The sequence below is a fragment of the Mesorhizobium sp. CA14 genome, assembly GCF_020165195.1.
Lineage (GTDB): Bacteria > Pseudomonadota > Alphaproteobacteria > Rhizobiales > Rhizobiaceae > Mesorhizobium.
The window spans coordinates 172,093-228,215 of the sequence record NZ_JAIUHR010000003.1; the positions used below are offsets into that span (position 1 = coordinate 172,093).

The window sequence follows — 56,123 nt, forward strand, 5'->3', positions numbered from 1 at the left end:
GGATAGGCGCCGATGATCAGCCGGCCCGCATCGAGCTGCTGTATATCGGCCGCCAGCCGCCGCAGCCGCGCCATGCCTTTGACGATATGACCGGCCTCCTCGTGCAACAGGTAGGCCTCCGCGGTCGGAGCCAACCGGCCGCCCTGCCGCACAAACAGCTGGATCTTCAGCGCGTGTTCAAGGTTGGCAATGTGGGCGCTGACGGAAGGCTGCGAGATGTGCAGGAGATTGGCTGCGCCGATCACCGTTCCTGCATCCATCACCGCACGAAACGCCTGCAACTGTCTGTAGTTCATTTTTCTCGACCGATCACTATAGGAAAAAGCTATAGAACACGAAGCTTTTCATATTTGTCAATTGCCGTTGTTTTCGCTTTATTCTCCACCTGCTGGGAGAAGTCTCCAGCTGATTGGCGCCGGAACTGGCCATTGCGGCGCCGCAAATAGCCACTGAGCAGAGACTATCGCGATTGCGTCACTCTCCCCGATAGATAGATCGAGGCGGTCCTTTCGCGCGCTGCCAATCAAAAAGAGGGTAACAATGAAAACGGGATTGATACGATGGATGGGCCTTGCGGCCAGCGTCCTCATTTTCCTCACCGGAGCCGCCCGCGCGGACGAGGCCGGCCAATGGTCGAAAATACGCATTGCGACCGAGGGCGCCTATGCTCCCTGGAATTATACCTCCTCCGACGGCAAGCTTGCGGGCTACGAGATCGATCTCGCCCAGGAACTGTGCCGCCGCATGAAGGCCGACTGCGAGATCGTCGCCCAGGACTGGGACGGCATGCTGCCCGCGCTCAACGCCGGAAAGTTCGACGCCATCATCGCGTCAATGTCGGTAACGCCCGAGCGGCAGAAGGTGGCCTCATTCTCTGTGCCTTACGCCAAGGCGCCCAACGCCTTCATGATGATGAAGGACAATCCGCTGGCCTCGGAACTTGGCTCCAGGGTCGACTACAGCCTGAAGAAGGACCCGGAAGGCGCCAAGAAAGCGATCGCTGCGATGGCCACGGCGCTCAAGGGCAAGGTCCTCGGCGTCCAGGGCTCCTCGACGGCGGCGACATTTGCCACGGCCGAGCTGAAGGACCTGGTCGAAATCCGCGAATACAAGACAACGGACGAACACAACCTCGACCTAGCCGCCGGCCGCATCGACCTGGTCATGGGCAATATCACTATGCTCAAGGCCGCCATGAAGCAGCCAGACATGGCCGGCGCAACCCTTGCCGGACCTACATTCATCGAAGGCGTTCTCGGCAGCGGTACAGCCAATGTGGCCATGCGCAAAGACGACACCGCGCTCAAGGCAAAGTTCGACGCGGCCATTGCCGAGGTCAACACCGACGGGTTCAACCGGACCCTAACGGAAAAGTGGTTCGGGGTTGATATCACGCCCAAGGATTGAGTTCAGCCGGGCGGGCGCAAATGTGCGGCCCGCCCATCTTGTCCATCGGAAAAATTGATAGCATGACCCAGTTTGTCGTTGTGGGTGCCGGGCTCCTCGGCACGTCGATCGCCTATCGCCTCGTGGAACGAGGCCACTCCGTGACTATTGTTGAGCGCGACCATCCCGGCGCCGGCACCAGTGGTTCGAGCTTTGCCTGGACCAACTCGAACGAAAAGAGTCCCTACAACTACCACCTGATCAATGCACTGGGGATGCGCGCGCACCGGGAACTCGAAAACGAATTCGGCGCCCGTCCCTGGTTCCATGGTGGCGGAGCGGTTGAATGGCGCTCGAACGCGCATGAGGCGCAAGAACTCGATGATCGCGTCGCCCGTTTGATTGGATGGAACTATGCCGCCGAATGGATTTCGGCGGACAGGCTACACAAGCTTGAGCCCGCCCTGGCTCGGGAGGCTTCAGGTGATGCGAAGATCGCCTATTTTGCCGACGAAGGCTGGATGGACCCCGGCGTCTACATCGAATTCTTCCTCGGCAAGGCGCGCGACCTCGGGGCGAAATTGCGCCGCGAGAGCGTCACTGGCGTCGAGTTGAGCGGCGACAAGGTCACGGGCGTCAAGACGGCGTCAGGAACGACGATCGGTGCAGACGTGGTCGTCAACTGCACTGGCCGCTGGGCAAATGATCTGGGTCAGGACGTGCGCATGACCTTCCCGCTGGCTCCCACGATCGGCCTTCTCGTTGTGACCGCCCCCGCCCAATCGGGTGTGCGGCGGGTGGTCCGCACGAGTGCAGTCAACCTCCGGCCCGATGGCGCGGGTCGGATCATGCTGCACAGCGAGCACGACGAACAAGGGTTCACGCTGGAAAGCAGTTCGGACGATACTTACCCCGCTGCTGTCGCGATGATCGAGCGCGCATCGCGCATCTATCCGGAGCTTGCAGGGGCCAGGCCCGACGCAATGCGGCTGTCGCATCGCGCGATCCCAGGCGACGGCGTGTCGGCCGTCGGTCCGGTCCCAGAAGTAAGCGGCTACTATGCTGCCGTCACCCATAGCGGAGCGACGCTTGCGCCTTGGCTCGGACAAGTTGTTGCCGCCGAACTCGCGGGCGACGCGGACAACGATGCGCTGCAGGATTTTCGGCCGGCCCGGTTCTTCGGACGCCAAACCGACACATCCGCGTCCACTCGGAAGGCCCAGCATGTTTCGACGACTCCGGACCGATGATTTGACCACGACGATCTTCTTCGATGGACGGCCATTGCGGTGCCGGCCAGGCGACAGCGTTGCCGCGGCATTGCTGGCTGCAGGCATTGAGCGGTTCCGCACGACGCCGGTCAGTGGAACCGATCGCATGCCCCATTGCATGATCGGCAATTGCTTCGACTGCCTGGTCGAGATCGATGGGCAGGCCGACCAGCAGGCCTGCCTGGTGCCGGTTAGAGAAGGCTCCCAAGTGCGATCACAACTAGGCACGGGAAGGTTCGACGCAGCATGACCGATGCCCCGCGCACACACTGCGAGCTTGCCATTGTCGGCGGCGGCCCGGCAGGCCTGGCGGCCGCGGCACTCGCTGCGGAACTTGGCGTGGAAACAATACTGTTCGACGAGCAGCCAACGCCTGGCGGACAGATCTATCGGAACATAGAAGCTAACAGCCGCAAGCACGACGCATTGAGCAATATTCTCGGCGCCGACTACGCCAAGGGACTTGCGCTGGTGGAGCGGTTCCGCAGGAGCGGTGCCGCATACGAGCCCCTGAGCGCTGTCTGGCAGGTATCGGCTGCAGGCAAGCTCGGTGTATCGCAAAAGGGCCGAGCCTATCTGACGAGAGCCGGCAGGGTCATTCTGGCAACTGGCGCAATGGAGCGTCCGGTTCCGATTCCAGGATGGACGCTGCCCGGCGTCATGGGAGCAGGTGCGGCACAGACGCTTATGAAAGCGTCCGGCCTGGTGCCAGAAGAACCGACTGTGATCGCCGGTTCAGGGCCTCTTGCCTATCTCGTGGCGCTTCAGGTCATGAAAGCAGGCGCGCCGCTGAGTGCCGTCATCGACACATCGCAAAAAGGACTGTTCGAGACCGGATTCGCAGCGCTGCCAGTGCTATCGGGCTTTGGTCGCGATCTGCTGAAGGGCCTGTCCTGGATGGCTGCGTTGCGAAAGGCCCGCATCCCCGTCTTCAGTGGGTGCAACCTCGCGGTCGAGGGCATTTCGCGCGTGGAGGCCGTCAGCTTCGAAACTCGCGGCAAGCGGCAGCGGCTGTCGGCGTCGCTTCTACTTCTGCATGAGGGTGTGGTCCCCAACAACCAGATCACCGCAAGTCTACGCTGCAGGCATGTGTGGGACACCGCGCAGATGGCTTGGCGTCCCTGGACGGACGAGTGGGGTGCAACGAGCACGGAGTTGGTGGCCGTCGCTGGCGATGGCGCGGGTATCTCCGGCGCCAGAGCGGCGGCGCATCGTGGACGACTGGCTGCACTTGATGCTGCCTGCCGCATCGGTCGCATTTCGCGGGCCGAACGCGACGAGCGTGCGCTTCCCGAGCGTCGGCATCTCCAGCGGGAGGCCCGGTTCCGTGCGTTCCTCGACAGCACCTACCGCCCCACCGAAGCTGTACGCCGGTTAGCCGACGAGGCAATCGCCTGCCGCTGCGAGGAGGTGACAGCTGGCGAGCTGCGCGCGTTCGTCGCAGAGGGCTTCACTGACATCAACCAGCTCAAGTCCTTCTCCAGATGCGGCATGGGTCAGTGCCAGGGCCGCATGTGCGGGGGCACTGTCGCCCGCGTCCTGGCGCAGAGCCTCGAAACTGACATCGAGACCGTCGGCTACTACCGGTTGCGCCTGCCGGTGAAGCCGCTGCCTGTCGCTCAGCTTGCCGAGCTCGGCAACGCCGAACGCGACTTGAGGCCGTCGCCAATGGGTGTCGACGGCGACCCGAGCCAGCGCGTTTGAGCGATGAGAAGCAGAAGCCGCACAATGGGACGGATTGGGAAGCCGCAATGACCGCGACAGACGCAATCGTGATCGGCGGTGGCATCCACGGTTGCTGCACGGCGCTCCACCTCGCGCTGCGGGGCCTACGTACAATCGTGCTGGAAAAAAACACCGTCGGTCGCCACGCCTCGGGCGTCAACGCGGGCGGCGTACGGCAATTGATGCGCCACCAAGCCGAAGTACCGTTATCCATAGCCGCAATGGACGCCTGGGAGCGCCTGGACGACCTGCTTGGTCCAGATCTGGCAAGAAACTGCGAATTCATCGGCAGTGTCGGGCAGATTGGCATCGCCGAAAGCGAAGCCGAGATGGAATGGTGCCATGCGCGGGTGACCCAAATGCGCTCGCTCGGCCACGAGTTTGAGGAAGTGATCGACGCCAGAGAACTCAGGCGTCTGGTTCCTGCCGCAGCCGATATCTGCCGTGGCGGCATCATCTCGCGCCGGGACGGTCATGCCAATCCGTTCCGCACGACGCAATCATTTCGGCTGCGTGCCGAGCAGCTTGGCGTCCGCTTCATGGAGCGGACGCGCGTGACCGGGCTCGAGCAGGGCGACCGCTGCTGGACCGTAGTGACCGAGAGCGGCGTCTTCAGGGCCGATATTTTGATCAACTGCGGCGGAGCGTGGGCCTGGCAAGTCGCGGAAATGGTCGGCGAGCACCTGCCCAGGACGCATTTTGCCTCGACGCTGATGGTGACGTCTCGCATGCCCCATTTCATCGACCCCGTGGTGATCGGCATCGACCGGGTGCTTTCGTTCAAACAGACGGAAGCCGGCACAGTCGTCATCGGGGGAGGGGTTCTCGGCGATCCCGACCTGAATAGCGAGACGGCTGACACCGTTGCGGACCGAATGGTGGTGAGCGCCCAGACCGTCTGCGAATTTTTCCCGATCCTGCGCCGCGCGACCATCGTGCGAAGCTGGGCCGGACTGGAAGCCCTGATGCCAGACGTCATACCGGTGATCGGTCCCAGTCAGGTCGCCCGCAATCTCTGGCACGCTTTCGGCTTTTCCGGGCACGGGTTCCAGCTCGGCCCTATCGTCGGCTCGGTCATTGCTGATCTGGTCGCCACTGGTGAAAGTGCCATTCCGATAGCCGCGTTCAACCCGGGCCGCTTCTCGAGCAACGACATGCTGGGGAGCACGTGCATTCCTGACCGCAAAGTCTCGCAGGAGGCTGGTCATGAATGATTTCGGGGTGATGACCGTCTTCAGCTTTGCACCCGGGGGCTGGGGTGCCGCCATGGCGGCTGCAAGCGCAATGACGATCGCGGTCGCAATGGCAGGCTTCATCGCCGGAGCGATCATAGGCACGTTCGGGGCGTGGGCGAAGATTTCCGGAGGAAGGATCGTCCGCTCGGTCGCCGATGGCTACACGACGGTTCTGCGCGGCATTCCCGACCTTCTGGTGATATATCTTTTCTACTTCGGCTCCAGCGCCGTCCTGACACCCATCGGCCGGTTCTTTGGAGCCAACGGCTTCCTCAGCCTGCCGGCTTTTTTCGCCGGCTGCTTGGCAATTGCGATCGTGTCGGGCGCCTATCACACCGAAGTCTTCCGTGGGGCCTATCAGGTCGTAGCGCTTGGAGAGATCGATGCAGCCTACGCCACGGGCATGTCGCGAGCGCTCGCGTTCCGGCGCATCATCGCGCCGCTCACGTTGCGCTTCGCCTTGCCGGGCCTGGCAAACATCTGGCAGCTCGTTCTCAAGGAATCGTCGCTGATCTCGGTGACGGGGCTTGTCGAAATCCTGCGCCAGTCTCAGATCGGCGCGGGCTCGACCAAGCAGCCCTTCACCTTCTTTCTGGCGGCGGCGATCCTCTATCTGCTCATTTCCTCCGCCTCGGGATGGTTATTGCAGTTCGCCGAAAGGCACTTCACTCGCGGGCTCAGGAGGGGGTAATGGACTTTTCCTTCTTTCTCAGTGCCTTTCTTCGACTGCTGCCCGGCGTCCCGTTGACCCTGCAACTGGCTTTCGTATCGGTGGGGCTCGGAATGGTCCTTGCCCTCATCCTGGCTTTGCTGCGTCTATCACGCATCCGCCCATTCGAGTGGATCGCGCGCGCCTATATCTTCCTGTTTCGCTCGACGCCGCTGTTGGTCCAGATCTTTCTGATCTATTACGGCCTCAGTCAGTTCCCGACAGTTCGCTACAGTGTGCTATGGCCGATCCTGCGCCAGCCTTACTGGTGCGCCATCATCGCGCTTGCGCTGAACACGGCCGCCTATGGCAGCGAAATAATCCGGGGTGGCCTGCGTTCCGTGCCCGAAGGCCAGATAGAGGCCGCCCGTGCCTGTGGCATGAGCCGCATCACCGTGTTCCGGCGTATCGTGCTGCCCCTTGCCATCCGGCAGGCTCTTCCGGCCTACGGCAACGAAATCATCCTGATGGTGAAGGCGACGGCGCTGGCCTCGGTGATCACCATGATGGAAATCACTGGCCTTGCTGCGAAGCTGATTTCCGAGAGCTACCGCGCGGTCGAAGTCTTCGTCGTCGCGGGAAGCATCTATCTGATTATCAACTACGTCATAACGCGCGTCATTCATCTCTTGGAATACTGGCTGACGCCGCATCTGAGATCTGTATCGACACCGGTCGTCATCGAGAGAGAGGATGCAGCATGAGCCTGCCGCAACAACAGCACGAGCCGGCAGATGAGATAGTGCCAGCCGTCCGCATCCGCGATCTACGAAAAGCTTACGGGGCTTTCGAAGTGCTCAAAGGCGTTTCGCTCGACGCCAACGATGGGGATGTCGTCTCGATCCTTGGATCCTCGGGCTCCGGCAAGTCCACGATGTTGCGTTGCATCAACATGTTGGAAACTCCGACCGGAGGGGAAGTCTCGATAGGTGGCGAGACCATCCGGATGAAGCAGACGAAAGCCGGCCCGAAGCCCGCGGACCGGGCGCAGGTAGACCGCCTGCGCGCCCATGTCGGCATGGTCTTTCAGAGCTTCAATCTGTGGTCGCACAAGACAGTGCTGGAGAATGTGATCGAGGCTCCGCTCCACGTCCAGGGCCGTTCGCGCGCTGAATGTGTCGAGGAGGCCAAGGAGCTGTTGGCGAAGGTCGGCATCGGCGACAAGCTAAATCACTATCCGATACACCTTTCCGGCGGTCAGCAGCAGCGCGCCGCGATCGCGCGAGCACTGGGCCAGCGCCCCCGCGTCATGCTGTTCGATGAACCGACCTCCGCCCTCGACCCCGAGCTTGTCGGCGAGGTGCTGAAAGTGATGCGGGCGCTGGCGGAAGAGGGGCGCACCATGCTGGTGGTCACGCACGAGATGGGCTTCGCGCGGGAAGTGTCGAGTAAAGTCGTCTTCCTTCACAAGGGAGTTGTTGAAGAGGAGGGGCGGCCCGACAAAGTTTTCAGCTCAAGTCGCTCTGAACGCCTTCGCCAGTTCTTGATGAGATAACAGCAAAGACGCTCGCGTTCGGTTAGGCGTCCGGTCAAACTGCTGGACAAATTTGATCATCGGAGGCATTCGCTCGCAATCGGGGGTTCGAGACGGGAGAGCGCTACCGCCTTTCCCCCCACTCGGAAACCCCGCGATATTTCCTACGGTGTTGGGCGTGATGAGTGTATCGGTGTTGCAAGGGCGAGGGCAAATCTGACTCGAAGCCGACGCCCGTCTGCATGACGCGAACGGCCGCTTCGCGCCTGATGTCGGCCATTGGAGCCAGCTTGCCCCCACCCGTAAGCAGACATCGCTGCTCAAAAAGTTAGGCATGGGAGCCGCGGGAGGCGAGAAAAAGCGGCAGCCGGCGTTCTGTACGGGCCACGTCTCGCCAATGACGCTCTTGACGTTGGCTCCTCCAATATCAGAACCAGGCCGCCGATACTTGACATCGATTTCCCATCGAAGCGCCCGGGCCGCAGATCAGTCGCAGGACCGATAGGCTGCTCGTCACAAGCTTTGACCCAACAACTCGGCAGCATGCTTGCTCTCCTCGTCGTGCAGTTCTGGCCTTGCGCCTCCCTGGCTAACCAAATACGACCCTTGGCTCACTTTGACCCACTTCGATGATATAGCCGTCCGGATTGCGAATGTAGCACCGCGTCTCGCCGTACTTCTCCATCGGCTCGGTAATGAATTCAGCACCTCGGGCTTGCCATAGTTCATGGCAGCCGTGGATATCGGCAACGCGAATGTTCAGAAAGCTGCTGACTAAATTGGGATCGCCGGGAACATCCAGCATGACGGACGGTTTGTCGGGGGTAGGCCCACCCCCGACGTTTACGATCAGCCAAGTATTCGCGATCTGAATGTAGCCGGGCGCACCACTGCTATCTCCCAGGCTCAGAATGCGGCCTCCGAAGACCTTCTCGTAAAACCGCGCCGAACGACCGATGTCGGCCACTGTCAAAAAATGCGCGACGGTAAAGCCCTTTTGCGGGGGCATTGCATAGATTTGATCCGCTACGATCGCTTGGGTCATCCGGGACTCCCATTGAGACAAAGTTCAAATCTTCGCGACCTTCCTTGGCTGCCGATCCTGCGCGGGCGTCTCCTTTGCAAATCGGCAGTTGTGAGCAGCCCGTGGCAAGGGAACGTGGCAGTGCCGACCGAAGCACCTGCCAAGTCGCGGCCCTTCAGACCCACGAAGCACGGCTATACGTGGCCGCTATTGCAGGGCGGAATTTGCACACGGGATCATTTCTCCTCCTGGGCGACAGGCAGTAGAGAACCGGAGATAGCCGAAATGATCGTTCTGACGGTTAGCCACAGGATAAGCAGGTTGACGCCGACAAAAACCGGCAGAGCAAGGACCGTCGCAACATTCGTGTCGCCTCGAACAGCCAGCTTTTCAATTGACGTTGCCAATGCTGTGGCCCCGAAGCTGACACTCCAAAGTCCGGCGGAGAAGCGTCGTAGGATCCGTGAGAGAATGGCGCCAACGACAATTGCTTGCAGAAGCGCATAACCCACGAGGGAGTGGACGAACACGTCTCCAGCGGTACCCGACAAATCAGCGTAGGCCAGTGAGCACACCGCCGGCGGCGCCAGTTGGACACCCATCGTCGATCGGATCTGGCTGGCTAGCGGCTCACCAAAATAGAGCCGGCCAAACAATAGCGATTCGGTCGCCAGCCATGAGAAGAGTCCCGCCCCTAACGCCAGCTCGGCCCAGTCAAACCAGCCAAATGTCGACAAGCCAATACTCAGGACAAAAGAGGCCGCGGCAACCGGCAAATATAGGGCAGGGGTCGCGTCGGACATCGAAATCGTCCCCCGCCAGATCATTTGGGTCCGCCAGATGCCGTAGCTTGCTGCGAGCACACCTCCCGTAGAAAGCAGCACGACTGCCCCAATCTTGCTGTAGGGCAACATGCTCACTGCAGTGAGCATCATGCCGACGCCCGCCAGACCAGGGAAGCAATTCTGAACGGGATTGGCGAGCTCTGCTCGCAACGCCATTGGAGCCAGCGACAACTTCAGAATGTAGAGCGTCAGAAGGACTGCCCACAGACACGCCGCAAGCAACACCAATGCCACAACAATCCCCTCCGGAGCCGCCCAGAGCTGATGCGCTAACTGCCACGAACCAGCGAAGGAACTTGTCCCCAGGCCGATCGCAAAGAACGAAGCGGGAAACCGCGCTATCAGAGATTTTTCGATGGGCGGAGGGATCATCCCCTCGTGCGCGGATGCCACCGCTTCGTCCAACGCCAACCCACTCAGTGGTGTGATGCCTTCAGATATGGACGGCTTTTCCATTGTTGCTCCTCACGGTTTCCGGCTCGTGGTGATAGGGGATTGTCACAGCACACCCGGTGCCCGGCCGCAGTCGCGATTGGACCGCTCGCAGTGCTTCGTCAGCTTGTTACGGGCAATCGCAATGTCACGGTTGTGCCCATCCCGAGTACGCTCTCGATATGGACGCTTCCTCCGGACTCTTCGGCGAAACGTTTCACCATCGGCAGGCCGACGCCGCCAAAGCCACCGCCCTTTGTCGTGAAGAAGGGATCAAATGCCCGGACCACTGTCTCGCCGGTCATTCCAATTCCGCTGTCCCGAATGCGAATGGCGACCTGACGAAGGCTTTCCGGGGCAAAGGCGTCGATTGAGATCAAACCGCCGTCAGGCATTGCGTCACGAGCGTTGAACACAAGGTTCAGGACCGCGTTCTGCAAGCCTGCCCGATCGCACCTTACCAAAGGGAGGTTGGAATCTACCCGAAACTCAAAACGAACATTTTCATATCGAGCACTTCGGACAAGAGATTCAATCTCGACCAGGCACACGCTTATGTTCGCATGCTCGACATTGCCCTGAATCTCCCGGGCCGTCTTGATCGTCTGCCTGACAAGCCCGCCCGCTCGATCCAACGCGGTTCTGGCACCGGCAATTACAATATCAATTCCCGGAACCGCTGAGATGCTGGGCTCGCGAGCCAGATGGTTCAACGCAGAGGAAGCCACCTGGATGAGATTGCCCAGGTCATGGACCACCCCCGCCGTGGATAACTGCGAACGCACGCGACCCCCAGGAACGACGCCTGGGCTGAGAGACACGTCATCATCCATCTCTGGTCCTGACATTCCATTCCTCCGTTTGCCCGGTCGACAGTTCTTGCGTCAGTCCCAGCCACACAGCGCCACTTGTGCTGCAATCCAGCAATGAATCTGACGCCAGAAACGGCTCTTGCTTGGCCCCGCTTCAAAGAACTCCTGCGTACAGGCCCGCCCCGATCGCGACGCAGAGCGCGCCGCTCGCGCGACTGAGGGGAACTGACGCAGAGCGCTGCAAGGCGAGCGCCAATCCGATTCCGATTGCTTGCAAGACCGCGGTGGCAGACGCAAATCCCGCAACGAATTCAACCCCATTCACGGTCTCAGGCAACTCAGTTCCATGGGCGTGACCATGCAGCAGCGCAAAAAGAGCAATGATGGCAGCTCCGATCCATACCGGCGGATTTACCGCCGACGCCACCATGAGCCCCAGGATGATCACCGAAGCCAGGATGCCAGGCTCCACCAACGGCACAGTGATGTGCGCCAGGCCAAGAGCGCCGCCAATCAGCATCACCACAAGGAAGGTCAACGGCCACACCCAGAGCGCACGGTTTCCCTTGGCGGCGGCCCACATCCCGACGGCCACCATGGCTGTGATGTGATCGAGGCCCGTGAGGGGATGACCCAACCCTGCGTTAAAGGAAACGACGGAATCAACGCCGGGGTGGGCAAAGGTTGGCGTTGCCAAGGCGAGGGTTACAGTTATCAAAATCAGGATCAATCGCATGTCTGTCTCCTCATGAAACACACGGGCGTCGTTCGGCCGGGTAGTGGATCGAACAACACCCAGGGAACATCTCCAACCCTCAAAGGTGCGGGTTGTGCGGCGACCCCAGATACGGGAACTCGGCAAGCAGGTCGCGGTGCGGCCCCACTCCATCCCCCGGAACCCTGCCGTTCGTGAAAATGGCCATAAAGACATCCGCGGCATCGTCAGTCAGGCTTCTGCCGTTTTCCGGGAATGACGCAGGTCGTGACGGGTTGTAAACGAGAATGTCGGGAAGCAGCGTTCTTGCCACGCGCTCTGCTTCAGCAGGCCCGTATCCTCCCGAGTGCTCAAGGGTGTGCGCGAACGTCTTGATGAACTGGTTGTCGTCTGCCGGCTCGGCAGAGAGATAGTCCTCTCTCTGCTCGCCGGGGAGGAACACTGCCTGCTGGGGTCGAGCACCACGTTCAACCTGTATCCAACGGTCGCCCTGTCTGTCCAAAATGCGAGCCCATAGACCGATGGGCTTTGAGCCCAGCGTGGAATTGGCTACTTCCAGCACGATGCTGCAGATATCCTTGTCGGCAAAGAAATCAGCACCCGTGAATTGCAAATCAGCGACTGCGCCGAGAGTATCGAAGAAAAATGGCTCGCTTCGCCAACCCGCGAAGAAACGGTAATCGCCTGCTTCCGTTACCTGGGCGTCGCTTCCTCTCGAGACTGGTGCGGCCGTGACGACGACCTCCCCGCCGTCGTCGGCCCCAGCTGCTAAGGCGCCTTCCACACGACTCACAGAGGCGATCTGCCTTCCTTCCGATAAGGACACAAAATTCACTCGATACGCGACATCGGCGACTGCATCGCCGTTTGTGTCGATCTTCAGCTCGTACACCGCGTCGGGGGCGAATGGCTCTGCGGTTGTGGAATGTGGATCAATCACCGTCGAGGATGGATGCACATTCATGATGAGGATCGACTTGCTCGCGTCTCCCGGTTTGGGGAAGGCATAAATGTCAGTGAGGTCCAAACGTGCGTCTCCACGAGGAAAGCCAAACTCAGGGCCTGAATAGTGATGAGACATTATCATGTTCTCCGAATTGTGAACCAAAGCGGAAGCCGAAAGCTACATTTATCCCTGACACGAGAGTACCATCTGTAAAATCGCGACCACGAAAACACCTGTCCGTCACTTCAGCAGAACAAACTGTGGCAGTGCCACGAGGCAGAATATATTGCACGATGGTATCTCCAATACTTTGGTCTCGGTCGCATCGGCGGGCCCGCGATGGTACTTTTGGTGGTAACCCTGAAGGCATTCTGGTGAAATGTTGGCGAGCGGTGCAGCCCGCGACGCTGACGGAGAAGAGGGAACATGGCTCGCTTGCTATCGGTCAATGTGGGATTGCCGCGCGGCATTCCATGGCAAGGCAAGATCGTCGACACCGCCGTTTGGAAAGCGCCAGTCGAGGGCCTCTGCCAGGTGCGTCGGCTCAACATCGATGGCGACCGGCAAGGAGATATCGCGGGGCACGGTGGGGAACAACGCGCCGTGCTGGTTTATCAAATCGACTCTTATCGGTTCTGGCAAAGCGAGCTAGGTCGCAACGACTTCGTTTACGGGCAATTTGGCGAGAATTTCACGGTCGATGGCTTGCCGGATCGTGAGGTTTGCATTGGCGATCGCTACCGCATCGGCGGCGCGCTGTTGGAAGTGACGCAGCCGCGCGTCACCTGTTACCGTGTTGGCATCCGGATGAATGAGCCGCGTATGGCCGCGCTGCTGGTCGCGCGCGGCAGGCCTGGCTTTTACCTGCGCGTACTGGAAGAAGGCCAGGTTCAGGCGGGAGATGAAATCACTCGGGTGGAAATCGGCCCAGAGGCGATGACGGTCTCCGAGGTGGACGCGCTGCTTTACACGCCCAGCCATCCGCGGAGCCAGCTTGAGCGCGCACTGCGCATTCCCGCGCTGAGTCCTGGTTGGCAAGGATCCTTCCGAGCACTTCTCGGACAAGGGGAGAAGGGAACCACGACGGGAAATGCCGGTCTGGACCCTGTCTCCGGACGGCCACCAGCATGGCCGGGGTTCCGGCCGCTGAAGGTGGCTCGCAAGGTCCATGAAAGCGGGACTGTGGTTTCATTGATCCTCGAGCCTACGGATGACTCTCATCTGTACGCCGCCATCCCCGGCCAATTCGTCGTGCTGCGCCTCGCGGTTTCGGCCGACGGGCCGGCTGTTATGCGCAGTTACTCTTTGTCGAGTGCGCCCGGGGATCCGTGCTATCGGGTAAGCGTAAAGCGGGAACCGCATGGCGAGGCAAGCACGTTTATAGACGAGAGCGTCCAGGTTGGAGATTTCCTGGACGTGAGCGCGCCACGGGGCAATTTCATTCTCGGGGACGAGGATCGCCCGATAGTGCTGCTGAGCGCCGGAGTGGGCGTTACGCCCATGATGTCGATGCTTCACGCATTGGCAGCCCGAGCGTCGACGCAAGAAGTTTGGTGGTTCCATGGGGCCCATTGCGGTCGCGAGCATCCTTTCGCCGAAGAGGCCCGAAACCTGCTTGAGGCCTTGACGCGCAGCCATTCCCACATACGCTACAGTTCGCCCGATCGCGAGGACAGGTTAGGTGTCGATTTCGACGCTATCGGACGCTTGGATGTGCGCGCACTCCAAGATCTGGGTGTGCCGCCAGATGCCGACTTCTACATCTGCGGACCATCGGTGTTCATGAGTGGCATGACTGCCGGTCTTGCCACATGCGCCGTCGCCCCTGCAAGAATCCATACCGAAGTGTTTGGCCCAGGTCCTTCGACGACGCCCGGGATAGCCAGCGATCCATCGCGATCGCCGCATCCGCTGGTTGAAGCTCCCAACGCGGGCCCCCGTGTTTCTTTTGCCCGGAGTGGCTTGAGCGTCCGCTGGGGATCACGGTTTCAGAGCTTACTTGAACTTGCCGAAGCCTGCGACGTGCCCACGCGATGGTCATGCCGAACTGGCGTCTGCCATACTTGCGAGACGGGACTCGTCACTGGGACCGTCACCTATAGCCCCGAGCCAATCGACGCGCCGGCGACGGCCAATGCGCTGATTTGCTGCTCGCAGCCCGATGGGGACGTCGTTCTCGACCTTTGATCTGCCCCGGGGAATTTCGACACCGGAGCTGTCGCTCGCAGGATTGGAAATCTCCGCGCGTGGCCACTACGTCGGCAGCGGGCCACCGGTCTGTTCCGCCACCATGAACTGCGCGTAGCAGTCGGGCCAGTTGTCGTCACGCTGGCCGCCAGTCCGCCTTTCATGCTCGACATGTGCCGAAGCCGCCCGCCGCAACGCAGCGGCAAGCTCCAAAAACTCGAGAATGTCGTGTCCTGCGCGTCCTCGCGACCAGGCAATCGGTGCGTGATCTCCTGCAACAGCCACCATTGCCATCGGGATCAGCGAATTTGGCAAAAGACGAATAGCTGCGCCCCTCTGGATCTCGGCCGCCGACAGGTGGCTGGCCTGGGCCGGCCCGATGATACACCTCGCTAGCGTCGACCCCACGCGCCACGAGTTCAGCGCGTGCCGCTTCGATGTCGGGGACGACAAGGTAAATTACCTTCGCGGACCCAGGCTCGGCCGAAGTCAGGCCCTTGCCGAAGTGCACGCAGCACGCTGAGCCCGGAGGGGTGAATTGAACAACGCGGAACGCATTGCCGACGACAAAGTCCGCATCGAGCCTCCAGCCCAGACGGCTATAGAAACTCGTGGAGCGATCGACGTCGGAGACACCGATGACGATGGCCTCCAGCTTCATCTCGATGGTGGCCCTTTTCGCAATTTCAGTCGCAGTTGCAACGCTCATTGCATCATTACTCACGTCAATCTCCTCGGGTTGGGCCTTCGGACACTTTGGACGTGCGAAAACGAAGACCGGTCAACTGCATCAATCGAGCCATGGCGTCGCCGAATGCCATCCTCCGGCCGTCATACCCGCCTAGCCCGGCGGACTGAGCCCACGCCGGTTCGACACGCTGGTCGCGCTCCCATGCTTGCGCCGTGCCTGGAAGCGCACCGACGATTCCCACACGTGCAGTCGCGGCAACCAGCTGCCGCTCCTAGGGAGTCAGCAATCTCGTTCCTGCCACCTCAGGCTCTATCGTTACGCTCGCTTGAGACACCATCCGATCCCAATGGAGATAAATCCATTGCACGTTGGTATAGGCAACCGCCGGCGACGCCGATTACAGTCGAATCTCGGCAGCTCCTGGCGAAGAGGCGCCTTGGACATTAGGGACTCCAAAAGGCCGGTACCCGCACCAATCTGGGCATTTGTCCGGCATCCCATTCCAAAGTATCGGCGATACCATCGAACAATGGTGAACGCGCAGAAACGTTGATACTTCACACCCATCTGGACTTGCTCCAGTGAATCCATGGTTGGGTAAACATTGTAGTTACCGACATTGCTCGGTAACGCATATTAACAAAGGGAAGGAGTTTATCATGAATATCAGAGGTATGTGCTTGGGAGCGGCGTTTTCTCTTTCGGCGTCCAGCGGGATTGCTGCTGCGGGGGCTCTTGACGTCATTGACCCAATCAACCAGCTGCAGCCCGTTCATACCGGTTCGATCAGGGAAACGGGACACACAAGTCCCGTCATGAGATCGCGGTTCAGGGCGGCGCTGGCCACTCTCCCGAACACGAAGCGCGAGGCGATGATGAGGGAATGCCAGGACGCTGGAATGACGAAGCCCTATGCGGAGTTCTGCGCCGACTTGAATGCGCTTGCCGGCTCGTGATCTTCCAAGCCGGGGCGCGATCCCTGTCCGAGCCGAACGATGGCGGGCCGAGTGCCCGCCATTTGTTTGCGTGGAGAGTTCCATCCAGTGACATTAGGAATGGGACTGTTTACCTCTGCGCCAGCTGGGTAAACGGGGGCAACTGATCCGCGTGGCATTTGAACACTTCCCCATGCGGCAATCCTCCCATGTTGCCCCATGTGAAGCGTGATCTGGCGCAGACAGTTTGGCTATTGAGCACCGCTGAGCCGCGCAGCCATGTTCACCAGGTCCGCGAGCGAGCGAGCTCTCATCTTACGCATGGCCTGACCGCGGTGTGCTTTCACGGTTATTTCGCTGATGCCCAACTCAAACCCGACCTGCTTGTTCAACAGACCGGAGACGACCAGTGCCATAACCTCCTGTTCGCGACGGCTGAGCGACGCGTGCCGATCCCTGAGCTCGTGCAATTCCGAACCAAGAGCGAGTGAGGTCTTGCTCCATTCCAGCGCTGACCCAACCGCCGCGAGGAGCTCTTCGTCACTAAATGGCTTTGTTAGAAATTCCACCGCACCGGCCTTCATTGCCTTAACGCTCATTGGCACGTCGGCATAGCCTGTGACAAAGATGATCGGCATGTCGGTGCGACCGACAGACAAAAGCTTTTGCAAGTCAAGCCCGCTGAGATTGGGGAGATTGATGTCAAGAATCAAACAGTTTGGAACCAGCGCGGGGGGGCAGTTGAGAAATTGCTCCGCCGAGGCGAACGTCTCCGGCCGCCAGCCTGCGGAGCCGATCAGTGACTCAAGGGATTCACGTACCGAGATGTCGTCGTCAACGACGAACACGACAGGCGTTCCTTGTGACATGGATGCCGACCTTGCCCCAACGCCCAGTTCAGTCGCCAAATTCGGATGCATCGCAGAGTATCCTTCTCGCACATCGTTAACAACCACCGCGTTCAAGGTGCACGTAGTGCCGAGCTAAGCGCCACCTGAAGGGCTCGGTCACTGAAAGGCTTGAACAGACACTCAACCGCACCCTGCTCCATCAGACGCGGCCGGACCGTGCTATCCTTCCACGCTGTTATGTACACAATCGGGATTAGCTGTCCGCGACGCGCCAGCTCAAGTTGCAGTTCAGGCCCCGTCATTTCGGGCATCGCTAGGTCAAGAATCAGGCACCTGGTCTCATCAACGCTATCCGATATGAGAAACTCATTTGCTGAAGAGAACGTCTTCACGCTGAAACCGAATTCCTTGAGCAAGTCTGGCAAAGATTCGCGCACGGACCGGTCATCGTCGACAACAGAAATTACTACATGCGCAGTCTTCATCTAACCCCCACTGATTTTTTATCATTATGGGCCACATCCATATCTTGCATCAGCAGGGCCTCGGAAAACTCGGGCACGGAAAAAGAAAACGTAACCCCTGGCCCATCATTTGCGGCTGACCACAGGCGCCCAGAGTGACTGTCGATAATGGATCGACTGATGGACAATCCTATTCCCATGCCGTCACTCTTGGTGGTGTAGAAAGCTTCGAAGAGACGGTGGGAGCCGTCTGGACCGAATCCAGTGCCCGTGTCCTGTACCGACAGCCGCACATGACCGTTCACCTCCGGCTCGGTCCTGATCATGACCTGCCTGGGACGATCTTCGATCTCGCTCATGGCGTCGGCGGCGTTGCGCAACAAGTTCATGATCACCTGCTGGAGCTGGACTCGATCCCCCGCGACATGCGGTAGCCCTTCGGCCAGTTGGGATTGCAGAACCACGCGACTGTCACGAATGTCTCCTGACGACAGTGCCAGCACCTCGCGCACGGCCTCATTCAGATCCACAGCCTCTATTATCGGAGCCCTCTTGCTAAAAAGCGCGCGCAGCCGAGCGATTACATCCGCCGCCAGGTTGCCGTCGCGTATCGTACGACGCGCCGTCTCGAGCGCGCCGTCGATATTCGGCGGATTGGCGGCCAGCATGCGCAGGCACGTGCTAGCGTTAGTGACAATGCCGGATAGCGGCTGATTGACTTCGTGCGCGATTGAGGCCGTCAAGGTTCCAAGGCTTGAAACCTTCGATACGTGTGCAAGTTCAGTCCGGGCCTTCCCAAGCGCCTCCTCTGCGCGTCTGTACTCTGTCACGTCTTGAACCGCGGCGAGGCACTCCAGCCGATCGTCCTGGCGACGCACGACGCGGCCGAAGGTGCGCAGGAATTTAACGCTGTGGTCCGGCATTCGTATTCGGATCTCATAGCCCAGATTACCCTCACCGGCGCGAACCCGTGCCATTTGCGTTGATAGCGATGGAATGTCGTCCGGATGGATTCGGTTGAGAATTTGGTTCATCGTCACTGGATGCGCAGGGTCAAACTCGAAAATGCGATAGAGCTCCTCGGAAAACGCGATTTCATCCGTATCCACACGCCATGAAAACGCTCCGGTCGAACTCAGACGCTGAGCTTCGGAAAGCAACGTTTCGGTCCGCCTGAGTGCGGCCTCGGTCAGCGAGCGCTCGATGGCGATGCTGGCTATCTGCGTGGCATGCGCAATAAGATCTTGCTGGTGTGGTGATGGCGACGAGGGCTTTCGCTGAATGATGCAGAAGGTGGCCAGCACTCGCCCTTCCTTGGAACAGACCGGGGTGCTCCAGACCGACCTATATCCGTGTCGCAGCACATGGGACCTGACTGGCGAGTTATACCAGCGAGGATCCCGCTCAATGTCCTCCGTGACGACCTGTACTTTCTCAACGGCCGCTATGCCGCATGGCAGCAAATTACCGCTCAGAGGCGTACCCGCGATCGGATCGCTGTAGGCTGAAGGCAGGGAAGGAGCCACGGCGTAGGCAATTGTCAGGCTATCCTGATCGAACATGTGAACATCACAGAAGCAGTCAGGGGCAGCCTCTTCGACGAATGTGCACAAGGCGCTTAGAACATCACGCAGTGAACTGCCCGACGCGATCATCTCGAGCAGTCGCTTTTCACCCGCCAGAAAGGCTTCTGCCTGTTTGCGACCATCAATATCGTGGCTCACACCATACCAGCGCATCACTTTGCCGGCGTCGTCCCGGATCGGTATGCGACGCGCCATGTGCCAGCGATACGTACCGTCGGCCGCCTGCACTCGGTACTCTAGCTCGAGCGGTTCTCCGGTCGCGATACATTCGAGCCATTTGTTCTCTTCAGCTTCGACGTCCTCTGGATGGATTCTATTTCTCCAACCACCATTTGCGATGTCTTCGGAAGAAAGCCCGGTGAAATCGCGTCCTCGCTTGTTGCTGGAAATTTGTGAGCCATCGGCGCGGAAAGCTCCAACCAGCGCCGGGATACCGTCGATCATCCTTTGAAGCTCGCGCTCAGCATCGATGACCTTCTCCTCAGCGCGCTTGCGTTCGTCGATGTCGGTATTGGCACCGTACCACTTGATAATGTTGCCGTATTCGTCTCTCGACGGGTTGGCGCGGATCAGAAACCAGCGATAGGTTCCGTCAGATCGACGCACTCGTGCTTCGGCTTCGCCTGGTACACCCGCGATCATCAACGCCTGCCATTTGGCGGTCAGTTCATCCAGGTCATCGGGATGCATTATGGCGGTCCAGCCCCAGCCCTGTGACTGCTCGGCAGACAGACCGGCGTAGTCAAGGTAATGCTGGCTGAAAAACTCGACATAGCCATCGGGGCGGGTCAACCAAGCGAAGGCCGGAATGGTGTCGACAATCAGCTGGAGATCGTGCCGGCTCGTCGCAAGAGCTTCCTTGCTTTCTCGCAGGGCTTCTTCTGTCCGCCGGCGTTCTTCAATTTCCAGCATCAGAGTTCTATTCGCGGCGACGAGTTCGCTCGTTCGCTCTGTAACCCGCTGGTCGAGCTCTTTGGCGAGGCGGTTCTGATCTCTTGCCTGCCGTGCCCCCTGGAGCGCAATGCTCGCCTGGTTGGCAGCAACACTCAAAAGCAGTTGATCGGACTGGCTGGGAAAATCGGCCTTGGCTGAACCCACAACCAGGACTCCAGCTTCCCCCTCAAGCCCCAGTCGCGCCACCGCCAGAAAAACACCACCCACTCCGACATCCATTCTGGCGCTGGACGGCCAATTCGATTCCGTCTCTCCAAGCAGATGATCGAGGGCTTTGCCTATCTCGCTCATCCCCAATGCACAGGCCTGGCCGACCCGAACGATTTCATTCGGGCATGCGCCATCTGTGTCGAACAGCCGTGCATAAACGAAATCAACGGGCAACATGGCGCTTAGCACGTCAAGCAATGTGCTTGCGATGTGAACAGGATCCTCGCCTACCCAGATCGCTGGGAGAGCTAGCAGGCTTACCAAGTCGTTCATCGAGCGCTTGAGCCGTTGATTTTCCTCCCAGGAGGTCTCCACCGGCGGCTCCATGCTAAAGGTCCATTTCTGGCTGAAGCAGCTGTCCGGCTCTGCGTTGGCGCAGTTCCTGAAGGAAATTTTCCGGCGGTACAAAGAATGGATTGTGCTGCAGTATGCCGCCTATGACGATCATGGGATGCGTCCGCATGATATCGACGACCGCGTCGCCGCCGAACTTCGCAAGATCGTACACACAGATGACCGCGTCCTCGTGACGCGACCATACCTCGTTCACCCGCGCTTCGAACTCTACCAGATCGTCAATGTGCGATCTGACCTCACAAGCCCAGTCCATATGGCAGACAATGCGGCTAAGTGGAAAATCGCCTCTGACGTTGCCGCTCGCCAGCTGTTCGAAGATCTCCAACATTCGATCCTGATCGAAACGACCGTCCCGAAGGTAGGCTTCGGTATTGGTGCGAAATTCAAGCTGGCCGCTTTGTTCCGCCGCCGTTGTATCAACGCCCGCCGCTGCCAGGCGATGCAAATGCTTGCAGCGCTCGCCCGGATTGACGACGTGGATGACTTTGTCACCGCGCTCGAAGCCATCCTTCATGAAGGGAAGCAACACCCGAGACGCCTCGTCGTCGCCGTTAAAGAATGCGCAGGCGTGCCGCATTTCGCCAAGTTCGGATCCCGCGAAGGGAATGGCTGGCGTCTTCTTATGCATGTTTGCCTCACGGGACGCAGCTCCGCCCCGTCCCACCATGCACGCGGCCAATACCAAGGTCCATTATGCGTTGGTGTCGGTTTGATGAGGGACATCGGGTTGCGACGGTGTCTCCAGCCGTAGCGGTCGGAACCCGCACCGGGGTACTCATTGTTCCATGGTGTCGCCGATACCTTGGAATAATGGATTTTGATTGTTCTTCCGCTCTTGTTGGCCCTGGGTCTCATGTTAGTGAAGGTTTTCGAAATGCGCTCAGACATTGTTCCAGGGTCCAATTTCCCGGATTACGAGTTGCCGGATCACACGGCCGTACGGCGAAAGCTTTCCGATCTGCAGGGAGAAGACCCAATGGTGGTGGTTCTCGGCAGAGGCGGGTTTTGTCCTCGGGACCGTCGGCAGACCGAAGGGCTCGTACGGCTCTATGGTGAAATGGAAGTCGGATATTGCAGGCTCGTGACCATCACGACGGACAATCTTCTGGAAACGAACGAGTATCGATTGGGGGCTGGCGCCCATTGGCCTTTTCTTTCCGACCCGCGGCGCATCATCCAAAAGGACCTTGATATCGCGGAGTACACGGACCCCCTGCACAATCCTATGATTCCTCACGTGGTCGTCTTGGAGCCTGGCCTGGTCGTCTACAAGATCTACAATGGCTACTGGTTCTTCGGTCGACCCACATTGGAAGAGCTCCGCCAGGACATGCGCGCGGTGACTATGAAATCTCGGATGGATTGGGATATTTCGAAACCCGAACTCAGGTCGGCGTGGCAAATGGGCCAAAGGGAGCTTTTCTATCCCTACCAGAAGCCAAGTTCGAAGATTGCGGCAGAGCATTGAATTGCGTTGAAGGCGAGGCAGCACGCTTTGGCATGCGCTCGGTCGGCCGACGGTCCTCCGGCCTTCGCCGGGCAGCGGCTGGTACATGCGGGACGAATCCGCCACCCTATGGAGGTCGCGCCCACCCGCCTCGCGGTAGGAGATCGGAAATCCAACTACCGCTATGATGCGGTAGCTGATTGGCGGGCCCGGATCACGTTGCGCTCACGTCGGTGATGGCCCCGAGCAAAGGCCTCCGGCGCTTCCTGAGGCAGGTTGTGACCGATGCCGCCACTGATCAGCCGGTGCTCATATTTGCCCGAGAACATCCGCGCGTAGGCGCTGGCTTCCGGGTGCGGCGCACCGTTGGCGTGCCTTCGAGCGTGATTGTCGACGCGGCGATCACAGGCGCCTGCGCGAGCCGCTGTTCCAGCGCGTCGCATCGCGTTTCGCCGTTCGAAATGACCTGTTGCCAATTGGGTGCAGGCCCGATTGCCGCTCTCTGCGATCTCAGGGCTGCGTCGGGGTCGGCATTTGCCGAATGCGAAGGTCTGACCCATAGCTGACTTTCGCCTGGACCAGAGCAGGAACTTTTGCGCCGCTCTCCAGTCGCCAATCTTGGCTCACATTCGTGAAAGCGGCCGTTTAGCTGTGTCGGTGGACGATTGCGTTCAGAATATTGTGGCCGCTGGCCGCAGAGGGCTCGCCATAAACGCATGTCTTAATTTCCAACGTCATTTTTGGCAAAGCCGATATAGGCATACGGCCCATTCCAGCGCGAAGTGTCGCGTCCAATTGGCAGGCAACGGTCACGCCCGCTGGTTTCGAGTGCCATTACACAGAGCTGTGCGCTCGCCACGGGGAGGCCAGTTCAGGCGGGTAGACATGGAACAGAATGACCCTTCCGCGGTTTGCCGGCAGCGTTACAGTGATGGTCGCCGTCCGGTCGCTCTCGCACGTCGGCGAATAGTCGCTTTACGGAGCTGGTCAAGCGCTCTGACGATTTCAGCCTGTTCCTCGGGATCGAACACCCGTAGCACATCAACCATTCAGTCTCACTGGACGGCCCAAGGGAATGGCCGTAGCGTGTTGAAATCCCGGAAACTTCGGCAAACCGATACCAAGGTATAATGCGCGCGAAAGATCGAGTGGCGCATTCTGGGATCGAGGAGATTTTCGATGCTGACAGCAGACGGGCCGACGGACCCGCGCATTGCCGAGGAGATCGAACGACGCGTCGCAGAGCGGACGGCCGAGCTCTCCGCCATCAGTGAGGATTTGCGGCGCCAGCTTTCCGTGCGGCACCGTGACAACGAAAATCCGCACCTCCGGGAAATCTTGCTGAAATCCTTCATCGACGGCATTGGGGCACCGGTCACGCTATGCGCGCCAACCGGCGAAATGGTGGCGGTCAACCGGTTCGGCCAGGAATACCACCGCAAATCCGTCGAAGAGATCATGGACTGGACCTCGGGCGAAATGATATTCGCCGCTGATTTGCCGCGTGTGAAAGCGGCATGGCAGCGATCGATCGAGACCGGCGAGCCCTATGATGTCGAGGTCCGTGCCCGCCGGGCCCACGGACCCTATCGCTGGATGCGTCTCCATGGATTTCCGGTTCGCGATTCCGATGGCAGCATCCTGCGGTGGTGCGTGCTGCATCTGGATATTCATGACAGCAAGTCGGCCGAAGAAGCTCTCGCGGCCAGCGAGCGCAATCTCAAACTGACCATCAACACGATGCCGGCGATGGCCTGGACCGCCGATACGAGCGGGAATGTCGAGTTCTTCAACGACAATTTCCTGGATTATGTCGGCCTGCCGCTCGACCGCATGCTCGACGACAGCTGGAAGCAGGCCGTACACCCCGACGATGTCGATGATCTGCTTGAGACTTGGAAAGTCGTCATGGCCGCCGGCCGGACCGGCGAGACCGAGGCGCGACTGCGGCGCTTCGACGGCACCTATCGCTGGTTCCTGATGCGGGTCAGCCCCCTGCGCGATGAATCCGGAAAGGTCGTGCGGTGGTACGGCATCAACACCGACGTCGATGCTTGGCGGCAGACCGAACGGCAGCGGCAGCAGGCGGAGGATTCGCTGCGCGCCAGCGAATTGATGCTGCGATCGATGCTGGACAGCATCGCTGCGCCGATCGGCTTCTTCAATTCCGACGGCGAACTGGAGGCGGTCAATCATCTGGTCGGCGATTATTTCGGCAAGAGCTTCGAGGAGGTCTCCCAGTGGGAGAACATCGTGCATCCGGATGATCTGGTCGCCTCGCAGGCCGCCTGGCAGCGGGCGATTGAGGCCGGCGCGGCCTATGAGCACGAGGCCCGCATCCGCCGCGCGGACGGCGAGTATCGTTGGAATGACCATCGCGGCTATCCGATGCGGGACGCCGAAGGCCGCATCGTGCGCTGGTGCGTACTGCAGATCGACATTCACGACCGGAAGCAGGCCGAGGCCCGTCTGGCCGCAAGCGAACGGAATCTCGATCAGATCATCAGCGGGATTCCCGGTTTGGCATGGACCGCTCTTCCCGATGGCCATGCAGACTTCTTGAATCAGCATTATCTCGACTATGTCGGACTTTCACTTGAACAGGCGCGGGGCGTCGGCTGGATGCTGGCCCTTCACCCGGACGATCGGGAGCATTTGATCGCCGATTGGCGCGCCATGATGTCGGAGCGTCGTGGCGGAGAGTCCGAGGCGCGAATCCGCCGATGTGATGGGGAATATCGGTGCTTCCTGTTTCGCGCCAGCCCGGTGCTGGATGATGCAGGCAACGTCGTACGCTGGTTCGGTGTTAATACAGACATCGAAGACCTGAAGCGCGCCGAAGCGGCCATGCGGGCGAGCGAGCTCAATCTGCGACAATTGACAGAAACCATTCCCCAGATGCTCTGGAGTGCTACGGCGGATGGCTCGATAGACTACTGCAACAAGCGGCTGCTGGAGTTCACCGGCTTCACCCCCGAAGAAGCGATGGGTACCGGCTGGGCGAAGATGCTGCACCCGGACGACGTCGAGCCAACGGTGAGGGCTTGGCTGCACTGCATCGCAACCGGTGATCCCTATCGGGTCGAGGTGCGGACGCTGCGGGCGTCGGATCAGACCTATCGATGGCTGTTGACCAGTGCGCTGCCGCTGCGCGACGCAGACGGCCGCATCCTCAAATGGCATGGTGCCTGCGCGGACATGCACGACTGGAAACAGGCCCAAGACGAGCTTCGTGATGCCCAGGCCGAGCTCGCGCATATGACGCGGGTAATGACCATGGGCCATCTCACCGCTTCGATCGCCCATGAACTCAATCAGCCGTTGGCCGGCATCATCACCAATGCCAGCACGTGCTTGCGCATGCTGGCAGCCGATCCACCCAACGTGACAGGTGCGCGAGAGACCGCACGACGAACTATACGAGACGGCAACCGGGCTGCGGATGTGATCGCCAGGCTGCGGTCGCTCTTCAGCAAGAAGGACCCGGTCATCGAAGCGGTGGATGTGAACACGGCCACGCAAGAGGTTATAGCGCTGACGTTGACTGAGTTGAAGAAGGCCAACGTGAGCTTGCGCGTGCAACTGGCCGAGGCGCTCCCATCTGTGGAGGGAGACCGTGTCCAGCTTCAGCAGGTGATCATGAACCTGATTTTGAATGCCATGCAGGCCATGGACGGTATCGCCGACCGGTCCAAGGAGCTGGTCGTGGCGACGGAGCGCGACGGTTGCGACGCCGTGCGCGTCGTCGTCCAGGATGCAGGCGTGGGTTTCGAGGCCGCAATCGCCGAGAAGCTCTTCCATCCGTTCTATACGACCAAGAGGCACGGCATGGGGATCGGTCTCTCAGTCAGCCGGTCGATTGTCGAGAACCACCAGGGCCGGCTCTGGGCCGAGCGGAATGACGGTCCCGGCGCTACGTTTATTGTCTCAATCCCGTCCGGGGACGCTGGCGACGGTGCGGAGGTGAACGCATGACGCAACGCCGGAGGTTCATCGCTGTGATCGATGACGACGAGTCGGTACGCGAGTCGGTTCCGGACCTGCTGCGCGAGTTCGGCTACGAGGCGGGCGGATTTTCGTCGGCTGAAGAGTTTCTAGCATCCGATAAGCTCAGGCAGGCTGAGTGTCTGGTGCTCGATATCGCGATGCCGGGAATGTCCGGGCTTGATCTCCAGCGCGAACTGAGCCGGCGGCAGCTGCAGATTCCGATCGTTTTCATCACAGCGCATGGCGATGGGGCGGTACGGCTCCGACTTCATGAGCGCGGCGCTGTCGATTGTCTGCTGAAACCGTTCAGCGATACCGCCCTGATGGAGGCGCTGCAGGGCGTGCTTCGATCGAAGTGATTCGCCTGTCTTGTGTCTGCAAGGAAAGGGAGGCTTAAAATGCATGGGCGCGTGGAGGTCAACGTGCCGGGTGCAACGGCGGTGGACGGCCATGCCGGATGCTACTTCGACAGTCAATATGGTGGATGATGACATCTCCGTCCGCGAAGCACTGGAGGGGCTAAGCGGGTTGGCGGCCGACGGCCTTCAACGCTCATGTCGGCGGTTTCACCGCTTGGCTGATAATTTTTTAGGTTATCGGGCCCGTCTGAATATCTGCCTGGCCGGGTCGGCTGAGAATCGCGAATTCATCGGTCCACAGATCAAGGTCATAGCGCTCGACGGCCAGATCGCTGCCGCGGTGGCGGCGGCGCGTCGCCCCCAACGACAGGAGCTTCTTGCGCAGCGTCTCTTCATGAGTTGCGCGGTTGCCCAGAAAGCGAGGCGGGGAGCTCAGGCAGCGCCGAGGCCCGTGTCGTGGGCATGCTGCACGATCCGCGATTGCAGGCGGTCGGGATGAGCCATCGCCATGCGGAAGCCCACCGGACCGCCGTAATCCTGCATGAACAGGCTGTAACGGGAGAGTGCCAGAACCTCGGTGAAGCGGGTAATGACCTCAGCTAGGTGGTCGAAAGTGTGGCCAAACGCGTTGGGGACAGGCGCAGCGCTATGACCAAACCCGGGATAGTCCGGCTCGACCAGATGATAACGGTCCGAGAGTCGCGCAAGCAGCGGCTGATACATGCGCGACGACGACGGCAATCCGTGGAGGAGCAGGATCACCGGCGCATCGCGGTCTCCTGCTTCGCAGTCGAAGATCGGAAGACCATCGACCGAAAATCGTGCGGTAAATGATCGGATGCGCCATCGGATCACATCCCGCTTACGTCGATGATGGCCTGCGTGAAGGCTTGCGGCGCTTCCTGGGGAAGGTTGTGGCCGATGCCGCCCGCGATCAACCGATGCTCGTACTTGCCGGAGAACATCTTCGCATAGGCGCTGGCTTCCGGATGCGGCGCACCATTGGCGTCGCCTTCGAGCGTGATTGTCGGCACGGAGATAACGGGCGCCTCAGCGAGCCGCTGTTCCAGCGCGTCGTATCGCGCCTCGCCTTCCGCCAGCTCGAGCCGCCAGCGGTAATTGTGCATCACGATATCGACATGATCCGGATTGTCGAAGGACGCCGCACTGCGCTCGAAGGTGGCGTCGTCAAAGTTCCATTGCGGCGAGGCAAGCTGCCAGATCAGCCTTGCGAAATCGCGCGTGTATTTCTCGTACCCCGCCCGGCCACGGTCGGTGGCGAAGTAGTACTGGTACCACCATTGAAGCTCAGCCTTGGGCGGCAGCGGCGACTTGCCGGCCTGCTGGTTGCCGATCAGGTAGCCGCTGACCGAGACCATCGACTTGCAGCGCTCCGGCCACAGCGCGGCAATGATGTTTGCCGTGCGGGCACCCCAGTCGCAGCCGCCTATAGTGGCCTTCCCGATGCCGAGCGCATCCATCAGGGCGATGACGTCGGATGCGATTGCCGCCTGCTGGCCATTGCGCGGCGTTTCGCCTGACTGAAACCGCGTCGTGCCATAGCCACGCAGGTGAGGTACGATCACGCGATATCCCTTGGACGCCAGCAACGGAGCGACGTCGACGTAAGTATGGATATCGTAGGGCCAGCCGTGCAGCAGGATGACAGGCGCGCCGTCGGCTGGTCCCAGTTCGACATAGCCGACATTCAGGACGCCGGCGTCAATCTGCTTCGGTGCGCCAACCGAGTTGTGTGTTGTCTGCATCGCTGACGCGGTCGTCTTGTCGGCTCCGCCGGGTGCGGCCTTCGCGGCCGTGGTCACACCGAGTTCGGCGATCGCGAGGGTCATTGCCGCCGCGCCGATTATGTGGCGACGGCGCTCATCGATCCTGTCGGAAACACTGTCCATGGTGATGCCTCTCCTGTGGCAGGACTAATCTCGATTTCCTTGGCATGCCTGATCAAGATCCGAGCCGCTGGTCGCCATCAATGTCGCATGTCGCGCCAGTCGACGCCCCATCACGACGGCTTTCATCGTGATGTCTCCTTAGCGGCCTTCTCGATCAGCCGCGCCACGGCTTCAGGGTGCGACACCATCACCAAATGCGAGGCGCCCTTGATGACCACGGTATCCCGTGAGTGGGCCCGAGCAGCCATGAATGCTGAGGCTTCCGCCGGTATGTTCTTGTCACCGGCCCCGTAGATGAACCAGGTTGGAAACTCTTTCCACGCCGCTTCAGTTTGGATTTCGTTCAGCGCCGCTTCTTCAATGGGCCTCTGCGCCGCGGCCATCAACCTGGTTTCGGCCTCGGGGACGTCGGCGGCGAACTGCCCGTGGAACCTGTCCTGCCGGATGTAGAGATCCTTGCCTCCGCTTGACAGGCTGACTGGCGGCGAGAGGGCCGGACCGAGCGTGCTGCCGGGATACTGGGCGGCGAGTTGCGCGGCTGTCTCGCCCGTATCCGGCGCGAAGGCGGCGACATAGACCAGCGCCTTGACGTTGGCGTGGCCTTCGGCCGCCTCGCTGATGACGGAGCCGCCGTAGGAATGCCCAACGAGAACGACAGGCGATTTGATGGAGCCAAGGATGTCGGCGACGTAGCCGGCGTCGTTTTTGACCCCACGTAGCGGATTGGCGACAGCTACGACGCGATAGCCATCCTTCTCGAGGATTTTGACGACGCCGTTCCAACTCGACGAATCCGCGAACGCACCGTGAACCAGAACGATCGTGGGTTTGTCGGCCTGCGCATATGCATTGCCGAACGAGGCGCTGGCGATCGCAAAGGCTGCGAGAAGTGTTTTCATCTGAATGTCCCTTCATGTTTGAGGTATCCCGCGAACCGCGCGGAGACGTAGGCGTGCCTCCTCGGTGTGGACGAGCCTGGGCGTCCAACCCATGCCCCCCAGGGCTTGGCCTATTGCGGCAGGGGCTTTCCGGTCTGCTCCGCCGCCATGTAGGCGGCGTACCAGTCCGGCCAATTCTCATCACGGCGGCCGCCGCTCCGCTGCTCGTGCTCGCCGTGGGCCACCGACGCGCGCCGCATCGCGGCAGCCAGATCCGCTTCAGAGGCGAAGCTTGTCGAATTGCCGTCGATCCGGCCAGGAAGCCGAGCAATGATTTCCTGCAGCACCCAGCCGTTGTCGTCAGGATCGCTGAATGTAGCATACGAGACGTAGCTGCGCCCTTCAGGATCGCGACCGCTGATCGCGGGCTGGCCCGGTCCGGCGCGATGGAACACCTCGCTGACCTCGGCGCCGTGAGCAATGAGGTCGGCACGCGCCGCCTCGATGTTAGAGACGACGAGAAAGAGGCCATGCGCCGAGCCCGGAGCGGCCGAGGTGATGCCCTTGCCGAAGTGGATCGAGCCTGATGAGCCGGGCGGAGTGAACTGAACGACCCTGAACACGTCGCCGACCACGAAGTCGGCATCAAGCCTCCAGTCTAAGCCGCCGTAGAAGCTCTTGGCGCGATCGACATCCGAGACAGGGATAGCGATCACTTCGAGCTTCATATCGAGGGGCGGCGCGCTCGCTGTGCGGACTGATGTTTCCAACGTGGTCTCGACCTGCCGCGCTTCAACCGTGGATGACATGGTCGTTCTCCTTCTCTTGGTTTTGTCACAAGCAGTATGTTGCCGCCCTACGCCGCCTCGGCGGACCGACCTGCCGGTCCGACCGCCGTTTTGAAATGCGGACGACCTGATGGCTGCCCTTCGGCTTCAGATGGACTGGCGCAGCGGGCGGAAGGCGTCTCTGAGCTCTGCGCTAAACACCGACGGCTGTTCCCAGGCCGCGAAGTGCCCGCCCTTGGCGAGCCGGTTGTAGTGGATCAGCTTCGGATAGGCTTTTTCAGCCCAGCTTTGCGGCGCCTGATAGATCTCGTCCGGGAAGGCGCTCACGGCAACTGGGATCTTGATGCCACGCGGATCGAAGAAACCCCCCGTCGGGAAATGTGCATTGTCCCAATAGAGGCGGCCCGACGAGATCGCCGTATTGGTCAACCAGTACAGCGTGACATTGTCGACGATGTCATCCTTCGTCAGCCCTTCGGCGCTCCCATCAAAGACGCGCGTGATGAGCCTGTAACTGCGAATGTCGTGGTCAAGCATCCAGGCGGCCAGCCCGACAGGCGAATCCACGATGCCGTACAGCGTCTGCGGACGGTTGTTCATCTCGATCGCATATCCCAGCCCGTTTTTGTTGAAGTCGTCGAGCTGGCCGTAAGCACGCTTCTCGTCCGGCGAAAGGTCGGAGGGCGCAGCAGCCCCTGCCGCCAGTGCCTTGGAGATATCGGCGGGCACCGTTGCGGCCATGTTGGTGTGGATGCCCAGCAATCCCGGTGGCTCCTGCAGAGCCATCTGCTCAGAGACGGCGTTCCCCCAATCGCCGCCCTGCGCCACGTATTTCATGTAACCGAGGCGCTGCATCAGCCTTGCCCATGCCTTGGCGATGCGGACGGGGGTCCATCCCGGTGCGGTCGGCTTGCCCGAGAAGCCATAACCTGGAAGCGAGGGGATCACGACGTGAAACGCATCGCCTTCGGTTCGGCCATGCGCGGTCGGATTGGTAAGCGGCTCGATGATCTTCAGCTGTTCTATGATCGAGCCAGGCCAGCCATGCGTCACGATGATCGGCAGCGCGTTCTCGTGCCTGGAACGCACGTGAATGAAGTGGATGTCCAGCCCGTCGATCTCCGTAATGAACTGCGGAAGCGCGTTGAGGCGGGCCTCCACCTTGCGCCAGTCGTAATCCTTCGCCCAGTGCTGCGCTAGTTTCTGAATCGTCGCCAGTTGCACGCCCTGCGTATCGTCCGCAACGGTCTCCTTATCGGGCCAGCGGGTCGCCATCACCCGCCGGCGCAGATCGTCGAGGTCGCTGTCTCGGAAGTTGACAGTGAAGGGACGGATCAACCCTTCCGCCGCTTGGGATGTTCCGGGAAGCATGTTGGCAGCCCCGGCGGCGGCTGCGGCGGCAAGTAGTTCGCGTCGTGTCATGACGTCCTCCTGTCTAAATTGGTTTTTTCGAATGCTGCTAACAGATCAACTGTCGGCGAAGGCGAATCCATCACACGATGGTATCGCCGATACTTTTGTATTGCTGGGCTACCAGGCGTCTGCTGTCCTTCATAAGGACAAGACCAGCAGCGAGGCCACGATGCGAGTTCGCTGGTCAACTGACCCGTACAGCATATGAGCCGGGGTCGGTCTTACCAGGATCGCTATGCGGGCGTGGCTGGCGGGTAGGCAGTGAACCGCTTCCACGCGATGTCTTGCGGTCGGACGGCCAAGAGCAACTCCTCGCCAGGCTGATGCGAACAATGGCTCGCCGGGCATCGTGGAAATGGCAATCCTCGCTCTGTTGGTCAGAGCTCTGCGTCGCGACGCGCGCCGAGCATCTCTGACCCACGCATCACGTTAAATCCGCGTTCAGTTGCGACGGCAAATCCTTGGATCGCTCGATCGAGAAATGCAGGCCGGCGAACGATCCGGACTCGGTGAACCACCAGTCGACCGATCCGCCGAGTTCCTCAGCCAGGGTTCGGACCCGCCGCCGCTCAGGACGCTCCTGGGAGTCCGCCGCCGTCGAGCGGCTGCTTCTGACCAGGCAGCGCACATTGCCGCCCCATCCACTCAAAGTAACCGCGATAGCTCCTCGCCGGCCCTTGAGATTGTGGCGCGCCGCGCTGCGGACCAGCTCGGATAGGATCAGTCCCACCCGCCGGCAACAAGCGGCGTCTAGCCGTATCTCGTCCGTCTTGACGCTGAGCCGAACTCGCAGCTGCTCCGACAGAGCCGCACATATGCTTCCCACGTGGCCACCAAGGTCCATGGTCCCATCATCAGTCGGAATCACCGGAGCCCGGCGGGCCGAGGGTGTTGCGCGCATCCGCTGCGCCGCCATGCTCAGTGCAAGCATTGCGACCGCGTCGCCGCGCAAGGCTGCCAATCGCAACTGGCGGGGTGTAGTGCGCGTACTGGTCGTGACAAGTTGCATAACGGATCCTTCGCAAAGTCCGCGCCATCGACGGAATTGTCGCGTGGTGCTCGATCCACTCAGAGCAGAGGCGATCCTGCTGATCTATTGCGCCAAGGTATCGCCGATACCTAAGGCGAATGCGCCTGGGCCGGCCTTCTTCACTTCGGGCTTGGCTAGATCACTCCCCACTGAACGATATCGTCGAGACGATAGTATCGCCGATACGTAGGTCCAATCGAAGTGCACGAACTTGAGCGGTAACTGACAAGCGTCTCGCAATTATTTGCCAAAGGAGGTTTCAGTGGACGCCAAGACAATCGCTTCACAAATTCGCCTGGTCCGATACACGGCCGCTTGCTGGCGTGTCACCTTCAACAACCCGCCACTCAATGTCATGGGACCGGAGATGGTGCGGCAGTTCCAGGCCACGATCGACGCCATCGAGGCTGACGGTGACGTCAGGGTCGTGGTCTTCGACAGCGCGGCCGAAGATTTCTTCCTGAACCATTCAGACTTCATGGCCCCTCTGGAAGAGATGACCTCGATGTCACCCGGACCGACGGGCTTGCCGCCCTGGCCCGATTTCCTCGTGCGCCTTACGCGTGCCCCTGTGGTTTCGATCGCGCTGATCCGTGGGCGCGCGACTGGCAACGGCAGCGAGCTGCTGCTTTCCTGCGACATGAGCTTCGCCAGCAAGGAGAAGACGATCATCTCGCAGTGGGAAGTCGGCGTGGGCATGGTGGCTGGCGGCGGGCCGATGGCTCGGCTGCCTAACCTTATCGGGCGAAATCGCGCCATGGAGGTGCTGCTGAGCTCGGAGGACATTTCCGCCGACAAGGCGGAAGCCTACGGCTACATCAACCGGGCGCTTCCCGACGCTGAACTCGACGCCTACGTTGAAGCGCTCGCCACCCGCATCTCCGGCTTCGACAAGTGGGCCATCGGCCAGACCAAGCGGCTGGTGAATACCAGCTTGCCGCCGGATGTCGAACTCGGCGCCGGATGGGAGGCCTGTATCGCCTCGCTCGGGCGGCCCGCCGCGCAGAGTGGCATCAAAGCCCTGACTGCCAAAGGCTTCCAAACGCCCGGCGATGTTGAAAATCGGCTGGGGTTCCACCTCGGCGAGCTGCCTCGCTAGGCAATCACCAAACGTTCAGAAAGGATGACTCTCATGGATCTGCTCATGACAGCCAAGAAGCTGGCCGAGCGCGTAGAGGCTGAAGCAATCAAAGCCAAGATTCCGGTAGCCGTCTGCATTGTCGACGTCCATGGCAACCTCGTGCTCCAGCATCGCATGAACGGCGCCCCGCTGTTCTCACTCGAGATATCGGAGCGGAAGGCCTACACCTCGGCCCTGGTGCGGATGCGCACGATTGATCTGCTGACATTGGTGCAGCCTGGTCAATCGCTCTACGTGCTCCCTTCGGTTGGTGGCGGCCGCTTCTGCCCCATGGGTGGCGGCGTCCCGTTGACCGAGAAGGGCGAGGTGTACGCTGGTATCGGCGTCAGCGGCGGAACGGCCGAGGAAGACGTGGCTATCGTTGAAGCTGCTCTGCAGGAGCGCGCCCAGGTGGCTGCTTGATCGAAGAAGGATGAGTCTTGCTCGCCGGCCGCCCGGCGGGCAGACGAGACCCTGTGTGGCTTTTTGGCGGCGAGGCCGTGAAGTCAATAATCATTCGCCGTTCTACGCCCTGCACGTCTGGATTTTGATGGAGACAGGTTCGTGAAACTCCACTGGCCACCCACGATCTGCAACATCACCGATCGTCTTGCTGTCAGGGGCGCGAACATCTCCATCGACGGCGAGTGCGTCGATTTGAGGCCGAGGCAGCCATGAGCCGAGTTCGCAGGATCGCAATCGTCATCGTTGTCCTTTTCGTGACATCGCTGGCGGCTTCGTGGGGCTGGCAGTGGTTCACAATAGGCCGCTTCGAGGAAACGACTGACAACGCATATCTGCGTGGAGACATCACCAGTATCGCTCCGAAGCTCGCCGGTTATGTGGTGGAGGTCGACGTAGATGACAACGCGAGTGTTTTGAAGGGCGCTGTCCTGTTTCGAGTCGACGACAACGATTATCGGGCCAAGGTGGAGCAGGCGAAGGCCAACGCCGCCGCCAGGAAGGCGGAAGTTGACAACATCGTGGCCACCTCTGCATTGCAGAAGGCCTTGATCGTGCAGGCCGACGCGCAGAGGCAATCAGCTGCAGCCGATCTGCAGTTTGCGCGCTCCAACCTCGACCGCTACGTCACCCTGCAGAGGAACGGGACCGCGAGCGATCAGAAACTGCAAGATGCGCAGGCGGCTTATGACAAAGCAAAAGCATCGGTGGATGGCGCAGACGCCAATGTTTTGGCTCAAAGGCTGAAGTTAGACGTCCTGGGTGCACAGTTGGCCAGCGCGGAAGCAGCCCAATCACAGGCGGAGGCTGCGCTCGACCTAGCTATGCTCGACCTGTCCAACACGGTGGTGAAGGCCCCGATCGACGGAATTGTTGGTAATCGTCAGATACGTGTCGGGCGATATGTCACTGCGGGTACTGCGGCGTTGGACATTGTTCCTGTAAAAGACGTTTGGATTGTCGCGAATTTTAAGGAAACGCAGCTAGAGCAGGTAAACATAGGGCAACGGGTACGTGTGACTGTCGACGAGTATCCAGACCTCGAAATTGACGGCGTCGTCGACAGCTTCTCTCCCGGCAGTGGTGCGGCATTTAGCCTGCTGCCGCCGGACAACGCCACGGGAAATTTCATCCGCGTCGTTCAGCGCGTGCCGGTCAAGATCAGGATAATGCGCAACCCCTTGCCCGGCCGCCTGGTTCCTGGCCTTTCGGCTCGTGTTGCTATCGCCGTCAGCGCCGGAGACACTTGGGCGGCGGCGCTGAAACCACAGACCGGCGGAATCGCGAACGGACAACCAATACAGTGACCCACCTTGTCGAAAAGCGGTCGGCGCAGCACCTTCTCGACGCGCGGCTGCGCGCTTTATCCGTAACAGGCGCTGTTGTACTGGCCGCGCTCATGGATGCGATCGCATCCACTGCTCTGTCCATCGGCCGGATCGGCCTGCTTGGCGACACCCACGCAACGCCGGACGGACTGGCGATGATCGATATTGTTTTCATCGCCGCTAAGCTGACTTCCTTCCTTGTCGCTCCACTCCTTGTCAGAGCGGTCAGGCCTACTGCCTGCTTGCGCGCAGGGGCTGTCATCCTTCTTCTGGCCTCCGCTGCAATGACATTGTCGGCCGATCTCGTCTGGATTTGCGTCTGCCGCGTTGCCCAGGGGCTGGCCGGTGGCACAATCCTGGTCGCCGGCCAGACCTTACTGTTTTTACGGTTTCCGCATCGACACCAGCCGGTCGTTCAGGCCGTTTTTGCTACAGGCGCCGTGATGGCTCCGACGACAATCACGCCTGCTCTCCATGGTTGGCTCGTCGACCATCTCACCTGGGACTGGATATTTCTGGCCAACATTCCGCTGGGCCTCGCCTCCCTTATCCTGCTGGCGGCGGAGGGTGACGCGACATTTTGGCGAGATGCCAAGCTTCCTATCCGCAGGGTAATTTTGCTTGGCATCGGTACCACGCTTTTGACCTACGTCCTGCTGCAGGGCAGCAGGTTCAATTGGTTCGATGACACCGACATTGCTGTCCTTGCCGCGCTCGGTGTCATGTCTGTCGGCCTTCTGGCTATCGGCGAAATCGGGTTCCGTCCACGAGGCTCTTTGTTGCCGATCTCGCCACTTGGCGATCCGGACTTCCGCTTCGGACTTCTCGCCAGCCTGCTTGCTGGCTTTGCCCTTTCTGGCAGCGCCTATCTCATTCCCACTTTTGCCCTGACCGTGCTCGATTTCACCGCCACGGGCGCGGGAGTGCTTCTGCTGCCCAGCGGAGCCGCGCTTGCGCTGGCACTTCTGCTGTCGGGCCTTCTGATCGAAAAGGCGGGGATACGTGCGATCATGCTTGCTCCATTCGGAATTTTGCTCTTCGCCGGAGCCATGTGGCTGCTGTCTGGTTCGACGAGCGGCAGCGGTTCGGCGGACCTGGCCGTTCCGTTGCTCCTGCGCGGACTCGGTCTTGGTCTTCTGTTCATGGCGTTGACGATGATCACCCTCCAGGGGCTTGCGGCCGACGCGCTTCCGTTCGGCATTGGCCTGTTCAATTTTGGCAAGCAGGTTGGTGGTTTGGCCGGCACGGCCCTTCTGCAAACATATATTGACCACCAGAATGCGTATAACCGGACGATACTGGTTGCCCACGTTTTCAGTGGCGATCCCGCGGCTGACCAGCGCTTGAGGGCTGCTGCGAGCGCTTTGGCGTCAAACGGTGTCGACAGCACTGCATCGACAAAGGGAGCGGTCTTATTGTTGCAGCACGCGCTCGACAGGCAGGCCGCGGTTATCTCTTTCGATGAAGCTTTCTTCTCTTTCGTCCTGCTGTTCGCGGTCGCCGCGCCGTTTCTCATTCTGGCTAAGCGATTGCTCGGCCTCGGAGCCGTCAGGCGCAACCGGACAGCCGCGCATAAGCAAGACATGCTTCGGTGATGCCACATCTACTGCGAAATTCGGGTTTCACACATTCATCGCATGCCGAGCGAAAACTCAGAGTTTGCGATCCTTTCCGCTCCACCTCCGGCGAGACACGGCGTCTTCTAAATTAGCTTTGAAAAAACTCTATCGAGCGCCTCCACGAGAGCGGCTTCGCTAATTGGCTTGAATAGACATGCAACCGCGTCCCGACCGCCTAGTAACGGGCGGATCGACTCGTCTCGATGTGCCCTAATGAACACCACCGGAATATCGTGGCCGTGACGCCTGAGCTCGGTTCTCAGTTCGGCCACCGTCATATCGGGCATTGCGATGTCGAGGATTAGGCATCGCGTCTTTCGAGGTCTTTCGAGGGGAGAAATGCCTGTGCGGAGGGAAAGGCCTGAACGGGTAACCGAGCACTTTCAGCAGATCAGGCAAAGACTCGCGCACAGACTCGTCATCATCGATGATTGTCACGAGGGGCGCTTAGGCATTGGGGCTTCCTTCGTGGGATGCCTTCGCTCCTTGTGGCGTGTGCCCTGCGGGCTCGGTTGGAACAACCTGCACCGCAGGCTGCGGGATCGCGAACGAGAAGCTCGCCCCCGTGTCGGCGTTTCGGCTTGCCCAGATGCGGCCGCGGTGATGCTCGATGATTGACCGACTGACAGATAGACCGATGCCCATGCCGGTCGGCTTGGTCGTATAGAACGCGTCAAAGGCTCTATTGATACTCTCCGGGTCGATACCTACGCCGTTGTCCTTTACCGTCAGTTTCACTTGACCGTCTTCGTCCATTGCGGTGCTGAGTGTGACGCGCCTCGGTCGATCCTCGATCTCGCTCACAGCATCAGCCGCGTTAAGAAGAAGGTTCAACACGACCTGCTGAAGCTGCACACGGTCGCCAACGATCTTCGGCAGGTCAGGCGCGAGATCAACCTCGAGGTCCACCCGTCCTCGCCGCAACTCGATGGTCGTCAGTGCGAGCAAATCTCGCACAGCCTCGTTGAGGTCGACTGACTCGGTGGTCTCACTTTTTTTGCTGAACAAGGCGCGCAGCTTGCTGACGACTTCGGCGGCGCGATTGCCATCGCGGATTGTGCGCCGCGCGGTTTCGCGCGCGCCCTCGATATCTGGCGGATTGGACGCGAGCATGCGCAGTCCGGTGCTGGCGTTAGTAATGATACCCGAAAGCGGCTGGTTAACTTCATGAGCGATCGACGCCGTCATCGCCCCAAGGGTGCTGACCCTCGAGACGTACGCCAATTCTGTGCGCAGCTCGTTGACAGCCTCCTCGGCCAATCTCCGCTCTGTAATGTCCTGCATGGTGCCAACGAAGATCTTCTGCCCGTCAACTTGAGTGTCCGGGCGCGATTCTGTGCGCAGATATTTGACGCGGCCGTCGGGCATGCGGAGTCGAACGTCGTAATCGTGATCCACAATACCGGCCTGCGCCTCTGCAAGCTTAGTCGTCAGCAGCGGGATGTCGTCGGGATGGACCCGGGTGGCGATCTGCTCAACGGTAATCGGCACGCTCGAATCGAACTCGAAGATCCGGTAGAGTTCTTCCGAAAAGAACGTGATCTCCCTTGTCGCTAAGATCCACACGAAACTTCCGGTGGAGCTCACGCGCTGCGCATGCGCGAGCGAGGCTTCGCTTTTCACCAACTCGTCTTCGGCGCGTTTGCGATCCTCGATGTCAGTATTGATGCCGTACCACCTGACGACCGCTCCGGTTTCGTCGCGTAGTGGGCTCGCTCGGAAGATGAACCACCTGTATTTGGCGTCGGCACCGCATAGCCGCGCCTCGCACTCGGCGCTCGAGCCGGTCTCCCGGGCTTTCTCCAATGCGGCACCCAATCGCTGCAAATCCTCTGGATGCACTGCCGACGTCCAGCCCCAGTCCGCTAAGTCGTCGAGCGATCGCCCGACATAGTCGAGATAGTGCTGATTGAAGAAGTCGGCCGCGCCGTCTGGATGTGCTGACCAGGCCAATGCCGGGATGGCATCGACGGTGACTTGCAGGTTGCGCTCGCTGGCCGCGAGGGCTTGCTCAGCATGCTTGCGATCGTCGATGTCAATCATCAGACAGTACCAGCGGATGATGCGTCCATCGGCATCTTTGGCTGGGAGACCACGGACCTGGAACCAGCGATACGCCCCGTCGAAGCGCCGCAGTCGCGTTTCCGTGTCGATCGGACGTCCTGAATGGAAAGATCCCCTCAGGACTTCAACGTGGTGTTCGACATCGGCGGGATGGACCGTGCCGTTCGTCGGCCAGTTCGAAAATTCCTCGATCGTCTGGCCGAGATATTCAAGGAACTGGGCGTTGACGTCTTCGGCGGCACCGCTCGGCGCGAAGGTGGCGATCAGGCCGGGGGTGGTGTTCACCGCTAGCCGGAGTTGACCCTCGCTTTCGCGCAGCGCTAGCTCCGCCTTTTTCTGATCATCGATGTCGGTCAGCACCCCATACCAGCGGAGGATGCGGCCATCGGCGTCTCGCAACGGATTGTTGCGGACCTGGAACCATCGATAGACGCCATCGAATCGTCGTATCCGAGTTTCGAACCGGCTTTCTCGATCCAGGGTCATGAACGTTCGGAAGTACTTCAACGTCCCACCGAAGTCGTCGGGATGGACCATATCGGTCGTCGTCCATTGCTTCAGTATCTCAAGCGTGTACCCGAGATATCCCAGAAGCCGTTTGTTTGCGTCCATGATTCCTGTCTCTGGAGAGACTACGATAATGCCCGCTGGAAGGGTGTCGAGCGTCAGGCGCAGCTCACTTTCACTGGCCCGAAGCGCGTCCTCCGCAAACCGTCGCTCGGCCACTTCGCGATGGAGTGCTTCGTTAGCGCGAGCGAGATCCGCCGTAAGTTGAGGTATGTCCATTTCCATTTGGCCGCCTGTCTCCCGTCGAAGCCTTCGGCCGCGTAGGATTCCAGGCTGCTCCTGGGCGGCAGTCGCCACAAATGCCGACCCCGGCATGACCGGCCAATTCGGTACACCCGCCAGCAGCGCTAGGCAACTTCAGGAAGCTCCCGCCTTGAGCACCAAATCAAATTATCATAGGTGGCACTCGTCGCACGACCGTTGGTCGCTGGACCCGAGGTGCTCGAACACGGTATGGCCCAACTGGCACGACAGAGTTAGCAGAGCGCAAGATTATTGCTTCCTCCGCGGGCCCGGCTCACCAACGACCGCTCTCACGCGGCGCTTGGACGGATCGGACGTCGGGGATGCGGCGCAAGTCAATTCCACACTAGCCGCGACCTACGGCACCATTTACTCCACACTCGGTCCACGGCGGGATGGGCCCTCTCCACCACCGCTGGCGAATATATTCATTTCCGCTCTGACAACTGCTCGCTTTCCACCGTCACTTCCGTCAAACCACCGGTGTCGACATCAAAAATAAAGCCGCGCACGGGAACGTCTTTAGCAATCCATGGGTGCGATCTAATTTTCGTTATTTGCTCTTTCGTGTGGTTTTCAGGATCTTTATATGAGAAGAATCGCATAGGCGCCGGCGTTGCGTCGCCAGTCTGCGCGCTGAACTTTGTGTTCAAATCCTCGTCTGTAAAGCTCGTGAATCCACAGCCCGTGTGGTTGAGCAGCATAATCTCTGCTGAGCCCAGTACCCGGGTGGACACAATAAGTTCCCCCATCACATCATCTGTTACAGCCGGACCGCCAGTGCGAATTACGTCCATGTCGGCATTGTTCAAACCTAAGATTCCCACTAGGTCAGAGAGCCGCGGATCCATGCAGGTTACGATCGCAATCTTGGGCCGAGGGTGCGCCCCCAGCTTTGAGTCATACCCCTGGGCATACCGCTCATTGGCCTCTAGAGCCTTATCGATGAGACTCATGATCTTTCTCCTTGTTTAGCAATCCGCTTCAATTGCGGCAGTCATAGTCCGCTGGAGAGCTGCCGCTGTCGATGAGACCAAGGTGTCGGGTGGACCGACAAATTGCCGACTGAATGTCGGCCATTTCCGACCAACGGGCAGAAGCCAGGAAGCGGACATCGCCGGCCGACAACGACACATGCCGAGTCGGCAGCAACTCCTCTTTCCTGCTTTGGGCCGCTGAAGCGTACCGGCGGGGTTTCGGTGCCTTTTCACGGCTCGTACTTCGGCGCCACGTGAAGAACGTTCGAACTCACACGTGGGAATTCGAACTCACACGTAGAACTTGAACGGTTGGCGTTCCTCTCCCTTGGCCGAGCCCATCGTGAGGACGTCTCCAACCATCCAAGCCGATCATAACGGACGCCGGCCGGCGACGTTGTGGCAAGCGTACTCGAGCGAGAATGGTGGCGGCGCTGGCCGGAAGGGCGCGACGAGGCGAAATGCTCGAAGCCATGAGGGGCACATGACAGCCCGGCTCGCTTCACATGCCCAATGTCTGCCCCGCGTCCAGGTGCAGGAACGCCGCCGACGAATTGCTGCGAATGGCGTCTTCAAATGCCTCTGTCGCCTTGCCATGCGTGACGTCGACCAGAAGCGATGCCGCCTTCTCGACCTCATCGGCAGCGCGTTCAATACGGTCAAGACGCTTCGCCAGACGATCGTGCAGCATTTCCAGCCGCGCTGCCCGGTGCAGATCGGAGCGCTCTTCGCGGTGGTCGAAATCGAGGGGAGCGAACATCATCGTCGTCATGGTATCGGCTCCTCAATGGGCGGTCGGCGGCGTTATCTTCAGCCGCCGCCGCTTGGCTGCCTTCGCTCTCGCCTGGCCGGCTCGGATCCGGCGGCACAGTGCAAGGCTGACCGCGAGGCCGTGCTTTTCGTCGAGCATAGCCGTGGCCTGCTTCAGGGTGCGCTCGGCTCGCTGCGCGCGTTGCCTTGCAACCGCCATTTCGAGAACGACAAGTTCAAGCATCGTCCCGTTTCCTTGCGGGCTGAGGTCCCTTCACGGAATCAACAAGCGAGCCCGGCATTTGTTCCTGTGGCAGCCAGGTCGCGCGTCGAGCCCCTCGATCGCCTCGCTCATCCTCACCGCGCTGGCGCTTGCGACCGTCCTGGCCGCCGGCGGCGCCGAGTGCCGTGCCGCCGGCCGCGACGACCGGAATCTACAGTTCACGAGTCATGCGATGACGCCGAAGCAGCGCAAGGGTTCGACGCCTTGCCCATAAGCTGGCGGGCATAATTGCAAGCCCTCATTTGGAACGCTTCGTGCAACAAACGGACCATCAATGCTCTCCCTCGTCGGCTAGGTATTCCCTCACATTTCCGAAGTCGCGGTAAATCCCGCCGTCGGGATGCTTTTTCTCGTGCCACGAGATCGACCAATAACCAGTGTCTTCAAGATCTTCCATAGCGCGGATCCGATCGGCATCGGCCGGAAATTGCTGCTTGAGGAGTGAGTTGACTGCGTCCACCCCGCCCAGACGATAGGCTTCCAGGCAAATGTCGTGAAACATTGTCTATCCCCCGAAAAGACTCGCATGAGCAGAATTGCGCAACTGGAGGCTGCAACGCAAGCGGGCTCTCTCGTCGGCAACTATCGCCTGCCCAACGAATGGCAATACGCGCGCCTTGGCCGTCTGCGGGGCGAGAAACGGCATGCCGCAGTGCTGGCCTTGGGCTGCGGGATCACCGTCCGCCAGTTCGCCAAGCTGCCCCTGGATAGGCAGCAGGCGGTTCGCAGGCAGGCGGCATAGGCCGCAACCTTTGGCCTGAGAGCTTTTCCTAATTCTCCGCGTGGCTGAAGACGACAGCGCCGTTGTCCTTGCGAACTTCGACCGACACTACTCCATCGTCACCCTTTCGAGTCGGGAACATGGTGATTGCGTGATCCTTCGCCATTTTCTCAGCGTCAAAGGTCACCTTGTCGATAATGCCCCGTACTCCATACCAGATGACAGTGTAGGCCATTTGTTGCTCCCACGCTTTACGCAAGCATAGCACCAGCGTCCCGTGGGACCTACATCGGGCCACAGCGAGGCGCCAAGACGCGATCGGCGCTTCGGCGGCGCCAAGAGAGCGGCGACGAGGAATGCGCGCTGATGGCTGGTAGAAGGGCGGCCCGGCAGCCAACGTATCTTCGGGGGAGTGGTAAGCCGCCGGGCCTAGGGGACACCTAGGACGGGGAGCACCCGTCCCAGAAGCTCCAGCATGATCCCGACGGCGGCGGGCGGGAAGAATAAGAAAGCAGCCGGCCGAACTTTCAACGGTCGCCTTTATGACGAGATGCCCGTTCCATCGACGCCTTGAGAATGTGATTCCCGATCTTGGTTGCCAGCCCAATAGCCTTCGGCTCGGGGTTCGATATGGCCAGAAACAAAGAGAACATTGGGGCGCCCCGGTCGTTGCGGAAGGCAAGACTTTCGGGAAGAGGTCCGCCAGTCGCTTCCCGACAAACTGTTCTATGGCCGCGACGTCGGCGCTTCGTTGGTGAATCTCGTCGATCTGTCCTAATAAGTCGGTCCGTTGCTCGCGACTATCCCAAGCCTTTTCCCATTCGTCCGTCCCGAGCATCCGAGTGATCAAATCGGATGAGGGCCGAATCGTCTACCCGGCGACTCGACCCTCATAGCCCCCAGCACTGTTCCAAGGAGTCCCAGGCCAGCAAGCTGGCGGTGAGGATATGAACTCCGTCGCTAGGGCGATCGCGGGAAGCCCGTCGCCTACCCTCATTAGCTGCGATGGGCTTTTCTTTGGGTAGGCTGAGAATTCAGTGCCTGCGGGCCAGCGTCTGTTCCTCTTCCTGCTGATCCAGCGCCCCTAGCAATTCAGTAAAGGACTTCGGCAGCGTCAGTTCAACGCCCAAGTCCAGCTGCTTGCGCAACCTCCGACGGAAACCTTCTGAAGTGGCCAGCTGCCGAAAGATTTGGGGAGATTCGTTGAGCGTAGACATTGAGCAGTGGCATCCCTTGGGGGCCGGCCCTCAAGGGCGGAACTCACCCGGGAGGGAATCGTTCCCCGATCGAATTGCCCTGCTATCAATCGAGCAGCATGCCTTCCTTGCGTGCCGCCGTCTCGAATGCGGCGGGGTCAGATCGAGGCAAGCCTGCAACGCCTTATTCCAGTGGCGGCCACGCTCGGGCCACTCAAGCAGGTTCTCGGCGGCTGCCTGGACGTTGTTGACCTCATAGCGGACGCCCGTTTGGCGGGTCTTCACCGAGACCGGCGGCGAGAACCATAGCGCGCCATGCGTGCGCATCTATTCGTGCATGTCGAAGGCGACGAACCGGCCAAGCAATATCGCCTCGTACATGATGCATTCGGTGAGTTGGCAATCGGTCTCGGTGAGATTGGGACCCTGTTCGCGGACGGCAGCGATGGTTTCTTTGATCGAAACCGTTTCGCCAAACGCATCGGGCACCCAACTGTTCGTTCAAGGATAGCCAAGTCATCAACACGATATTGAGGGAGGCATTCGCGGCGACGGGCGTCCGGCGGGATAGGCAGCCGATCATGTTGCTGGCCTTTTCCGCGAACCAGCAGTTCTCCGGCGCGCCAGTCGATATCGTCGAGTAGGATCGCCATGACCTCGAGCGCGCGCAAGCCAAGGCGGGCCATCAGCAGCATGGCGTAGTCGCGTGCATCGCGCCGCGAATTGCGAGGCCACGACTGCCTCCACCTCGTCAGGCAACAGATGACGAGGAAGTCTTGCGCCCCAGGGTTTAATGCACCCGAGGGACGCAAAGCGACAGGTGCGTAGTCGTAAGGCCCTGGGGGAACAGATATTGAAAGAAGCTGCGCAAATGCGTGGCTGGTGTCTTGTCGCGGAACGGTCGCTTGCGCGTCAGAAGGTGCTCCATGAATGCCACGACATCTCGCGCGCCAGAGCGGGCAGATCGAGCATATGGTCGCCGAAGCGATGATCGAGAAAGCATCCGCGAACCGGAGCACGTGATAGACCATGCGCGGGCTGAGGCCGCGCTGTCGCAGAAGGTAGGTTTCGAAGTTGCTCGGCAGCTCAGCGCGCTCTGCCTGCGCAGCGACCCGACCCTCACAGCCCGCAGCACCGTCGAGGGGGGTCTCCCAGTGCTGTCGAACTGGGGGTGACGATAGCGGCATTGATGGGAAACGCGTTTAGGAGCGCTGCATGGACAAGCTTTTTAGCGGTGCTCGCCCGACCATGGTCGGCTTGAACGTCCACCAGCCCAACTCCACCCTACAAACCCGAGTGCCTACCGTCGCGGCAAGACCGCCGGGAAAGCAATGAAAATCTGCGTGGAAAGAAAGAGGGCCGAATCGTCTACCCCGACGACCCGCGAGGGCCCAGCGGACAATGACAACGCCGCAGCCAGCCGCTAACCTTCCAGACGATCACGGTCGCTTCGCCCGCTTGCTCGAGGCCGAGGGCATTGCGCCGTCGGCTTTGACGCCGGACCTTGCTGTCGAGTTGGGACGCCGATTGCCGCCCACGCGAAGCAGGTAGCGATAATTCGTAGGGGTGTCAGGTTTGTAAGTCCTGGAAGAAAGACTTTCCTCGAACGACGTGAAGTGGGGATCGAGGCAGGTAGTCTGGTTTGATATATCCGTCTCTTGTGCTCCATGTTGTTGGAGCGACAATCTTCACGTCAAATCCATATCTGTTTTCCAGCCTAGCGGCAGTTTTCGACCCTAGCACAGACGTTCGCCATCGAGTTCCAGATATCCTGATAGCAGTCATTCGACTCGATGACGGAAAGCGCTACGTCTGCGACGCCATGTTTGCCATTGTTGCATTGCCTACTGCGCGCGGGGCGCTCGCGCACCCTATCTGTCGTTCTGATTATCGTCCTATGAACCGGCGTTTGGCATCTTCCGTTGCCGGCATGAAGAGCGATACCGCACTTCCTTCCGGGTCGCGGAACTGGAATGTCTTGTTGCCCCAAGGCATGGTCTTGAGTTCATGCACAAGGGGAACGCTATCCTTGAGGCGCGCGTATTCGGCATCAACGTCATCGACCTGAAACTCGAGAAAAACAGTGCGGTTATCTCCTGGCTGGGCGCTGTTTTCCTGCCAGAGCGATACAGTCTCCACCGAGCCGATCGCAAGGACTGCGCCAGGGGTGACGAGTTCGGCAAAGACCGGCGCCAGCCAGTTTGCCGTGACCCCGGTGACCATTTCGTAGAAGGCGACCATCTGTTTGATGTCGCCGGCGATGATGCGAGCGGATGCGAATTTCATGAAAAACTCCTAGATGGCGATGCCTTTGCCGCATCTTCACAGGCTTGTCTCACATCGCTGTTGCCAGCATTATGGCAGCAGGAGTCAGCATATGCGCAGAGCCGACCGTCTTTTTCAGCTCATCCAGATCCTGCGGCGCAGCAGCCGGCCGGTGACGGCCGCTGCTATCTCGCAGGAACTGGAGGTTTCGAAGCGCACGGTCTACCGCGACATCGCGGACCTCATGGGCCAGCGGGTGCCGATTACCGGTGAGGCCGGCTTCGGCTATATTCTCCATCCTGGGTTCGACATGCCGCCCCTCATGTTCACGCCAGACGAGATTGAAGCCATCGTTCTGGGCGCCAAATGGGTTTCCTCTCATTCGGATGCGCTCATCGCCACTGCTGCTAGCGATGTCGTTAGCAAAATCGCTGCCGTCGTTCCCGATGCACTGCGGCCGTTCATCGCCGAACCAAGCATGACCATACGGCCGGTGCAATCGCCGCCGAACGAGACCATCAATATTGCGCCTATCCGCCAGGCAATTCGCGACGGACGAAAGCTGCGTCTTCGCTATCGCTCGAAAGCCGATGAGACGACAACGCGCACTGTGTGGCCGGTCATTCTCGGTTATTCCGAGACCAGCCGATTGCTGGTGGCCTGGTGTGAACTGCGGCAGGACCTTCGGCACTTCCGCACCGATCGCATTGTGGCGGTGGAGGTTTCAGAAGAGGCCATTTCCCTACGCGATGGTGAGTTGCGTCGGCGCTGGCAGACATTGCGAGAGAAACAACTTCCTGTCCGCTAACACGTTTGGTGATAGCCCTAGTCCGCTTCCTAGGTCGCTTGCCTGTAACCAGACCTTCGCAAAACATCCATACTCGCCCCCCTCGAACCGCTCTGATTATGCCTAACTGTCGCATCGCTGAACGCTAGCTCAACAGTGGCCAAAATCAGGCATGCAGCATAATCCGACTTACGGCATAATGCCCCTTATGCCGATTATCGGCATAATGGCCATGGACGAAACATCCCAAGCGCCTTGACCGGGAGTTAGGCCGCAAGCGCTTTGGCGATGAGGGCCCTGGAAGAGCTGGTGGCGGAACTTGGCGCGGCCTTTCTGTGCGCCGATCTCCAGCTTACCCCCAAGACGCGCGATGATCATGCAGCTTATGTCGCAAGCTGGCTGAAGGTCTTGAAGGACGACACGCGGGCGATATTCACCGCTGCATCACATGCCGGTCGCGCGGTGGCGTTTCTGCATGCACAGGCGAAGGCTAAGGGCTTGGCTGCGTAATGTCTGGTCTGCCGGGCAACGGCGCGACGGGGTCTGCTCAATCCGGCCGCGCTGCGCTGCTCTGGACCGGGTGGGCGCCATGCCAAGGTGGGTTATCAGTTGTGTCGGTGATCTCCGAAGTTTGTTACTCGACGGCCTGAGACCTGGAACAGGTAGCTTTCGCAAGGCTCCGCCGACCTCAGCTCTTCCACCAGGGGCGCAGCAACAAGTGCAGGTCTTGCTTTCCTTCAGTCCGGTTCGAGATATTTGACGTCGGGGCCGCGGCGTAGCGCAAGCGCCGCTAAGTTCGCTGATCCTTTCCCCCTTCATGCCTTTCCGCATTGAACGCCTGCTTCCCCTTCGCAACCCAGAGGTCGCGCGCTTGCTCGCCTTCATGGCTCTGCAGCTTCTCGGCAATCCAGAGCAGCGCGCCGTACATCGTGGCGCGATCGTCATTGGTGAGCTTGACAATGCCTGCTTTGACGACGAGCCCACCAAGTTCGATGAGCAGCCGTGTGCGCTTGCGACGCTCGACCTGCCAGGTGCGCATATCATTGCGAGCCTGTGCCGCTTGCCGGCGATTGTGGGCTGACCGGTTGCGCTGGAGCGCCGCGTGGGTTGCGCTGAGATGCCGAAGCAGTTCGCCGGGACCGGCTCTCGAAAAACATCACCCCACGCTTGACCCATGCCTCGCGCTTTGAGGTGTCTTTCGTCTCGGCAATTGCGACTAGTGCGCCGGCCAGTTCGTCGGTGCTGAGTTGATCGGCGCCGGTGGCGATCACCAGTTCGCCAAGTTGCTGTACCTTTCGTATTTTGAGCTCGCGCGCCTTTTCTTCCAGCGCCTTCAGTTCGGCGTCGAAGTCTCGCTGTTTGCGCATGGCTGTCTCCGTCGGTTGTCGATCGGAGGATGATAGGGGAGCGCCTGCCGGAAGGCTTCAGGGTTGCCGAGACAGCCCGGGACGGGCTGGTCGCTCCCGAGAATTTTTCGAGGGAGGGCGCGCTTATACGTCGTGCCGACGTACGCTTTGCCGTGCAAATGATCTGGTCGCGATGGCGATCTATCATCTTCACGTCAAGGTCATTGGCCGCAAGGCAGGCTCGAGCGTTGTGGCGTCGGCCGCCTACCGCTCGGCCTCGCGATTGCGTGATGAGCGGATTGAACGCAGCCATGATTTTTCAGCCAAACGTGGTGTCGTCCATTCCGAGGTGATGCTGCCGGAGGATGCACCGGGGGCCTGGAGCGACCGCGAACGGCTTTGGAACGATGTCGAGGCGTTCGAGGTCCGCAAGGATGCCCAGCTCGCCCGCGAGGTTGAGTTTGCGCTCCCGCGTGAACTCAGCCAGGCGCAAAGCATCGAGCTGGCGCGCGACTTCGTACAGGCCGAGTTTGTCAGCCGAGGCATGGTCGCTGATCTCAATGTGCATTGGGACAGGGCGGAGGATGGCAGTCCAAAACCGCATGCCCATGTCATGCTCACCATGCGCTCAGTCGATGAGAACGGTTTCGGGGCGAAGGTTCGAGACTGGAACGCTACCCAGATGGTCGAGCGCTGGCGCGAGCGTTGGGCGGAGCTGGCCAATGAACGCCTGGCCGAACTCGACATCGACGCGCGCATCGATCATCGCAGTCTGGAAGCGCAGGGCATTTCCCTGGAGCCGCAAACCCAGATTGGTGCACCAGCCCAGCGCATCGAGGGCAGTGGCCTTGCTGCTGGCGATATTGAAGCCGATCGCGCAGAACTGCATCGCGAGATCGCGCGCAACAATGGCGTGCGCATCATTGCCGATCCATCCCTGGCGCTCGATGCCATCACCCAACAGCAATCGACCTTCACCCGAAAGGACATTGCGAAGTTCGCGCATCGTCACAGCGACGGGATGGAGCAGTTCAATGATGTCATGGGCGCGATCGGTAACGCGCCCGACCTAGTCGAACTCGGCAAGGACGGATGCGGCGAAGATCGCTTCACCACCCGGCAGATGATCGAGACCGAACAGCGGCTGTATTACGCGGCGGAACGCATGGCTGGGGGGGAGCGTCATGCTGTGAGTGACCCAGATCGCGAGGAGGCATTGGCGCATGCCAAGCAGCGCGGCCTTGTTCTGTCAGGCGAGCAGACCGATGCCCTGGATCACGTCATCGATAGCCGCGGTCTTGGTGTCGTTGTCGGTTTTGCCGGAACGGGCAAAAGCGCCATGCTGGGCGTTGCGCGCCAGGCATGGGCAGCGGCGGGATACGAGGTTCGAGGCGCGGCACTGTCTGGGATTGCCGCCGAGAATCTGGAAGGCGGATCAGGCATCTCGTCACGCACCATCGCCAGTATGGAGCATGGCTGGGGACAGGGCAGGGATCTGCTCACCACGCGCAATGTCCTGGTGATCGATGAGTCCGGCATGGTCGGCACGCGCCAGTTGGAGCGCGTGCTTTCCCATGCGGCGGACGCTGGCGCAAAAGTCGTTCTCGTCGGCGATCCGCAGCAGCTACAGGCGATCGAAGCCGGCGCTGCATTCCGCTCCATTCACGAAAGACATGGCGGCGTCGAAATCGGTCAAGTGCGCCGCCAGCGCGAGGACTGGCAGCGTGATGCCACGCGCGATCTGGCAACCGGCAGGATCGGCTCTGCAATCAGCGCCTACGACTCGCAAGGCATGGTGCATCAGGCGGCAACGCGCGACGAAGCGCGAGGCGAACTCGTCGAGCGCTGGGATCGCGACAGGCAGGTGCATCCAGAGGCCAGCCGGATCATTCTCACCCATACAAACGACGAAGTACGCGTACTCAACCAGGCAGCGCGCGAGCGCATGCGCGCTGCCGGAGAACTCGGCGACGAGGTTCAGGTGAATGTGGAACGCGGTGCAAGGGCCTTCGCCAGCGGCGACCGTGTCATGTTCCTGCGCAACGAGCGCGGGCTTGGCGTCAAGAACGGCACGCTCGGCATTGTGGAGGAAGTCAGCATACAGAGCATGGCCGTGCGCATCGATGACGACAGATCGGTTCGCTTCGACCTCAAAGACTACGCGCACATCGACCACGGCTATGCCGCGACCATTCACAAGGCGCAGGGCATGACGGTTGACCGGACCCATGTGCTCGCAACAGCTGGCATGGATGCGCATGGCAGCTACGTCGCACTGTCGCGGCATCGCGACGGGATGGACCTGCATTACGGCAGCGATGACTTCGCGACCCGCGATCGGCTTGTCCGGACGCTCTCACGCGACCGCGCCAAGGACATGGCGTCGGACTACGAGCAAGTCGATCCAGCTCAGAGCTATGCCGAGCGGCGCGGAATCACGTTCCGCGAGCGTGTGGTCGAGATCGTGCGCCGGGTCGTCCCGGAGAAGTTGCGCGACAGGATCAGCGGGCTGCTCAACGGGTTGCGCTCGCCAGGAGAAGCGGAGCCCGGCCAGAAACGTGGACCTGGGCCGGGAAGGGAAAGTGTTGCGGCGCAGATCGGAGATGCAGGCCGGACACCCGGCAGAGGAAATCTTGCCACGGGAGAGTCGCGCGACACGGATCTGCCGGCAGACGGGGAAGCGGCGTTGCGCAGCGCTCGTACGAAAGCGCTTGTGCGTCACGCGCGCGCGCTCGACGCGATCCTCAGTACTGGAAATGCCGACGGGCAGAGCAGTCCCGAGCAGATGCGCGAGTTGAGGGATGCCCGTAGCGCTTTCGAGAAGGTGCGGCCGTATGGCTGGCGCGATGCTGAAGCGGCCTATGTGAAAAATCCCGAACTTGTCCGCGAGGCAGGTGCCGGCCGCGTCAGCCGCATCGTGCTGGCTCTCCAGCTTGAGACGGAAATCCGCACCGGACTGGACAACGATCCGAGCCGCCGCGCAGATCGTTTCGTGGAGCGTTGGCAAAAGCTCGATCGCACGAGCCAGCGCCAATACCAAGCCGGCGACATGGCGGGCTACAAGTCAACGCGCACGGCCATGTCCGACATGGCCAAAAGCCTCGAACGCGATCCGCAACTGGAATCCTTGCTCGCCAATCATAAGAAGGCGCTCGGCATTCAGGTCGAATCCGGCCGCCGCCTTGGTGTGGAACTGATGTTCAACCACGGCATCAGCATGGGACGGGGCATCGGGCTGTGACACCCGGCCAATCCGCCGCCGTTTATACGCCATCACGGACGAGACGACGAACCTTGTTGCGTCCCCTCGCTGGCTGTCCTGTCTGGTTCCAGCAGATGCCACCAACGACCACCAAGGAGCAGGCGAGCTATGCCCGAGCCAGATCGTATAATACGACTCAGAACGGTCCTTAACCGGACTGGCCTATCCCGCTCTACCATCTATCGCAAAATCGCTGAAGGCACGTTCCCGGCCCAGATCAAGATCAGCATCAACGGGGCGGGCTGGCGGGAGTCCGATATCACATTGTGGGTGGCTGATCCTGTCTCCTGGCATACTAAAGCGGGAAAAAACAGCGACTGATGGCGATCAAATAGCTCGTTGCTGCCCTCCGATGAACGCTCCACTCTGACCAAGGTCAAGACTGTAAGCGGGCCAGAAGCGGACTATCTGCCCGTGGCTACCGTTCCGGCTTAAGCTGCCGATTCGCAGCCGAACCGATCGCGGCGTTTCCGCAACGACTACTGTGGCCCATACCTGATCTCGGCTAGTTGGCGCCGAACGGGACCGAAAATGGCTACGTCGTGGCGGCACGCGAAGAGCGTTACAGCTAGTGAGCGGCTAACTCGTTGAGGCCTTGCGGGCGTAAACTTTTTTCATCATCGCCACCATTTCTTGCTTTGGAGGCAGGTTGGCATAGACATCGTCAACAAACTCGCGCGTCGAGTCCATAATCGAGTCGTGCCGTTGAGCTGATGTCCGTTCCTTCAGCTTCTCTGCGGTTGCCTCTGCTGTGTCGCATGCGAGCACAGTCGCAGCGCGGATGTTGATTTCCGCTGCGTGGATCATTCGATCCACCATCTCGCTTGTGACCACATCCGACGGTCGCTTAAAAACCCCATCAACGAAGTCGCAATAAAGCGATGCGTTCCGTCCTTGGAAAAGCATGGGGCCCACATTGACACCGACGAGTGCTTTGAACAGCACCTCGCTCATGCTGACGGATTTCTGCCCTTGTTTAACAGCGCTTTCCAGTAACGGAATGGCATTTGCTAAGCCCATAAACTGGCTGGCCTTGGAGTCATGCGACCTAAACCGCTTGGCTGTCGATTTCCAATCGACAGGGCGCCCGATGATGATTTGAGTTGCGGCGCCGAGCAGAACGGAAAGCTTGCCATTCTCCTCACAGGCCATGTAGGCCGCAGCATAAGCTCGGGCCAGCTTGCCGTTAGCGCGTAGAATCTTTGCATCGTCCAACAGCTCAAGCGCGTTATCTTTGACGGCAACGATCCCCTGACACACGGTTATAAGATCAAGGTCCTTCATCAAACTGCTTCCCTCATTGGAGTGCTGTGGGGTGATGTGGCGATCACCCCACGCCCCAGCAAACTTACGCGCCGAACAATATACCCTCGATACCTACCTGACTGCGGCTGGTTCATCCTTTCATGGCATGTGCGTCTGTGCAAATCGTCTGCCTAAAGCCTTCGCGAACTAGCGGGCAGGCTCTGAGGCCTGAGCACGCTCCCGCAACATCCGAAGAGCCTTACCATAACCTGTGTTTGATAGACGATATCGCCTTGTTCCCTTAACGGGATCAATCTCAACCTCGTAGTACGCGTAGAAGTCCTGATTGAAGTATCGACTGACATTGTCTTTATGTTTTTGCGACGTTTCAGGCAGCAATTCGTTGATGATTTTTGCGATCTCCGACGTCGTGAACGATGGGCGATTCTCGTCATCCGCCCAGCGAGTCAGAAGGGCGATGAGGATTGCCTCTTCAAGTTTGAACTTCGGTTGCTGGCTTAGCTTTGGCAGCCATCTGTTTAGATCGGGTTCGCCGAGAGGATCGCGGCCGACGTCGTTTTCGATTTCCTTGAGGTATTCCGATAGATCACCATCGTTTTCCCAGACGACGGTCCTTGGATGCCTGGCGATGACCTCAAGTCCCATTCGTTTCTGCTGCTCGTCCCGGGATCGGAATCGAGCAATATCGTTGACATCCCCTGACCGACTACGTTTTACCATTCGGCCAAATCGAGCTGCCTCGGAACTGTTAACAAAAACTATACGGAATTGCTTTCCATATTCACCAAGCTTTTCGACCAGCCAGTCGATCTCGGTAATCGATCGGAACCCCGATATCACGCATGGGGATTCTAAGTCGGCCTCCAAATACTTGGCGATTGCCACAGCGGCGATTTCCGGCTTCTCTATTAGTGCCTGCTCCGCGAAATCACCTATTGAGATATGATCCGGAACATCGTGCCGCATGTAGTAAGCGAGATGCATGAAGTCGCTCGCCTCGACGTGAAGATAGTTGAACGACCTAGCTAGATACTGACTGGCCGTAGTCTTCCCGGCACATGTGTACCCACAAACTATGTAGTTCATGTCCCGTTGCAAAGGTAGATGACGCTGTGGTGTGGCGAATCGAAGGAGTTTTCGTTCTCTGAGGAACTGGAAAAGCTTATTGAACGCCTTACGTCTAAAATCGTGCTTGTTCGCGTCGACGATCGACAAGCTCCCAAGCGGCCCCGACGCTCCGTCGGGCACAAACCACTTATTGAAGGTCTGATTATCCAACCACGGATATATGACATTCGTCGTGAATGTCTTTTCTTGCTTGACGATTTCTCCCGACTGCTCGCCGGTAAATACAATATATTCACCTACTTGCCAAAGCTTCCGATAGTAAGAAGGGATGTGGAGCAGTAGATCCGATCTAACAACTGCTCTCCGATTTCCGCCCGCTGCTTGGACTGAGGCATCTAGGGAACTGAAGGTGGTTTCGCGCATCCAATACTTTACATCTAGACCAGGAACCTCCTCAGCTGCGGAGCTAAGCGCGTCGATCGTCACGGATGTGTCTTCGAGAATAAAAAAATGGCGGGGCGACAAGATTCTTGCCTTCCGCGCTTGTTGGACGGCACTTTCGTAGCTGGCCTTCAGCAGATCTTCGCGTGATTGCAGCCGAGGCTCTGTGTAACCAGCATGGTAGGTCCGCTGACGGAAACCAAGGACGTTGATCGGCTCGCCTTCTGCGAGATAACGTGCGTGCGCCAGTTTCGTTGGATTTGACGTGAAAAAGGTCAGTGCCAGCATTTAAGAACTCGTCATGCGCCTTCCGCTGTTTTTGGGAACGGTCAAGAAGATATCAGCGTCAAGCTGCTCGCTGTGAGCATAAACTCGTTTGAGTGAATCGGGCGAGGCAAAGAAATAGAGCAAAGGACCAAGGCTCGACATGCCCACACAATCGGCCCCGAGTTCGCGAAGCGCTTTGGCAGTACGATCGATGTGCGGCGCGTACTCCGCTCGTTCGAGCCTTTTCCATTCGGTTTGCTGCATCGCACTGATCGCTTGGCAGAACGACGGATAGTCCTGCTCCATCAACGATGCGAGAACCTCGAATACGGCCACATAAGCGGCTTCGAACGACGTGGCCGAAGGCAAAGGGGTCGACCGGCGGAAGAAATCGATCTCTTCTTCCTGCGTTTTAGGCTCGCATTTACGCGGTAAGCATAAACCCAGCGGCCATTCTGGAAGGTTTTGGCGGTGCAGTTGAAGTGGCAAGGCGCCGGTAGCACCCATAGACGAAGGAACAAACTGGTGCGAAAGGCCGCCTGCGATGCCTAAGTCGAACGCAAAGCCTCCATAAAAATAAGTTGATATTCCGACACCAGAAGTCCCGCCCCGGCGCGAGAGCGTAATCAGCTCCTCCGGTCGCGCAGTTCGACGATTGATTTCGAGTAAGCCCTCGATACACGCAAGCTTAATGGCTGTACCCGAGCCCATCCCGAAATGGGTTAGCAGTGACCCGGTGACTTCAAATGTCCCCGCGCTGGAAAGTTCGAGTTGTTGCTTTATATGTTCCAGTTGTTCCCGGAGGCGCTCAATCTCCTGTCCATGCATAGGCTTCTGCCTGCGGTCGAGCACCACTGATCTCTGCGAGGATGTCGTTTTTATTAACGCAGTAGGACCCTCGACAGCGAACCCAAGACCGCCATTTTTTCTCGGAGCCCCCGCATGCATGGAGATCAGGCCAATGTGGACGCGCGGACTGATCTCGATGTTAACCGTCGGCACTCTTGTCCCAACTGTCATTAAAATAATCACGGTACTTGGTTGCGAATGGCTTGTCTGCGATCACATGAACGGCAGGCGCGTGTCTACTCTTGTCGCCGTCGAAAACAGGACCGCCAACGAAAGCGCCGTCGACCATTACAAAGCTATGGCGCGCCTCATGGGGAAAGCGCTTGATTGCAAACCGGCCCTGAAATTTGTGTTTCAGCTGATCGATCTGTGCCGACCTCGCATTGTAACGGTTCTTCGCGTCCCGTGACATGAAATCGTCGGTGGGGACCAGCACTTGGATTTGAAGTCGCTTGTTCGAATGAAGTCGGTCAAGCAGGACATGATCGTCCGCATCGGCATCCATAAAGTCGTCGATAAATCGCGTGGCCGAAGCACCCATGACTTTCACGGTGTCGCGGGCGCCTGACAGTAAAGGTCCGTAGTAGGACTTTTCGTGTCTGTTCTCAAGCAGAGCCTCTA

General features: G+C 59.8%; 54 protein-coding genes and 3 pseudogenes (2 of these 57 only partly in view). 22 read left to right on the top strand and 35 right to left on the bottom strand.

Annotation, left to right across the window (positions count from 1 at the left end):
• A protein-coding gene (locus LB565_RS05095) for a LysR substrate-binding domain-containing protein (protein ID WP_224582081.1) crosses the window boundary here: on the bottom strand, positions 1 to 296 show its start. It extends 592 nt beyond the left edge of the window; only the first 296 of its 888 coding nucleotides appear in the window; the start codon lies at positions 294 to 296; its stop codon lies beyond the left edge, outside the window.
• A gap of 244 nt (positions 297 to 540) precedes the next feature.
• On the opposite strand from LB565_RS05095, the gene LB565_RS05100 reads away from it, so the two are divergent.
• The 8 genes from LB565_RS05100 (at position 541) to LB565_RS05135 (ending at position 7,821) form a co-directional block, all read left to right on the top strand.
• Entirely contained in the window at positions 541 to 1,407 is an 867-nt protein-coding gene (locus LB565_RS05100) for a transporter substrate-binding domain-containing protein (protein ID WP_224582082.1), read from the top strand.
• Between the two features lie 62 nt (positions 1,408 to 1,469).
• Positions 1,470 to 2,636, top strand: a complete 1,167-nt coding sequence (locus LB565_RS05105) for an NAD(P)/FAD-dependent oxidoreductase (protein WP_224582083.1) — start codon at positions 1,470 to 1,472, stop codon at positions 2,634 to 2,636.
• The gene (locus tag LB565_RS05110; RefSeq protein WP_140709768.1) at positions 2,611 to 2,907 is read left to right on the top strand and encodes a (2Fe-2S)-binding protein; all 297 of its coding nucleotides are present in this window, start codon (positions 2,611 to 2,613) and stop codon (positions 2,905 to 2,907) included. Before LB565_RS05105 ends, LB565_RS05110 begins: the two co-directional genes overlap by 26 nt.
• The gene (locus tag LB565_RS05115; RefSeq protein ID WP_224582084.1) at positions 2,904 to 4,361 is read left to right on the top strand and encodes an NAD(P)/FAD-dependent oxidoreductase; all 1,458 of its coding nucleotides are present in this window, start codon (positions 2,904 to 2,906) and stop codon (positions 4,359 to 4,361) included. The genes LB565_RS05110 and LB565_RS05115 overlap by 4 nt, the downstream gene beginning before the upstream one ends.
• A 47-nt stretch (positions 4,362 to 4,408) precedes the next feature.
• The gene (locus LB565_RS05120) at positions 4,409 to 5,596 is read left to right on the top strand and encodes an NAD(P)/FAD-dependent oxidoreductase (protein WP_224582085.1); all 1,188 of its coding nucleotides are present in this window, start codon (positions 4,409 to 4,411) and stop codon (positions 5,594 to 5,596) included.
• Entirely contained in the window at positions 5,589 to 6,308 is a 720-nt protein-coding gene (locus LB565_RS05125; RefSeq protein ID WP_224582086.1) for an ABC transporter permease, read from the top strand. The genes LB565_RS05120 and LB565_RS05125 overlap by 8 nt, the downstream gene beginning before the upstream one ends.
• Positions 6,308 to 7,030: an ABC transporter permease gene (locus tag LB565_RS05130; RefSeq protein WP_224582087.1), complete on the top strand. Its 723-nt coding sequence runs from the start codon at positions 6,308 to 6,310 to the stop codon at positions 7,028 to 7,030. Before LB565_RS05125 ends, LB565_RS05130 begins: the two co-directional genes overlap by 1 nt.
• Positions 7,027 to 7,821 (top strand): ABC transporter ATP-binding protein, encoded by a 795-nt coding sequence (locus LB565_RS05135; RefSeq protein WP_224582088.1) that lies wholly within the window; start codon positions 7,027 to 7,029, stop codon positions 7,819 to 7,821. Before LB565_RS05130 ends, LB565_RS05135 begins: the two co-directional genes overlap by 4 nt.
• Positions 7,822 to 8,389: 568 nt before the next feature.
• Here the strand turns inward: LB565_RS05135 and LB565_RS05140 are convergent.
• The 5 genes from LB565_RS05140 to LB565_RS05160 all read right to left on the bottom strand — a co-directional run bounded on the left by LB565_RS05140 (position 8,390) and on the right by LB565_RS05160 (position 12,709).
• Complete coding sequence (locus tag LB565_RS05140) at positions 8,390 to 8,845, bottom strand: VOC family protein (protein WP_224582089.1); 456 nt, start codon at positions 8,843 to 8,845, stop codon at positions 8,390 to 8,392.
• A gap of 215 nt (positions 8,846 to 9,060) precedes the next feature.
• Positions 9,061 to 10,125 (bottom strand): dicarboxylate transporter/tellurite-resistance protein TehA, encoded by a 1,065-nt coding sequence (locus tag LB565_RS05145; RefSeq protein ID WP_224582090.1) that lies wholly within the window; start codon positions 10,123 to 10,125, stop codon positions 9,061 to 9,063.
• 98 nt (positions 10,126 to 10,223) lie between these two features.
• Positions 10,224 to 10,934, bottom strand: a complete 711-nt coding sequence (locus LB565_RS05150) for a sensor histidine kinase (protein ID WP_224582091.1) — start codon at positions 10,932 to 10,934, stop codon at positions 10,224 to 10,226.
• A 133-nt stretch (positions 10,935 to 11,067) separates the two neighbouring features.
• The gene (locus LB565_RS05155) at positions 11,068 to 11,649 is read right to left on the bottom strand and encodes a HupE/UreJ family protein (protein WP_140502870.1); all 582 of its coding nucleotides are present in this window, start codon (positions 11,647 to 11,649) and stop codon (positions 11,068 to 11,070) included.
• A 79-nt stretch (positions 11,650 to 11,728) separates the two neighbouring features.
• Positions 11,729 to 12,709, bottom strand: a complete 981-nt coding sequence (locus tag LB565_RS05160; RefSeq protein ID WP_224582092.1) for a DUF4331 family protein — start codon at positions 12,707 to 12,709, stop codon at positions 11,729 to 11,731.
• A gap of 291 nt (positions 12,710 to 13,000) precedes the next feature.
• On the opposite strand from LB565_RS05160, the gene LB565_RS05165 reads away from it, so the two are divergent.
• Entirely contained in the window at positions 13,001 to 14,761 is a 1,761-nt protein-coding gene (locus LB565_RS05165; protein ID WP_224582093.1) for an MOSC and FAD-binding oxidoreductase domain-containing protein, read from the top strand.
• Between the two features lie 66 nt (positions 14,762 to 14,827).
• Here the strand turns inward: LB565_RS05165 and LB565_RS05170 are convergent.
• Positions 14,828 to 15,470, bottom strand: a pseudogene (locus LB565_RS05170) (VOC family protein).
• Between the two features lie 641 nt (positions 15,471 to 16,111).
• Between LB565_RS05170 and LB565_RS05175 the strand changes: the two are divergent.
• Positions 16,112 to 16,408: a hypothetical protein gene (locus LB565_RS05175; RefSeq protein ID WP_224582094.1), complete on the top strand. Its 297-nt coding sequence runs from the start codon at positions 16,112 to 16,114 to the stop codon at positions 16,406 to 16,408.
• 230 nt (positions 16,409 to 16,638) lie between these two features.
• On the opposite strand, the gene LB565_RS05180 is transcribed toward LB565_RS05175, so the two are convergent.
• From LB565_RS05180 to LB565_RS05195, 4 genes are all read right to left on the bottom strand, one after another.
• Positions 16,639 to 17,256: a response regulator transcription factor gene (locus tag LB565_RS05180; RefSeq protein WP_224582278.1), complete on the bottom strand. Its 618-nt coding sequence runs from the start codon at positions 17,254 to 17,256 to the stop codon at positions 16,639 to 16,641.
• 92 nt (positions 17,257 to 17,348) lie between these two features.
• Positions 17,349 to 17,723 (bottom strand): response regulator, encoded by a 375-nt coding sequence (locus LB565_RS05185; protein WP_224582095.1) that lies wholly within the window; start codon positions 17,721 to 17,723, stop codon positions 17,349 to 17,351.
• Complete coding sequence (locus tag LB565_RS05190) at positions 17,720 to 20,779, bottom strand: PAS domain-containing protein (RefSeq protein WP_224582096.1); 3,060 nt, start codon at positions 20,777 to 20,779, stop codon at positions 17,720 to 17,722. Before LB565_RS05190 ends, LB565_RS05185 begins: the two co-directional genes overlap by 4 nt.
• Position 20,780: 1 nt before the next feature.
• Positions 20,781 to 21,437, bottom strand: coding sequence for an MEDS domain-containing protein (locus tag LB565_RS05195; RefSeq protein ID WP_224530498.1), 657 nt, complete (start codon positions 21,435 to 21,437; stop codon positions 20,781 to 20,783).
• A 246-nt stretch (positions 21,438 to 21,683) separates the two neighbouring features.
• Between LB565_RS05195 and LB565_RS05200 the strand changes: the two genes are divergently transcribed.
• Positions 21,684 to 22,277, top strand: a complete 594-nt coding sequence (locus LB565_RS05200) for a redoxin domain-containing protein (RefSeq protein ID WP_224582097.1) — start codon at positions 21,684 to 21,686, stop codon at positions 22,275 to 22,277.
• Between the two features lie 161 nt (positions 22,278 to 22,438).
• Here the strand turns inward: LB565_RS05200 and LB565_RS05205 are convergent.
• Positions 22,439 to 22,710, bottom strand: a pseudogene (locus LB565_RS05205) (hypothetical protein); the annotation flags it as partial.
• A 725-nt stretch (positions 22,711 to 23,435) separates the two neighbouring features.
• On the opposite strand from LB565_RS05205, the gene LB565_RS05210 reads away from it, so the two are divergent.
• Positions 23,436 to 26,231 carry a PAS domain-containing protein gene (locus LB565_RS05210; RefSeq protein ID WP_224582098.1) on the top strand — a complete coding sequence of 932 codons (2,796 nt, stop codon included), beginning with the start codon at positions 23,436 to 23,438 and terminating at the stop codon, positions 26,229 to 26,231.
• Complete coding sequence (locus LB565_RS05215) at positions 26,228 to 26,602, top strand: response regulator (protein ID WP_140502853.1); 375 nt, start codon at positions 26,228 to 26,230, stop codon at positions 26,600 to 26,602. The genes LB565_RS05210 and LB565_RS05215 overlap by 4 nt, the downstream gene beginning before the upstream one ends.
• Before the next feature lie 432 nt (positions 26,603 to 27,034).
• On the opposite strand, the gene LB565_RS05220 is transcribed toward LB565_RS05215, so the two are convergent.
• From LB565_RS05220 to LB565_RS05245, 6 genes are all read right to left on the bottom strand, one after another.
• Positions 27,035 to 27,364 carry an alpha/beta fold hydrolase gene (locus LB565_RS05220; RefSeq protein ID WP_224627062.1) on the bottom strand — a complete coding sequence of 110 codons (330 nt, stop codon included), beginning with the start codon at positions 27,362 to 27,364 and terminating at the stop codon, positions 27,035 to 27,037.
• Between the two features lie 89 nt (positions 27,365 to 27,453).
• The gene (locus tag LB565_RS05225) at positions 27,454 to 28,452 is read right to left on the bottom strand and encodes an alpha/beta fold hydrolase (RefSeq protein WP_411962590.1); all 999 of its coding nucleotides are present in this window, start codon (positions 28,450 to 28,452) and stop codon (positions 27,454 to 27,456) included.
• A gap of 182 nt (positions 28,453 to 28,634) precedes the next feature.
• Entirely contained in the window at positions 28,635 to 29,411 is a 777-nt protein-coding gene (locus tag LB565_RS05230; RefSeq protein ID WP_224582101.1) for an alpha/beta fold hydrolase, read from the bottom strand.
• A gap of 110 nt (positions 29,412 to 29,521) precedes the next feature.
• Positions 29,522 to 30,118, bottom strand: coding sequence for a VOC family protein (locus LB565_RS05235; protein ID WP_224582279.1), 597 nt, complete (start codon positions 30,116 to 30,118; stop codon positions 29,522 to 29,524).
• A gap of 207 nt (positions 30,119 to 30,325) precedes the next feature.
• Positions 30,326 to 31,600 (bottom strand): epoxide hydrolase family protein, encoded by a 1,275-nt coding sequence (locus tag LB565_RS05240; RefSeq protein WP_224582102.1) that lies wholly within the window; start codon positions 31,598 to 31,600, stop codon positions 30,326 to 30,328.
• A 415-nt stretch (positions 31,601 to 32,015) separates the two neighbouring features.
• Positions 32,016 to 32,600, bottom strand: coding sequence for a hypothetical protein (locus LB565_RS05245; RefSeq protein WP_224582103.1), 585 nt, complete (start codon positions 32,598 to 32,600; stop codon positions 32,016 to 32,018).
• Between the two features lie 283 nt (positions 32,601 to 32,883).
• Between LB565_RS05245 and LB565_RS05250 the strand changes: the two genes are divergently transcribed.
• The 4 genes from LB565_RS05250 to LB565_RS05265 all read left to right on the top strand — a co-directional run bounded on the left by LB565_RS05250 (position 32,884) and on the right by LB565_RS05265 (position 37,126).
• Entirely contained in the window at positions 32,884 to 33,720 is an 837-nt protein-coding gene (locus LB565_RS05250) for an enoyl-CoA hydratase/isomerase family protein (protein WP_224582104.1), read from the top strand.
• A gap of 33 nt (positions 33,721 to 33,753) precedes the next feature.
• The gene (locus LB565_RS05255) at positions 33,754 to 34,164 is read left to right on the top strand and encodes a GlcG/HbpS family heme-binding protein (protein WP_140502839.1); all 411 of its coding nucleotides are present in this window, start codon (positions 33,754 to 33,756) and stop codon (positions 34,162 to 34,164) included.
• 251 nt (positions 34,165 to 34,415) lie between these two features.
• Complete coding sequence (locus LB565_RS05260) at positions 34,416 to 35,510, top strand: HlyD family secretion protein (protein ID WP_224582105.1); 1,095 nt, start codon at positions 34,416 to 34,418, stop codon at positions 35,508 to 35,510.
• Positions 35,507 to 37,126, top strand: coding sequence for an MFS transporter (locus LB565_RS05265; protein WP_224582106.1), 1,620 nt, complete (start codon positions 35,507 to 35,509; stop codon positions 37,124 to 37,126). Before LB565_RS05260 ends, LB565_RS05265 begins: the two co-directional genes overlap by 4 nt.
• Before the next feature lie 107 nt (positions 37,127 to 37,233).
• On the opposite strand, the gene LB565_RS05270 is transcribed toward LB565_RS05265, so the two are convergent.
• From LB565_RS05270 to LB565_RS05295, 6 genes are all read right to left on the bottom strand, one after another.
• Positions 37,234 to 37,437: a hypothetical protein gene (locus LB565_RS05270; protein WP_318012120.1), complete on the bottom strand. Its 204-nt coding sequence runs from the start codon at positions 37,435 to 37,437 to the stop codon at positions 37,234 to 37,236.
• 160 nt (positions 37,438 to 37,597) lie between these two features.
• On the bottom strand, positions 37,598 to 40,006 hold the full coding sequence (locus LB565_RS05275; RefSeq protein ID WP_224582107.1) for a PAS domain S-box protein: 2,409 nt from the start codon (positions 40,004 to 40,006) through the stop codon (positions 37,598 to 37,600).
• Between the two features lie 446 nt (positions 40,007 to 40,452).
• Positions 40,453 to 40,980 (bottom strand): beta-class carbonic anhydrase, encoded by a 528-nt coding sequence (locus tag LB565_RS05280; protein WP_224582108.1) that lies wholly within the window; start codon positions 40,978 to 40,980, stop codon positions 40,453 to 40,455.
• A 523-nt stretch (positions 40,981 to 41,503) separates the two neighbouring features.
• Positions 41,504 to 41,773, bottom strand: a complete 270-nt coding sequence (locus LB565_RS05285; protein ID WP_224582109.1) for a hypothetical protein — start codon at positions 41,771 to 41,773, stop codon at positions 41,504 to 41,506.
• Between the two features lie 12 nt (positions 41,774 to 41,785).
• Positions 41,786 to 41,995, bottom strand: coding sequence for a hypothetical protein (locus LB565_RS05290; RefSeq protein WP_224582110.1), 210 nt, complete (start codon positions 41,993 to 41,995; stop codon positions 41,786 to 41,788).
• Positions 41,996 to 42,305: 310 nt separating this feature from the next.
• On the bottom strand, positions 42,306 to 42,536 hold the full coding sequence (locus LB565_RS05295) for a hypothetical protein (RefSeq protein ID WP_224582111.1): 231 nt from the start codon (positions 42,534 to 42,536) through the stop codon (positions 42,306 to 42,308).
• Between the two features lie 24 nt (positions 42,537 to 42,560).
• Here LB565_RS05295 and LB565_RS05300 point away from each other — a divergent pair, with 24 nt between their 5' ends.
• Positions 42,561 to 42,776: a hypothetical protein gene (locus LB565_RS05300; protein WP_224582112.1), complete on the top strand. Its 216-nt coding sequence runs from the start codon at positions 42,561 to 42,563 to the stop codon at positions 42,774 to 42,776.
• Between the two features lie 28 nt (positions 42,777 to 42,804).
• Here LB565_RS05300 and LB565_RS05305 read toward each other — a convergent pair whose 3' ends face one another.
• From LB565_RS05305 to LB565_RS05325, 5 genes are all read right to left on the bottom strand, one after another.
• Positions 42,805 to 42,990, bottom strand: coding sequence for a hypothetical protein (locus LB565_RS05305; RefSeq protein WP_140691926.1), 186 nt, complete (start codon positions 42,988 to 42,990; stop codon positions 42,805 to 42,807).
• A gap of 799 nt (positions 42,991 to 43,789) precedes the next feature.
• Complete coding sequence (locus LB565_RS05310) at positions 43,790 to 43,972, bottom strand: hypothetical protein (protein ID WP_140691922.1); 183 nt, start codon at positions 43,970 to 43,972, stop codon at positions 43,790 to 43,792.
• Between the two features lie 30 nt (positions 43,973 to 44,002).
• Positions 44,003 to 44,278: a DUF982 domain-containing protein gene (locus LB565_RS05315; RefSeq protein WP_224582113.1), complete on the bottom strand. Its 276-nt coding sequence runs from the start codon at positions 44,276 to 44,278 to the stop codon at positions 44,003 to 44,005.
• A complete protein-coding gene (locus LB565_RS05320; protein ID WP_224582114.1) occupies positions 44,279 to 44,440 on the bottom strand; it encodes a hypothetical protein in 162 nt (53 codons plus the stop codon).
• Between the two features lie 1,398 nt (positions 44,441 to 45,838).
• Positions 45,839 to 46,237, bottom strand: a complete 399-nt coding sequence (locus LB565_RS05325; RefSeq protein WP_140691910.1) for a VOC family protein — start codon at positions 46,235 to 46,237, stop codon at positions 45,839 to 45,841.
• 91 nt (positions 46,238 to 46,328) lie between these two features.
• On the opposite strand from LB565_RS05325, the gene LB565_RS05330 reads away from it, so the two are divergent.
• Both LB565_RS05330 and LB565_RS05335 read left to right on the top strand, forming a co-directional pair.
• The gene (locus LB565_RS05330; protein ID WP_224582115.1) at positions 46,329 to 47,024 is read left to right on the top strand and encodes a helix-turn-helix transcriptional regulator; all 696 of its coding nucleotides are present in this window, start codon (positions 46,329 to 46,331) and stop codon (positions 47,022 to 47,024) included.
• Positions 47,025 to 47,236: 212 nt separating this feature from the next.
• Positions 47,237 to 47,513 (top strand): annotated as a pseudogene (locus tag LB565_RS05335) (zincin-like metallopeptidase domain-containing protein); the annotation flags it as partial.
• 280 nt (positions 47,514 to 47,793) lie between these two features.
• Here the strand turns inward: LB565_RS05335 and LB565_RS05340 are convergent.
• Both LB565_RS05340 and LB565_RS05345 read right to left on the bottom strand, forming a co-directional pair.
• Entirely contained in the window at positions 47,794 to 48,042 is a 249-nt protein-coding gene (locus tag LB565_RS05340; RefSeq protein WP_224582116.1) for a conjugal transfer protein TraD, read from the bottom strand.
• A gap of 1 nt (position 48,043) precedes the next feature.
• Positions 48,044 to 48,370 carry a conjugal transfer protein TraD gene (locus LB565_RS05345; protein ID WP_224582117.1) on the bottom strand — a complete coding sequence of 109 codons (327 nt, stop codon included), beginning with the start codon at positions 48,368 to 48,370 and terminating at the stop codon, positions 48,044 to 48,046.
• A gap of 172 nt (positions 48,371 to 48,542) precedes the next feature.
• Between LB565_RS05345 and traA the strand changes: the two genes are divergently transcribed.
• Both traA and LB565_RS05355 read left to right on the top strand, forming a co-directional pair.
• Entirely contained in the window at positions 48,543 to 51,590 is a 3,048-nt protein-coding gene (gene traA, locus LB565_RS05350) for a Ti-type conjugative transfer relaxase TraA (protein WP_224582118.1), read from the top strand.
• A 129-nt stretch (positions 51,591 to 51,719) separates the two neighbouring features.
• Complete coding sequence (locus LB565_RS05355) at positions 51,720 to 51,932, top strand: helix-turn-helix transcriptional regulator (RefSeq protein ID WP_224582119.1); 213 nt, start codon at positions 51,720 to 51,722, stop codon at positions 51,930 to 51,932.
• Positions 51,933 to 52,190: 258 nt separating this feature from the next.
• Here LB565_RS05355 and LB565_RS05360 read toward each other — a convergent pair whose 3' ends face one another.
• From LB565_RS05360 to LB565_RS05375, 4 genes are all read right to left on the bottom strand, one after another.
• Positions 52,191 to 52,895, bottom strand: coding sequence for an AbiV family abortive infection protein (locus LB565_RS05360; protein ID WP_224582120.1), 705 nt, complete (start codon positions 52,893 to 52,895; stop codon positions 52,191 to 52,193).
• A gap of 168 nt (positions 52,896 to 53,063) precedes the next feature.
• On the bottom strand, positions 53,064 to 54,674 hold the full coding sequence (locus tag LB565_RS05365) for a non-canonical purine NTP pyrophosphatase (RefSeq protein ID WP_224582121.1): 1,611 nt from the start codon (positions 54,672 to 54,674) through the stop codon (positions 53,064 to 53,066).
• Positions 54,675 to 55,673: a beta-ribofuranosylaminobenzene 5'-phosphate synthase family protein gene (locus LB565_RS05370; protein ID WP_224582122.1), complete on the bottom strand. Its 999-nt coding sequence runs from the start codon at positions 55,671 to 55,673 to the stop codon at positions 54,675 to 54,677.
• A protein-coding gene (locus LB565_RS05375; protein WP_224582123.1) for a hypothetical protein crosses the window boundary here: on the bottom strand, positions 55,642 to 56,123 show its 3' portion. Its footprint extends 226 nt past the window's final position; only the last 482 of its 708 coding nucleotides appear in the window; its start codon lies beyond the right edge, outside the window — the gene reads right to left on this strand; it ends in the stop codon at positions 55,642 to 55,644. Before LB565_RS05375 ends, LB565_RS05370 begins: the two co-directional genes overlap by 32 nt.

Excerpts from the sequence above, each read along its gene's own strand:
- LB565_RS05310 (WP_140691922.1), bottom strand. The coding sequence starts at position 43,972 with ATGTCTACGCTCAACGAATCTCCCCAAATCTTTCGGCAGCTGGCCACT.
- LB565_RS05285 (WP_224582109.1), bottom strand. The coding sequence starts at position 41,773 with ATGACGACGATGATGTTCGCTCCCCTCGATTTCGACCACCGCGAAGAG.
- LB565_RS05115 (WP_224582084.1), top strand. The coding sequence starts at position 2,904 with ATGACCGATGCCCCGCGCACACACTGCGAGCTTGCCATTGTCGGCGGC.
- LB565_RS05135 (WP_224582088.1), top strand. The coding sequence starts at position 7,027 with ATGAGCCTGCCGCAACAACAGCACGAGCCGGCAGATGAGATAGTGCCA.
- LB565_RS05230 (WP_224582101.1), bottom strand. The coding sequence starts at position 29,411 with ATGAAAACACTTCTCGCAGCCTTTGCGATCGCCAGCGCCTCGTTCGGC.
- LB565_RS05240 (WP_224582102.1), bottom strand. The coding sequence starts at position 31,600 with ATGACACGACGCGAACTACTTGCCGCCGCAGCCGCCGCCGGGGCTGCC.
- LB565_RS05365 (WP_224582121.1), bottom strand. The coding sequence starts at position 54,674 with ATGCTGGCACTGACCTTTTTCACGTCAAATCCAACGAAACTGGCGCAC.
- LB565_RS05315 (WP_224582113.1), bottom strand. The coding sequence starts at position 44,278 with ATGCGCACGCATGGCGCGCTATGGTTCTCGCCGCCGGTCTCGGTGAAG.
- LB565_RS05200 (WP_224582097.1), top strand. The coding sequence starts at position 21,684 with ATGCGCTCAGACATTGTTCCAGGGTCCAATTTCCCGGATTACGAGTTG.
- LB565_RS05165 (WP_224582093.1), top strand. The coding sequence starts at position 13,001 with ATGGCTCGCTTGCTATCGGTCAATGTGGGATTGCCGCGCGGCATTCCA.
- LB565_RS05190 (WP_224582096.1), bottom strand. The coding sequence starts at position 20,779 with ATGGAGCCGCCGGTGGAGACCTCCTGGGAGGAAAATCAACGGCTCAAG.
- LB565_RS05300 (WP_224582112.1), top strand. The coding sequence starts at position 42,561 with ATGAGCAGAATTGCGCAACTGGAGGCTGCAACGCAAGCGGGCTCTCTC.
- LB565_RS05340 (WP_224582116.1), bottom strand. The coding sequence starts at position 48,042 with ATGCGCACCTGGCAGGTCGAGCGTCGCAAGCGCACACGGCTGCTCATC.
- LB565_RS05295 (WP_224582111.1), bottom strand. The coding sequence starts at position 42,536 with ATGTTTCACGACATTTGCCTGGAAGCCTATCGTCTGGGCGGGGTGGAC.
- LB565_RS05125 (WP_224582086.1), top strand. The coding sequence starts at position 5,589 with ATGAATGATTTCGGGGTGATGACCGTCTTCAGCTTTGCACCCGGGGGC.
- LB565_RS05160 (WP_224582092.1), bottom strand. The coding sequence starts at position 12,709 with ATGTCTCATCACTATTCAGGCCCTGAGTTTGGCTTTCCTCGTGGAGAC.
- LB565_RS05270 (WP_318012120.1), bottom strand. The coding sequence starts at position 37,437 with ATGCCCGATATGACGGTGGCCGAACTGAGAACCGAGCTCAGGCGTCAC.
- LB565_RS05235 (WP_224582279.1), bottom strand. The coding sequence starts at position 30,118 with ATGAAGCTCGAAGTGATCGCTATCCCTGTCTCGGATGTCGATCGCGCC.
- LB565_RS05355 (WP_224582119.1), top strand. The coding sequence starts at position 51,720 with ATGCCCGAGCCAGATCGTATAATACGACTCAGAACGGTCCTTAACCGG.
- traA (WP_224582118.1), top strand. The coding sequence starts at position 48,543 with ATGGCGATCTATCATCTTCACGTCAAGGTCATTGGCCGCAAGGCAGGC.
- LB565_RS05215 (WP_140502853.1), top strand. The coding sequence starts at position 26,228 with ATGACGCAACGCCGGAGGTTCATCGCTGTGATCGATGACGACGAGTCG.
- LB565_RS05155 (WP_140502870.1), bottom strand. The coding sequence starts at position 11,649 with ATGCGATTGATCCTGATTTTGATAACTGTAACCCTCGCCTTGGCAACG.
- LB565_RS05370 (WP_224582122.1), bottom strand. The coding sequence starts at position 55,673 with ATGACAGTTGGGACAAGAGTGCCGACGGTTAACATCGAGATCAGTCCG.
- LB565_RS05260 (WP_224582105.1), top strand. The coding sequence starts at position 34,416 with ATGAGCCGAGTTCGCAGGATCGCAATCGTCATCGTTGTCCTTTTCGTG.
- LB565_RS05140 (WP_224582089.1), bottom strand. The coding sequence starts at position 8,845 with ATGACCCAAGCGATCGTAGCGGATCAAATCTATGCAATGCCCCCGCAA.
- LB565_RS05120 (WP_224582085.1), top strand. The coding sequence starts at position 4,409 with ATGACCGCGACAGACGCAATCGTGATCGGCGGTGGCATCCACGGTTGC.
- LB565_RS05255 (WP_140502839.1), top strand. The coding sequence starts at position 33,754 with ATGGATCTGCTCATGACAGCCAAGAAGCTGGCCGAGCGCGTAGAGGCT.
- LB565_RS05180 (WP_224582278.1), bottom strand. The coding sequence starts at position 17,256 with ATGTCACAAGGAACGCCTGTCGTGTTCGTCGTTGACGACGACATCTCG.
- LB565_RS05275 (WP_224582107.1), bottom strand. The coding sequence starts at position 40,006 with ATGGAAATGGACATACCTCAACTTACGGCGGATCTCGCTCGCGCTAAC.
- LB565_RS05225 (WP_411962590.1), bottom strand. The coding sequence starts at position 28,452 with ATGACCCTCGCGATCGCCGAACTCGGTGTGACCACGGCCGCGAAGGCC.
- LB565_RS05150 (WP_224582091.1), bottom strand. The coding sequence starts at position 10,934 with ATGGATGATGACGTGTCTCTCAGCCCAGGCGTCGTTCCTGGGGGTCGC.
- LB565_RS05175 (WP_224582094.1), top strand. The coding sequence starts at position 16,112 with ATGAATATCAGAGGTATGTGCTTGGGAGCGGCGTTTTCTCTTTCGGCG.
- LB565_RS05130 (WP_224582087.1), top strand. The coding sequence starts at position 6,308 with ATGGACTTTTCCTTCTTTCTCAGTGCCTTTCTTCGACTGCTGCCCGGC.
- LB565_RS05210 (WP_224582098.1), top strand. The coding sequence starts at position 23,436 with ATGCTGACAGCAGACGGGCCGACGGACCCGCGCATTGCCGAGGAGATC.
- LB565_RS05325 (WP_140691910.1), bottom strand. The coding sequence starts at position 46,237 with ATGAAATTCGCATCCGCTCGCATCATCGCCGGCGACATCAAACAGATG.
- LB565_RS05100 (WP_224582082.1), top strand. The coding sequence starts at position 541 with ATGAAAACGGGATTGATACGATGGATGGGCCTTGCGGCCAGCGTCCTC.
- LB565_RS05185 (WP_224582095.1), bottom strand. The coding sequence starts at position 17,723 with ATGAAGACTGCGCATGTAGTAATTTCTGTTGTCGACGATGACCGGTCC.
- LB565_RS05280 (WP_224582108.1), bottom strand. The coding sequence starts at position 40,980 with ATGAGTCTCATCGATAAGGCTCTAGAGGCCAATGAGCGGTATGCCCAG.
- LB565_RS05105 (WP_224582083.1), top strand. The coding sequence starts at position 1,470 with ATGACCCAGTTTGTCGTTGTGGGTGCCGGGCTCCTCGGCACGTCGATC.
- LB565_RS05145 (WP_224582090.1), bottom strand. The coding sequence starts at position 10,125 with ATGGAAAAGCCGTCCATATCTGAAGGCATCACACCACTGAGTGGGTTG.
- LB565_RS05330 (WP_224582115.1), top strand. The coding sequence starts at position 46,329 with ATGCGCAGAGCCGACCGTCTTTTTCAGCTCATCCAGATCCTGCGGCGC.
- LB565_RS05305 (WP_140691926.1), bottom strand. The coding sequence starts at position 42,990 with ATGGCCTACACTGTCATCTGGTATGGAGTACGGGGCATTATCGACAAG.
- LB565_RS05195 (WP_224530498.1), bottom strand. The coding sequence starts at position 21,437 with ATGCATAAGAAGACGCCAGCCATTCCCTTCGCGGGATCCGAACTTGGC.
- LB565_RS05110 (WP_140709768.1), top strand. The coding sequence starts at position 2,611 with ATGTTTCGACGACTCCGGACCGATGATTTGACCACGACGATCTTCTTC.
- LB565_RS05360 (WP_224582120.1), bottom strand. The coding sequence starts at position 52,895 with ATGAAGGACCTTGATCTTATAACCGTGTGTCAGGGGATCGTTGCCGTC.
- LB565_RS05345 (WP_224582117.1), bottom strand. The coding sequence starts at position 48,370 with ATGCGCAAACAGCGAGACTTCGACGCCGAACTGAAGGCGCTGGAAGAA.
- LB565_RS05290 (WP_224582110.1), bottom strand. The coding sequence starts at position 41,995 with ATGCTTGAACTTGTCGTTCTCGAAATGGCGGTTGCAAGGCAACGCGCG.
- LB565_RS05245 (WP_224582103.1), bottom strand. The coding sequence starts at position 32,600 with ATGCAACTTGTCACGACCAGTACGCGCACTACACCCCGCCAGTTGCGA.